Source organism: Scytonema sp. HK-05, from assembly GCF_963872035.1.
Lineage (GTDB): Bacteria > Cyanobacteriota > Cyanobacteriia > Cyanobacteriales > Nostocaceae > Kalymmatonema.
In genome coordinates this window covers 1-57,671 of record NZ_CAWMYC010000108.1, presented here as the reverse complement: position 1 = coordinate 57,671, position 57,671 = coordinate 1, and the positions used below count along the sequence as shown (strand labels likewise).

Sequence of the window (57,671 nt, the reverse complement as noted above, 5' to 3'; positions counted from 1 at the left end):
CTTCAGGTATCCGTGCTTATTGATCACCAAACCTGACAGAAGCAGTTCAATCTGTTCTCGACTGTCATCGGTTGGCACGTCTTCGCCAGCCAGAATTTGTTGATATATTCCAAGTAAACGACCTGCAATTTGCTCCGAAGCAAGCAGGCGATCGCGAATCGTTCGCAAATGTTCCGGATCATCCTGAGATTCCCACTTCTGGATGATGTGTGACCTAACGATACTTTCCACCCAAAATGCTTCGGTACCAGGGGGAATCGTCAGCGCCCCACTCACTGTATCTTGACTTGAACTGACAACCAACTTACACAGTTTTTGCGTCAGAAACGGTTGCCCTCCTGTCCAAGCTAAGATTTCTTGCAGAATTACCTGGGCATGAGCGCCTTTAACGTCTAATCCATGACCCAATGGCTGCACTTCGTTTATACTAAAGCCCTTGAGCTGTATCGCTTTACCAATATTAAACGGAGTACGCTTTGGATCTTGAATTAAATCTGATGGTGTTGTCACACCAAATATGACAAATGTGATGCGGTTGTATTCTGGGTCAATAGCTCTGTGATTATAACAAAACCGAATGAACGCAAAAAAGTCATCAACAGAAAAATCGAGGCTGAGAATACTATCAACTTCATCAATGAAGATGAACAGTCTCTCGCCAGGAAACTGAACCAGCAGCACTTCGGAAATAAACCGACTCAGTCTTTGAAGTAAAGGAATATCTTCCTGCTCCCGCCACCAAGCTTTTAAGTTAATTTTCCCAAGCAGCTTGAAACCTGACCATAACTCAGCAACCACTCCCTTGTACCACTGCTCTGGAGTAATATTTTCACAGCCAATATTGGTCATATCCACAGTGGTGCATCTAAACCCATCTTGTTGCAGGCGATGCCGAGTTCTTACCAGAAGTGAGGACTTGCCCATTTGCCGGGAGTTAAGCACATAGCAAAATTCACCCCCCTTCAGCGCTTCATACAGGTGTTCATCAGCTTGTCGTTCTACATAAGTAGGAGCATCAATCGTTAGACTACCGCCGACTTGATATGTGTAACGGTTCATTTGAAAATCTGAAGGTGTAGTAGACTAGGTCGATTAGCATAAATTTATACTTATTCTTTACTTAAAAAAACTAATTAATTATGACACGATGCATAGGAAACACGTTGGAAAGACAAATTATTCACAAATTTTTATTGGTATAAAACCTGAATTGATAAATTTAGGTTTACGTGTTTATTTTTTATCTTCTATAGATTGTATTTGTCAAGCTCATATTTATTGAAGCTTCTAAATAGTGACGTTTATAGGTCTTCCACCTATGGGTGTAAAAACCAGTCACCCGAACGCGCTACAGCAGGGCTTTGATTTCTATAAATGCCTGCTCACAGACGCTTTCTACAACTCAACCATTGCTTTGCAAAAGAAGTCTTCCCATTTTCAAAATAATTGAAAATCTAATATTTATGAGAAAAGATAGGTGGAAAGCTACTCTCAGTCTTTTAGGGAATTGACTTAGATATAATTGTAAATCTAACATACAAAATCATCTTTATCAAGACATAATTATGGCATGGGCAGGGTAAGTAGACCAATGTTTGTAAAGCGGCTAGATTGGTGACTCTATTTCCCATAGAGCAATTCTTATCAGACCTATAAGCAAAATTTTATACATTCTTTTCTTACCTTTCCTACCATTCACAAAATATTTCTAAAATCATGTTTCATTAAAATCAATTATTTACCTACTTTTCTTACTTTTCCCACATGATTTCTTGTAAAATCATGATTCAAGTGTCCCAATGCTCTAAGATATGAATCATTTATTAAAAATTTTAAAAAACATAAAGTGATTGCCCAATAAATCTATAGTCCTGTATGATGATTACCATAAATTACTACTTGCTTGCAAAAAAAAAAAAGATGCTGTATTATGACCCCAAGCAATACGAAATTTAAGAGAATGTTTGGGAATATGTCGTGCAAACCATCTCCCAACGCAACACTCTGTTTTAGGTAATTTGAGAAATCAAATTTTAGCTTTTATAGAGCGTAAGAATGCAAACTGTTAGTTTACGCACTTACAGCATCCGCACTTTTAAACTGTTGTTGACTAGCCACATATCTGTATGTAAATTAAATAGCTAATTGTTGAGTTTTCTTTGTTTGTGTACCTTGCTCACCTGGAGGGTGAGCAGTTCCTACCCTGCACCGAAGGCGTTCCGCCTACAACGGGACGGACAGTTTCTCCCGGAGGGAAACCCTCCTCAGAAGTGTCGTCGGGAACCCCCAAGGGCGGACTGCTCACCAAGATCTCAAATGTTCATCACATAGGCTTTATCTCGCTTTAGCCCTACCTAGGATTTGTAGTATAACCATAGAATAAGGGCTGTCAATAGCTAATTGGTAAGAATTGTCAGGGTCTTGTCTGTTAACGATCTATTAAACCACAATTGAATAAATAATTGTTCAGGCGCTTTCCTTGGGCTTCGATGGTCTTTTTGATCTCAGGCCCGCCGACGAAACCTTCTTGTTATCTGTGGTGTATTTATCAATTAGGGAGGTTGAATTGCACAGAAGGTGTGATCGAAATCGAAAACGTTCAAAACGACGCGCTATTTACTGTCCGATTCATGGATGCTATCTCGATAGTGTCAGTCAAAAGTATTCATTGTTTGCTAATCGCACCGCACCACTCCAGCCAGGAGGACTCAGTAGACACAATGCCCTCATATTGGTAGAAACTGAAACTGCAGTTCATTTAGAAAGTGAATGGTTGGAAGCATTCTGGTGCAATCAGTGCCAAGAAACGAAGTGGTATCACGTTCAAAAGACTCTTAGCAAAGGGGCTCAAGAGAAGCTTTGCACTTATGAGGTGTCGGTAGCACCACCAAAACTTAAAGAGCAAGCGGTGGGAGTGATTCACCGCGATGGAAATCCTTCTGTCGGAGAATTATTGCAGAGATGCAAAAAGGCATGACTACGAAGGCTGCAAGGACTTCCGGTTTAAAAGTTGAGCGGCGTTGCAGTCGCCAGTCAGTTACAGCGCTTTTCATATGCATAGACTACAAACCACATAGTAAGGGCACAGCAATGCTGTGCCCCTACAGCCAACCTGTATTCTACCGAATTGAAAACTGCTGTAAGTACAGGATTTCACAAGTTCGTAGCGTTATAGTTCGTAGTTGCGCTGTCTATGCCTGCGGCACGCAAGAGCGGCTGTACCGTGCAACCTCCGTAGGAGGCACGCGCTTAGCGCAACTACAACCCCAAGAGTGCGATATGAATTTATGAAATGCAGTACTAAGTATGCTCTTATGTAATCACCTGTTAGTAACTGAAAACGCAACTTGGATGAAAAAGTCAAATATTCTTGGTTTTAGTTGCCTTTATTTATATGTTTAAAACCTCGTCAATGAGCAGGCGTCGTTTGTTATACATGGGTGTATCAGGTATGTCCGGGGCGATCGCTGTTGCAGTGGCAAAAGATAGATTACCAATGTACCCTAGCCAAGCACTTAACAACCTAACAAGAGATTTTAAAGTTGCTGGGCAAACTCCTTTAAAGAAGCGTGCCACGGCTAAGGGATTGATTTATGGAGCAGCTTCTGGGCAAGGTTTTCTTGCCTCAGACAAAAATTTACAGGCTAGTATTGTTCGGGAGTGCGGCATTTTGGTGCCGGAGAACGAGCTGAAGTGGCAATTTTTACGCCCTCGTCCAGACGTATTTGACTTTAGCAGATCAGATTGGCTTGCTCAATTTGCCCGCACTCACAAAATGCTTTTTCGAGGACATACTTTAGTTTGGTATCAGCAGTTACCTGAGTGGTTTAAGGAGGTAGTTAACCGCCAAAATGCGGAAAAATTTTTGGTGGAACATATAACAACTGTGACTAAACGCTACGCTGGTCAAATGCACTCTTGGGATGTCGTCAACGAGGCAATTGAACCAGATGATGGACAAAAAGCAGGCTTGCGAAAAAGTCCGTGGCTTCAGTTTTTAGGTCCAGATTACATAGAGCTTGCCTATCGCGTTGCAGCTCAAGCGGACCCGAAAGCTATGTTAGTCTACAACGAAAACGCGCTGGAATATAGCGGTCGCAAAGAAGAAGTCAAAAGAACTGCTGTTCTGAAACTACTAGAACGTTTGAAATCTAGAGGAACACCGATTCATGCCCTTGGTATCCAATCTCACCTAGTTGCTCAAGAAGGTGCGTTAAATGCCAAAAAACTACGGAGTTTTCTCTCTGATGTGGCTAGTCTTGGTCTCAAAATTCTGATTACCGAACTAGATGTCACGGATCAAAAATTACCTTCAGATCCTGCTGTTCGCGATCGCATTGTCGCCGGTGCATACGAAGACTATCTTTCCGTAGTGCTAGATGAGCCAGCAGTCATTGCGGTATTAAATTGGGGATTGAGCGATAGACACACCTGGCTTTCAATGTTTACTCCCCGTTCAGATGGTTCGCCAGTGCGTCCTTTGCCACTAGACTCAAACCTCAAACCCAAGTTGGCATGGAATGCTATGGCAAGAGCGTTTGATCAAGCTCCGAAACGTTGACCTTACAACCTTTTCAAGTCATGGAGCTTTTCTGATTACAGAATTGAGAACTTATTGCTAATTCGACTCAAATTATGGAAAAAATGCTTGCCAATAAGATTGCAGTGATTCGACTCAAACGTTCTTTAAATGCCGCTAATGCATTGGACTTTGAGCGGGAACTGACAACAGCCATAATGCAAAACGATTGTGCCACCTTATTAATAGATTTAGAGCAAGTAGAATCCTTGGACAGTGCCGGATTGATGGCTTTAGTATCAGGGCTGAAATTGGCTCAGCGCTTAGGACGGCACTTCAGTCTTTGCTCTGTTTCGCCCACAATTAAAATCATTTTTGAAGTGACGCAACTTGATAGGGTATTTGAGATATTTGAATGCCAATCTGCATTTACACGCGCTTACTCCCGTTCATGTTTAAGTAGAGCCTGAGAACCGCTTTCCAAAAAAATGGTGTTTGTTTTTTACCAGTTGTGTAGAAAATCTTTGGAGGAATTATCTAAATGAACAAATTTGATGAGATAGTATTACTTGGAACTAGGTTTCATAAACTCAAAGTGAATGAACTCATCGATTACGCTGTCAAATCGGCAAAACTTGACAAGAAAACCACCATATGTCATGTAAATATTCGGGGAATGAACTTTGCCTACGAACTCCCTTGGTATAGAGAGTTTCTCAACAAATCTGATTTAGTGTTCTGCGATGGATTTGGTGTTCTAGTAGGAGCGAAACTCTGCGGCTGCAGCGCAGATTCATCTCATCGCATGACGTGTCCAGATTACATTGAGGATTTTGCGAAAGCTTGCGAGCGGGAAAATGTTTCCTTGTTCCTGCTTGCTGGTGAGCCAGGTACGGTAGATAAAGCGATCGCTAAGCTGAAAGTGGTTGCACCAAATTTAAAAGTGAAAGGACATCACGGTTATTTTGACAAGTCTGGTGAGGAAAATGAATTTGTTATCCAAGAAATCAATAAATTTAAGCCAGATATTTTGTATATTGGCTTTGGTATGCCATTACAAGAACGTTGGATTCTAAATAATGCAGAGAAAATAGAAACAAAAGTGTTTTTGCCTCTAGGTGCATGTCTTGATTTTTATAGTGGCAACGTCAACAGAGGTCCACGTTGGATGACCAATAGCGGACTAGAGTGGTTAACACGATTGGTCACAGAACCACAACGCTTATGGCATCGTTATGTGGTTGGCAATCCGCTGTTTTTTTATCGGGTTCTACAGGAACGGTTTACAAAACTTTTGAGAAAGCGCTCTCGACCATCATCGCAATACTAAGCTGAGACGCCTAGACATTGCACTTTTTTGCTTAGGGCTGGGCATAGGGGATCATGCGCCATGCCCGATGCGCAATTGACTACCTTCACAAGTGAGTGTGCAAATTAAATGCGTAATTGCTTAAGCTGTTGCCCATTTAACTTCCATATTGATTTGTACAGTTTAAATACAGGGGTAATAGAAATCGTGACATCTAAATCTTTATTAGTTCCAGGGTTTAAACCAGATTTAAGGTCAGCAAGTGGCACAAGGATACACAAAGGATTAACTAGCAAATTTCTGCGGGTAGGAACACTTATCTCGCTAGATGTCATTTCTGTGACCTTAGCATGGAAGTTGGCAGTATTTCATGGCACTCCTTTAGATTCGCCTTGGACACAAAAAGCCTCTTTTCTACTGCTCATCTTGACAGTAGAAATAGGCATTATAGCAACCAAAGGACTCTATAAATCAGGTGCACATCGTCGTAACTATCCTGGTTTGATTAAAGCTGTAACGCTGGCAGAAGTTCTACTCTTGCTCATTGCCTTTCTCTACGAACCAGATAGTTATGTCTCGCGCTCAACTTTTCTACTGTTTTGGCTGTTGTCTGTAGTTTTCGTTTGTACCTCTCACTTCGTCTGTGATGTAGGCACTAGAGTGCTTCGTAGTAAAGGAGCAATTCGCCATTCCGTTTTTCTGATTACAGACCCGGAAGACAAACAAAGCCATATTCGGTTAATAGAGAAAGAGAATTGCTACACAGTACAGGGAATTGCCGACTCTAGCAGTTTAGATATGATGAACCGAGAGGCAACCTTTGAATATCTACGCACACACGGTATAGAAGAGGCTTTTGTTTCTTGGAATGCCATTAAGAACCGTCTATATCTTTGTTGGCGTTTCCAAACAGCTGGCATTACCCTACGAATACTGCCAATTCAGGGTGAAGTTCATCACCCTAAATCAGCCGTATTTTGGATGATTGGTGAAGTCCCTTGTATGACAATACCAGCACCAATCATCGCAGGCGGCAATTTTTGGGTAAAGCGGAGTTTTGACCTTTGTGGTTCGATTGTTCTGTTACTCCTGCTGTCTCCTGTCTATCTGGTAATAGCTACACTCATTAAGTTAGATTCTTCTGGACCAGTGTTCTTCCGGCAAAATCGAATTGGTCTGCATGGTAAGAGTTTCAAGATTTGGAAATTCCGTACGATGGTTACCAACGCGGAAAAGTTGCAGGCGGCGCTAGAAGCAAAGAATGAAATCAAGGATGGGGTCCTCTTTAAGATGAAAGACGACCCTCGCATCACACGCATAGGCAAATTCCTGCGCCGTTACAGTCTCGACGAATTGCCACAACTGTTTAATGTTGTCGTTGGAGAGATGAGTTTGGTTGGTCCGCGTCCTCTCCCTATGAGGGACGTAGAAAGGTTCAAGACAAAGCACTTTATCCGACAAGAAGTTTTGCCTGGTATTACCGGATTGTGGCAGGTTTCTGGTCGCTCGGATATCGAGAATTTTGAAGATGGGGTGAAATTAGATATCGCTTACATAGAGAATTGGTCTGTGTGCCTGGATCTACAAATTTTGCTGAAAACTGTCAAGGTTGTCCTTGGTAAGACAGGTGCTTACTAAATAACGAGAGCAAACTACCGCCACTAGAGCACGACTCCCAGTGGCGGCTTTAAAAAAATAGGTTCTAATTTTTGACATACTTTTCTTGCTTTTCGTACCTTGTTCTAAAAATCTAACCAGAGAAATAGCTTGTTATCAGTCCTTCACCTGATGTCAAACTTTTTGAGAAACTGAGAACGCCATAAATGAATGCAAAAGTGTATGAAATATGAACTACCCGCCCTTACTTCGTAGAAGGGCGGGTAGTTCATAATAGAAATTGGTCTTTCTTTGCCAAGCAATTTTACAGGAACTCTTCGTAACTAATCTTAATCTCAGTTATACAAGTTTTTAGTTACAAAACATACTTTTATTACTTTTCCTACTTGGTTATCAAATCCGCAAACTTTACATTATCTTTAAAAAAAAAATTTATTTCTACTTGAAATTACTGGCAATTAAAGTTATATTTAACATCGTCAGTAGGCAATCTGAACAACTAAACATTGTTAACAATTAGATTGTGCCTAAAGCAAAATGCTTCTAATAAGAGCATATTTGATAGCTAGTACGCACTTATTTGACCAGTGTTCTGTAGTTCTCAACAATTTAAGTATAAACAGGGTTAAAAAAATATGCAAGTTTGTGCATTTACCAAAATCAGTAAAAACGGCAGGCAATATAGTAAACCAAACACCACTCTCCATACAACAGTTGTGAATTTGATTGAGTAAGTTAGGATGAGCATCAATGGACGCACTTACTAGTCAATAACTTCATCAGTTGAACTACATTAGACATATCTTGAAACTCTACGTCAATCCAAGGCTTGTGTACCCGGAGGGTGCGCTTTGCCCTCACGTAGTGCATAAAGCCTCACGTAGTGCATAAAGTAAGATTGCAAAAACACTTGAATTGTCTTGTTGAGCGCGCCTACTGCGGAGGCACGCTATTACAATAGTCGCATTATGTTGAAAGCAATAAAAATAAATTTCAATTTGTTAAAAGATAGCCGATGCTATGAAGCTAAGGTATTCATATCAAATTTCATTTTTGGCTCCAATTTCGTAATGATCTACGGCTAGGAAACTTGTATGGAGACTAAAGGCTATCAAGAAGAAGTAGATATTCAAAAATATTGGCTAGTTCTGAAACGCCGTTGGCCAATTGTGGCAGGAGTTGTTCTAGCTTCAGTAGGATTATCGTCGTTTGCTGTGTTCCTGCAAAAACCTAAATATCAGGCGAGCGGAATGCTTCTTTTTCAATCAGACAGAACCTCATCGCTTACAAAAGTAGGAGAAAAGATAGGGGATCTTGAATCCTTAATGCGCGAGGGGAATCCGCTAGAAACGCAGTCTGTTATCTTAACATCTCAGCCAATTTTAGAAGAGGTTATCAAGACCCTAGAGTTAAAAGATAAAAAAGGAAATACTCTTGATCCAGAGTCACTTAAAATCAAGGTTGAACCAATTGTAGGCACAGACGTACTGCAGGTTTCCTACACCTCAGAGAACCCTGAATTGGCGGCATCAGTAGTCAATCAGCTGATGAAATCCTATGTTGCAAACAACATTCAGTCCAATCGATCTCAAGTCTTTGCCGCAGGTGAATTTATTAAAAAGCAACTGCCATACGCTCGGGCAGAATTAGATCGCTCAGCAGAGGCATTACGTCAGTTTAAAATTCAGTATAAAATCATCGAGCTTCCAGAAGAGGCGAGTGCTGCTGTTAAAAATCTTGGTCAGATAGATCAGGAAATAAATCAAGCGCGGGCTGCGCTAGCAGATGTGAGCGCTCAGGAAGCAAAAATGAACAGTCAATTAAACTTGGCTGGAGATCAGGCTGTGGAAGTGACTTCCATAAGTCAGATACCTGGTGTACAGGAAGTCTTAAGCGAGTTACAAAAGGTACAAACTAAGCTAGCAAATGAAAAAGCACGCTACACCAGTGAACATCCAGATATTGCTGAGTTAAAAAATCAAGAAGTCACTTTAAATGCTTTATTACAGCAGCGGATTGAGCAGGTTTTAGGAACTAAAGGAATAAAGCAGGTTTTAGGAACTCAAAAAAATGTTCCCCCTGGTAAGTTGCAGGTCGGGAAAATCAAAGAAAATCTGACAAGTGAATTTGCCAAGATACAAGCGCAACGCCAAGGTTTGGAAAGCAAAATACAAGCTTTGTCTAACATCCAAGCCAGTTATAAGCAAAGGCTTGCGATGATGCCAAATTTGGAGAAAAAGCAAGGAGATTTAGAGCGAAAGTTATCTATCTCCAAAAAGAACTATGAAAACCTTGTCAGCACACTACAGGAAATTGAAGTCGCAGAAAAGCAAACTGTTGGCAATGCTAAAGAGATTCAAGCCGCTAAGGTTCCCAAAAAACCAGTTCTCTCCAAAGTCGTACTGCTTTTAGCAGGAGGTGGCGTATTTGTTGGGTTGCTACTTGGTATTGCTGCTGCGTTTTTTGTAGACCTAGTAGACAGATCCTTGAAAACAGTTAAGGAAGCCGAGACATTTTTTGGCTATACTCTACTAGGGCTAATTCCTAAGTTTGAATCAAACACCACATCTACTCCTGATAAATTGATGTCAGAAGGAGTCTCTGCTCGAGTTATTGTCGCAACTTCTCCTCGCTCAGTGATTCATGAAGCATATCAAATGCTTCAGGCAAACCTCAAGTTCATTAGCCATAAAAAAGTTCGCACAATTGTGGTAACGAGTTCTGTACCAGGGGAAGGGAAATCAGAAGTTTCTGCGAATTTAGCTGCGGTACTGGCTCAGGCGGGACGGCGAGTTCTGCTAGTCGATGCAGATATGCGTAAACCAACGCAACATCACTTGTGGGGTGTGATAAACTCAGTCGGTTTAAGTAACATGATTGTTTGTCAGGCTGAATTTCCCCAAGGTGTGCAAACGGTTACAAAACACCTGTCTGTCCTCACAGCTGGAGTCGTACCTCCCAACCCCCTGGCTTTGATTGACTCGGATCGTATGGCTACGCTGATTAAAATGTTCTCTGACAAATACGACTACATCGTATTTGATACTCCTCCTTTAGTTGGGACAGCTGATGCAGCAGTTTTAGGAAAAATGGCGGATGGAGTTTTGCTAGTCGTTCGACCGGGTGTTGTGGATTCAGCAAGCGCTACCGCAGCAAAATCCCTGCTGGAACGTTCTGACGCTAACATTTTGGGAATGATTGCCAACGCTGTCAACGTGAAGCACGAACCTGGCAACTACTTTTACTATTCCAGCCCTCGAGTGGGACAGAGTGTGGTAGAAACTGAAGTGGGGACTCAACAATGGACGCACAAATCGACTTGAAGGCAAATACAAAGGCAGACAAAGCTTCTGCTTTTGGTCTTTGGCAACAAATTAAAGAAGACTGGATTGCCCACGGACGGGATTGGACTAAGCCTGGATTCCGGGCTGTAGCAATTCACCGTTTTGGAGTTTGGCGTAAGAAGATTAAACCCAAACTCTTACAAGCGCCTTTGAGTCTTCTTTATGGAATGCTATATCGCAAGGTTCGGAATACGTACGGAATTGAACTGCTTTACACTGTCCAACTTGGTCGCCGTGTGGTTATTCAACATCAAGGAGGAATCGTCATTCACTCACACTGCTGTATTGGCGACGACTGTATTATACGCCAAGGGGTGACTTTAGGAATGCGTTACCTAGATCGTCCGATGGATGCGCCCAAGTTGGGCAAAGGTGTCGATGTTGGTGCTGGTGCACAGATATTGGGCAACGTTACCATTGGAGATAACGCAAGCATTGGTGCTAATGCTGTGGTTCTGTGCGATGTTCCAGCAGGAGCAACAGCAGTTGGCATACCTGCAAAAATCATTTCTTCAAAAGTCCGATAACAATGCTGTTGTATTGAGGTAACAATGCCATGTCAGTTAGCCAGTTCGTGGCTTCGTGTATTGATGTTGTGCTGTTAGTTAGCGCATCGGGTCTATTTATTGTTTGTCTATTTTTTCTGATTGAATGTACTGCGGCTTTATTCCCGAAGGCTTCGACTGGTGAAGCTGATCCTAAAGATGCTAAAGATGCTAAAGTAACTGTCTTAGTCCCAGCACATAATGAAGAGATTGTCATCGGTTCAACTCTCAAAACACTGATCCCTGCATTAAAAGAACAAGACCGTCTGGTTGTCATTGCTGACAATTGTAGTGATGCGACAGCTCAAATTGCTCGTACAATGGGTGCTACAGTGATTGAGCGTCAGAACAAGGAGCAAAGAGGTAAAGGATACGCCCTAGACTATGGCTTACAGTTTATTGAGTCAGATCCTCCTGATGTGGTTGTGATTGTTGATGCTGATTGTACAGTCTATCCAGGTGCAATTGAGCAGTTAAGTCAGTGTGCGATCGCCACACAGCGACCTGTCCAAGCAACCTACTTGATGCTCAGACCTAAAAACTCTCAGTCGTCAAAAGACTTCGTTTCACAATTTTCCAACATCGTTAGGAATCTTGCTCGTCCCCGTGGATTAGCCCGCCTAGGACTGCCCTGCCCCTTGCTTGGCACAGGTATGGCTTTCCCTTGGTCAGTCATTCGCTCAGTGAGTTTAGCCAACGGTCACCTCCTTGAAGATTTGAAACTAGGCTTGGATTTGACTATAGCTGGACACAGACCAGTGTTTTGCCCAGAAGCAAAAGTCACTGGGTATTTGCCGCAGCAGTCGCAGGCTGCTAGAAGTCAGAGAACTCGTTGGGAACATGGTCATTTACAAATTATCCAGACTTATGTCCCTACCTTACTCAAAGAAGCAGTCTATCAAAAAAGGTTCGACTTGTTGGTGAGCATTTTGGATTTGTGTGTGCCACCTTTATCTCTGCTTGTTGTTCTTTGGTTAGGGCTAATGGCAGTGACTTTGCTGTTTGCAGTCTTGGAAGCCTCATGGATACCAGCAGCTATTGTAGCTACAGCGGGACTTTGTTTCCTCATGGCAATTATGACAGCTTGGGCTAAATTTGCTCGCCAAGACCTTCCTCTGTTGCAACTTTTAACTGTTCCTTTTTATGTTCTTTGGAAAATTCCAGTTTATCTCAAATTTTTAGTGAAACCTCAAAGCGTGTGGGTTCGTACCCAAAGGGACAAAATATAGTAAAACAATGTTTAGCCGAATTAACCTTTCTCTTTCTAAAGTCAATCTATGAAAAAGAAAACTCTAAGTAAATTTTTAAGACTTGCCGAGAAAGGTTTTATAATATTAGGCTTAAGTTTCTTTTCAGGAGTATTTGGTGTACACGCTTTGGGTGCTGTGCTTCCAAATTTCGTTGTCACATTAGTCAGATTCTCTGTTTGGGGAATCTCAACCATTCTCGTTTGTCTCTTCTGGAAAAGTACGATAATCACAGCCGGTAGAGATAAATTACTCTGTCTATTAACGGTATTAGCTCTGCTATCATTTGTCTGGTCAGAATATCCAGACTTTACATCGTTTAATGCCAGAGATATCTTGATGATGACCTCGTTTGGCTTATATTTTGCCACACGATTTAGTTTGAAAGAGCAGGTACAACTCGTTGCCTGTACTTTATTTATAGGAAGTTTCTTGAGTACAATTGTTGCCGTTGGATTACCTTCGGTTGGGATACATCAAGCAGATGGGATAGAATCTCATCCAGGAGCATGGAAAGGAGTATACGGACACAAAAATGGTCTCGGCAGCATGATGGTTTTAAGCTCATTAACTTTTCTTGCCTTGCCAAAGGAAAACTCAACTTTATACAAGTGGGCTGGTTTGAGTTTTTCGCTGGTCTTGATGCTAGTTTCAACATCAAGAACTTCTCTTGTTCTTTCTTTATTGCTTATATTATTAATGGTATTCTATAGAAACTTTCGGTGGAAGGGAAAGATAAGCGTAATTTTCATAGATATTGGAATTCTGATTCTAGGATGTGTTGCTTTACTCATTTTCACTTATTGGGTAGAACTTTTAACTGGTTTAGGAAGAGACCCCACTTTAACTGGACGGACGCCCCTGTGGGGTGCTGCACTCGCTAGATTAATGGAAAGACCATTGTTGGGTTATGGTTATGCTGCATTCTGGGCACCTAAAAGTAAGTATGCAATCGAAGCAGGTCATGCAATAGGGTCTGGTTGGGTTCCACCTCACGCTCACAATGGCTTAATTGATTTACTACTTGATGTTGGCTTCATTGGTTTATCACTTTTTTTAATGAGTTATTTCACAACCTTTGCTCAGGCTTTAAAGCGAGCTTATGCAACTAGAAATCCAGAGGATCTTTGGCCCTTAGCTTATCTCACCTTTTTAGCAATGAATAACGTGACAGAGAGTTATTTGATGCGTTTAGCAAACCTGTATTGGGTTTTGTTTATAACAATTGTTTTTACTATAAATCAGAAAAGCAAATTCAAAAAATTAACACTTTAAAAAAGAAAAACTATTTATGTGTTATTTACAGCAGTTTTCTGTAAGGTGGGCATTGCTTACCAATATTTCAACTGTGCATTACATAGGCTTTTATGGGCAATGCCCACCCTAGGATTTCTTTAAAAAAGAAAAGCTATTTACGTGTTACTTAAAACTGTCTACAACATAGACGAATATTATAGGAGGTTTTACTTTGCAGTGTATTGGAGTTGTTGCCATCGGACGCAACGAAGGGGAGCGTCTGGGAGCGTGCTTGTTATCAGTGATAGGAGAAGGGAGAACTATAGTTTACGTTGATTCTGGCTCAACAGATGGTAGCGTGGAGCTAGCGCGTTCCCTTGGTGTCCATGTCGTGGAACTTGATTTATCTATTCCATTCACTGCAGCTCGTGCTAGGAATGCAGGGTTTGAATATCTATTACGAGTCAAACCAGAAGTCGAATTTGTCCAGTTTGTAGATGGAGACTGTCGCGTTGTTGAGGGATGGTTGGAATGTGCTGTGCGTGAATTAGTTGCTCAGCCCGAGGTTGTCGTAGTGTGTGGTCGGCGTCGGGAAGAATTCCCCACTAACTCTATCTATAACCGCCTGTGCGACATCGAGTGGAATACTCCCGTAGGTGAAGCTAAAGCGTGTGGTGGAGACTCCATGATGCGAGTGACAGCTTTGAAAAAGGTGGGAGGATTCAACCCGACACTCATTGCAGGAGAAGAACCAGAATTGTGTTTGCGACTGCGTCGAGTTGGTGGCAAAATTTTACGTATCAATGCAGAAATGACATTGCACGATGCCCAAATCACCCGTTTTGGTCAGTGGTGGAAGCGCTCAATTCGCAGTGGTTATGCCTTTACTGAGGGGGCTTGGCTATACAGTCGCAATTCCGAACAGCTTTGGATAAGAGAAAGTCGTAGGATTTGGTTCTGGGCTGTGCTTTTGCCTTTGTTGGTCATCGTCGGTCTATTGCCAACTCGGGGGCTAAGCATACTGTTACTGTTCATGGCATATGCTTTTGTCGCTTACCGAGTGTATCGCTCTACGCGCAAACGAGGGTTTAAGTCAACCGATGCTATTTTCTATGCCCTGTTTTGTGCAATAGAGAAATACCCACAATTACTCGGGAAAATTCAATTTTACATCTTCAGGTTGTTGAAACGACAGCGCACCATAGTGGAGTACAAAAGTGCGCCTTCAGCCAGTTGAGACAACCTTTCTTTTGTTTGTAGTGAGCGCTGAAGCGCTCACTACAAACTATCTCAAGCTATCACAATGAATGCAATGAATTACTAATTGACAAAACACTATAACGGAGAATAAAAAATATCAATGGTAACAAAACTTAAATCAGCAGTCATTGGCACAGGGGCAATCTCCAAAGAACATCTCAGTTTTCTTTCCAAATCTGAGCGCGCACATTTAGCCAGTGTTTGTGACCTTTCAAAAGCCGCTGCCAGGTATGCAGCCCGAAGGTTTGGTGCCGACTCGACTTACACCGACTATCGTCAGATGCTCGATGAGGTAAAACCTGACGTTGTACACATTCTCACTCCGCCTCATACTCATAAGCGGATTGCAAAGGACTGCTTAGAAGCAGGTGTACACGTGTTCTGTGAAAAGCCTATTACACCCACCTACGATGAGTTTCAAGAACTTAGGACCTTTGCACAGTCTCACAACCGCTGGTTGATTGAAAACCAAAACTACTGCTTTAACGAACCGATCCTGGCTATTGAGAAATTAATTGCAGATGGTATTCTGGGTGAAGTGCAGGAAGTTGAAGTCCGCATAGCGCTTCCAGTTCGCGATGGTGGAGCATTTGCAGACGAAAACTTGCCGAATCCTATTCATAAAATGCCCGCAGGGGTGGTTCATGATTTCATTACACACTTGTGTTCCATGACGGTGCGCTTCATACCAGATTTTGAACGCGTGAGCGCTGCATGGAGTAATCACGGTGGTGGAGATTTGTTCCGATATGATGACCTTGATGCGATCGTCATCGGAGGCTCTGCACACGCTCGGATTCGATTCAGTTGTCACACACCACCCAAGGCTTTTGCCGTTACGGTGCGAGGTTCAAAAGGTTATGCAGAAACTGATTTGTTTCAGCCGCATTTACGTTGTGTTATACCTCGCGCTGGAGAACTGCTATCTCCGCTGATTAATCATTTTCTGAACGGATGCGATTTGGTTGGGGCATCATTTACCAACTTTCGTCGCAAGATTATGCAACAAACGACATATGAAGGAATGCATCGGCTTTTGGACAAAACCTATGAAGGACTAATCGAAGGCAAAGCGCCACCAATCAGTTTTGAAGATATGGAGCGTACACATCAATTAGTTAATGCTTTACTATTGGAGGCTAATCGAGTTTGACACTCACCGACCTAAAGGTACGGTGATTCTTTAGAAGAAAACCAGACGACCTAGTCTAGTTTTGAACCATACTCATCTTACTGTTCTCACCACGATGCCTTTTTACGGATACCGAAGCACCACCGTCCACTTTCCAAGGGCGGGGGGAACCCCGCACGGAAGTGGACTCCAGAACACAGCAGCTGCTACAAGACTTTCTGCATACAACGCGGTGTCAATTGCGCCTACTCCCTCCGTCATCGACATTGGGCATACCTGCACATTAACACTTGCGAGTTTTACCCAAAACAGAATTAAGTTTTGGAACCCCCTACTCTTATTTCGTTGTCTAGGTACTACAACTAACTTTCTGTGTTTTTTGATTCACTGACCAATTGCCCCATTTTCTACCTCCAGAAGTAAGCATATCCTTACGAATCCGGTGTTAGGGGGTTCCAACCCACGGCAAACTAGGTCAATTTGTCTTAAGTTAGTTGTCACTATTTTAACACAGATTTATAAAGCCGTCCTTCTAGGACGGGGTAAGAGACCCAGGAGTTTTCGATGAAGTTATTGATAACAGGAGCATCCGGTTTTCTAGGACAGTATGTTGTCGCTGAAGCACTGCGACGAGGACATAAAGTGCGTGCGGTTGTGCGACCATCTAGTAATGAAAAGCGTATACCTTGGCATAATCACCCAAATGTGGAACTCGTCCGTATCGATTTGCGGCGCAAAGATGGTATTGCTGATGCTGTGCGGGGTGTGGATGCAGTGCTCCATTTGGCAGCCGTCAAAGATGGTGACTTTTACTCACGATTTGCTGGCACAGTCATTGCCACTGAAAACTTGCTCGATGCCATGATTGAGGCTAATGTGCTGAGGCTGGTTGATATCAGTAGCTTTTCGGTGTATAATTATTCATCCGGCAAAACAATTACTGAAGACACGCCCCTTGAGGACCATCCCCTAGAACGGGATGAATACGCCCAAGTCAAGCTGCTTCAGGAAGAACTTGTTCGCGAGTTTGAGCAGAATTATGGGGCACCCGTGACGTATATTCGCCCCGGAATGATCTATGGACGAGACTGCCTCTGGAATACCATTCTTGGAGCTAAATTGATCGGCAATTTATGGTTGAAAGTCGGCGGTCACGCACAGATGCCATTGACATATATTGAAAACTGTGCTGATGCAATTATCAGTGCTGCGGAGCGTGAAGAGGCAATTGGTCAAACTTTGAATATCGTTGATGACGACTTGCCTACTCAGAAAGTCTATGCCCAAAAACTGGCTCAACGCCTAGATTCTCTGCCCCGCACGATTCCCGTCAGTTTATGGTTCTTGTACTTGCTAGCCTGGATTTTCTGGACTTACAACCAACGAGTGCTGAAGGGGCAGGCAAGGCTACCTGGTATATTTATCCCAAGGGCAATAGATGCCAGGTTTAAGCCGTTTCGCTACAGTAATGCTCGTGCAAAACAAATTTTGAACTGGAGCCCCAGGTATTCACTCGACACCGCAGTTGAGCGCAGTTGTAGCGATGTCGAACTGTTGGAGGTACCGTTGCCGACACCCTCGTTGCAACCTTTAGGAGGCTGAAGAGAATGCGGATTGCTTACCTAACTGGTGAATATCCCAGAGCAACGGACACTTTCATTCAGCGAGAAGTCACAACCCTGCGAGAAATGGGTGTGGACGTCCACACATTCTCTGTTCGCCGAACAGGGGATGAACACATGGTTGGGACAGAACAGAAGTTAGAGCGCGATCGCACTTTCTACATCCTTCCCCCCAATCCCATAAACTTAATACTGGCGCACCTCAGTTTATTGCTTGCTTTCCCAAAAAGATACTTGCAAGCAATCAAGCTTGCATGGTCAACCAGCCAACCTGGGTTGCGAGGTGCGCTCTTTCAAATCTTCTACTTTTTGGAAGCAGGTATCCTTGCCAAACAAATCAAACAAAGGCAAATTGTACATTTGCACAACCACATTGTAGAAGCTAGCGGTACCGTTGCGATGCTCGCCGCCGAAATGGGCGGTTTTACTTATAGTTTCACCTTGCACGGTCCGTACATCTTCTTCCGTCCACATCAATGGCGACTCGACGAGAAAATCAAGCGATCGCTGTTTGTATGTTGTATCAGCCATTATGCTCGCAGTCAGGGAATGATATTTGCACCCACCGAAAAGTGGAATCGAATGCATATCATTCATTGTGGTATCGACCCAGCGTTATTCGATGTCGTTTCTCACAACGAGTCAGGAAAACGCTTGCTTTTTGTGGGACGACTGGCTGCGGCGAAAGGCTTGCCTATTTTGCTCGAAAGCCTTGTGAGTTTGAGGCGATCGCATCCAAATATATCATTAACAGTTGTAGGTGATGGTCCAGACCGTCAAAAGTTAGAACAAACAACTGCCCAGTTGGGATTGAGCCAGAATGTCAAATTCGTCGGCTATAAATCCCAAGGTGAAGTCCGCGACTATTTTCAGCAAACCGATATTTTCGTGATGTCCAGCTTTGCTGAAGGGATACCAGTCGTGCTGATGGAAGCAATGGCGGCTGGTGTACCTGTGGTTGCTACCCAGATTGCAGGTGTTAGTGAGTTGGTAGAAGATGGTGTTAACGGCTACCTTGTTCCACCCGGAGACCCTGTTTCCCTAGCGGAGAATATCGAAATATTACTGAGTAATCATAAACTTCGAGCTGCATTTGGCACAGCAGGTCGAGCCAAAGTAGAGAAAGACTTTAACATACACCATGAAGTTGCACGGTTACATAACCTAATGAAGAGCGCTTTGCAAGGTGATGTGGAACCGATTCGTCCCAATTATCCAGAAAAACAAGTTTTCTTAACTAAACAAGAAACAGTCACAACATCTGTTTGAAGGTGCAAGACGAGTGCAGTAAGATTGCACTCGTCCATTTCTTTGATTATGAAACCACAGATAAACCTTGCCCTCGAGCGAAGCGAAGGGACAGATGGACACAGATAAATTATCTGCACGGCAGTTGCGGGACTCGGGGGGAACCCCCCTCCGGGTATGCCTAGTGGGTACGGCCACGGCTTCGCCGAACGGCACGCTACGCGCGTTGGCTGCGCCTGCGCTTTGCGCTTACGCCAGTTGCAGCTCGGAGGGAAGCCCTCCGATGACTCACTGGTCTCACCGCAACGCACTGCCTCGTTTATCTGCGTGCATCTGCGGTTCCAATTACTTATCAAAAGAAAAACCAAATCATTGGCATGGATTGAGACAACTAACTAATTTATTTATACAGAAACTATGACATCTCTAAAAAAGCGTGCCATGCGTGGTGCAATGTGGACGATTATATGTTTCGGAGGTATTCAAATCTTACGATTTGGCAATAATTTGATTTTGACTCGCCTGCTGAAACCAGAATATTTTGGTTTGATGGCTTTGGTGACGACCCTTAGAGTTGGTCTGGAATTATTTTCAGACGTTGGTATTGCTCAAAATATAATCAACAGTAAACGAGGTGATGAAGAGACTTTTTTAAATACTGCTTGGACTATACAAGTTATTCGTGGTGTAGTCATTTGGCTTGTTTGTCTACTGATTAGCTTTCCAGCTGCAAATTTCTATAATGACCAACGCTTGATGGGGCTAATTCCTATTGCTATACTGTACTCATTTATTGAAGGATTTAGCTCTACTAGCGTACATACTCTTCATCGTCGGCTGGAACTGGGTAAGCTTTCCCTGTATGAACTGATATTGCAGGCATGTTTTCTTTCTACGTTAATTTTCTTGGTTTGGTTATATCCAAGTATTTGGACTTTAGCTATTGGAACGGTGGTGGGAGGAGTATACAAATTAGTCAGCAGCTATTGGTTAATACCAAAATACTCCAACCGCTTCGCATGGGAGCCGGAAGCAGTAAAAGAAATTTTATCCTTCGGTAAGTGGATGTTTATTGCATCCGCGCTCATGTTTGCTGCTGAACAAGCCGATCGCCTGGTTTTGGCTAAGATCCTGTCATTTCAAATGCTAGGCGTTTATACAGTAGCTTATACTCTAGCAAGCATACCCCGAGAAGTTATTAAACAACTTAGTTATAAAGTCATTTTTCCCACAATTTCCCAGCAAGCTGATTTGCCAAGGTCAACTTTGCGAGAGAAAATTCTCCGGCAACGGCGTCTCATGCTGATAGGGTGTGCGATCGCATTAGCAATTCTAGTGACTGTTGGTGATTTAATTGTTGGGATATTGTATGACAAAAGGTATGCTGCCGCTACCTGGATGATGCCGATTTTATGCAGTGGAATTTGGTTTTCCCTGCTATTTTATACTATCAGCCCTGCTTTATTAGCAATTAGCAAGCCCTTATACTCAGCTCAAAGTAATTTTGCTCGATTTGGAATAATTATTCTGGGTGTACCTCTGGCACATTACAGTTTCGGTGAGCTGGGGGCTATTATCGTCATTGCATTCAGCGATTTGCCTTTGTACATAGTCAATCTTTATGGACTTTGGCGGGAAAAACTCACTTGTTTAGCCCAAGATATTCAAACTACAGTCTTTTTTATCGGGGTACTAGCTTTATTTTTAGTTATTCGGAATTATTTAGGGTTTGGGTTGCCAATTCAATCACTACTTTAGGTAAATACAAAAGCTGCTGTCTTGGTTACAGCGCTTTTCAAGTAAATAAATCACTCTGTAGGGGCTGGGAAATGCCCATACGTGTCAACTTAAGGTGAAAACCAGTATAGAACAAGTTTTAAGAGATTGCCTCGTTCCCAGCCTCAGGCTGGGAATGCATATTGCGAGGCTCTGCCTTGCTTAAGAGCGTTATACGAAGTTGCGTTCAAAACCTCACCGTCAGGCAGGGTGGGGAGTGTCAACCGAGTACTTGCTCTATTTTTAGTTATTTGGAATAATTTGGGATTTGGGGTGTCAATTGAGACATTAGTTTAAGATAATGTAAAAGTTATGTCTTAGTTAAAGAATAAAAAGGTCATATTCCCAGATATTCCTAAAGAATGAGGAAAGAGCCTTGAAATACCACATAGCTTTAATCCCGACCTGTAACCTAGAACAAATCACCCAAAATGCTCTCGCGGGAAAATGCCCCAAGCATGTAATATCGGCAATGACTCAGCTTTTAGGGGCAACAGTTTATCAACCAGAGTCCGAACCCGTGTTGCCCATAGATAAAATTCGTGCGCATATTATAGGTCGTCCTGAATACTGGGCTTTAGCACGCAAGCTGTCGTCGCAGCTTCAAGAGGATGATGTCATATATTGCACAGGGGAACACGTAGGAATTCCAATTGCCGCTCTCTGCGGTGTAAAAGAGAACCGACCCAAAATTGTTGTATATATCCACAATATAAACCGACCACGAACTCGTCTGGCGTTGAAGCTCTTTAATATAGCAGACCGGATTGATTTATTTGTGACCACCGTTCCTTCGCAAGCTGAATTCCTTCGCCACTACTTAGGCTTGCCTGAGAACCGTGTCTATCTATTTATGTCACAACCTATAGACACATCCTTCTTCACACCAGGACCCGCTTTACAAAACAAACTTCGTCCAGTTATTGGTAGTGGAGGTTTGGAAAAACGGGATTATAGAACTCTTGCTGATGCGACTCGAGATTTAAATGTCGATGTGAAGATTTGCGCTTTCTCACGTAACGCAGTTGCATTAAAACGGGCGTTCCCAGAAGTTATGCCTAGTAATATGTCGTCTGGCTTTTACGACTGGTGCGAGTTGGTACAGCTTTACCGCGATTCTGACTTAGTTGTCATCACTCTTTTTGAGAATAATTATGAAGCCGGACTCACCACTTTGTTTGAAGCGATGGCTTGTCGGCGACCTGTAGTAATAACTCGCTCGTCAGGAATTATTGGCGACCTGATTGACTCGGGTATCGTTACTGGTGTTAATCCCCGTGACCCTGTAGGACTCAAGCAAGCAATCGTGAACCTCTTAAATGCTCCGGAAAAAGCTCAAGAGCAGGCTCAGCGAGGTTATGAACTGGTACTCAACCAATTTAATCATGTTAACTATACTCAAGCTTTGGTGACAAAACTCATCTCCACATTTGGCAGTATAAATAACAAGTCACTTGCTTTGCAATAACATTTAGAAGCTATGACAGTCGAACAAGTTAACAGTTATCAGGAGTTGCCTACTCAGGCACCTACAGTTTGGTCGCGCACAGTAGAACTGACCATAATCAATTTCATAGGATCAATTCCTCGTCCACTTGGCACTCTACTGCGACGGCTAGCTTACCGTTCAATCTTTGCTCGCATGGGTCGGAGAGTTTACATTCAAGCAGGGGTTGAGTTACTTGGAGCTCGTTCAATGGAAGTTGGTGATGATATTAAAATCCTCCGGGATGTGCGCTTGGAAATTAGACACCCAAATAGTTTACTACGTATTGGCGACAGGGTTTGTCTTGATCGCGGTGTTGATATCAGAGCTACAGGTTCTGATTGCCTGATTGAGATTAGCCACGACTCCTACCTGGGACCATATGTTTGCATGGCTGGTCCTGGTCATATCAAAATTGGTAAGAATTGCCAAATCGCGTCACATACAGGTATCTACGCCAACAATCATAGAGAATATGGATTAAGCCGTGAAGGAATTGAAATTCAGGACGATTGTTGGATAGGCTCTGGAGTTAGAATCTTAGATGGAGTGACTATTGGTAAAGGCAGTGTCATCGGGGCTGGAGCAGTTGTCACCAAAAATATCCCTCCTTATTCGATAGCAGTTGGGGTACCCGCAAAAGTAATTAAACTTAGTAAGGGAGGTGTAGCTTAATGACTCAATGTGTGCAACACAAAACTTAACTTACTCAAGCCGCGTATAGTTATATAAATAAAGGGTTTTGACCGAAAATCGGAGGGCGCAAGCCCCTAAATTCCATTTATGGGGATAAGCCCGTTGGGGAATTTATTCCCCGTCCCAATCTTCGCACTGCATCACGAATAACATCGTTATAATCAATTCCTTCAGACTCCGATACCTTTTGAACTATTTCCCATTCCTGTTCACTCAACCGAACAGTTAATTTTTTAGCTGCATACTTCTTTGGCATAGCAAGATCTTTGTGCTATTATATGTCTATCAGCCATACGATAGCAGAAGTAAGGAGGTGATTCAAGAGTGTTGGTACTGGAATACAAAGCGGTAGTTAAAAAGACTCAATCTGTAGCCATAGACGAAGCTATTCGTACGAGTCAGTTTGTACGAAACAAAGTGTTGCGTTATTGGATGGATAACCGTGGAGTGGGCAAAAAGCAGCTATATCAGTACAACACTCAGTTACGTGCAGAGTTCGAGTTTGTTAAAGACTTAAACAGTCATGCGTGTCAAGCATCCGTTGAGAATGTGGAACGCGCAATCAACAGATTTTTTGATAATTGCAAAAAGAATAAACCTGGGAAGAAAGGCTACCCAAGGTTTAAGAAAGGTAGCCGTTCTGTTGAATACAAGACATCGGGATGGAAGTTACACCCCTCAAAGCGACGCATAACTTTCTTGGACAAGAAAGAGATTGGTGAACTCAAGCTATTAGGGAAATGGGATATCCATACCTACCCTCTAACGTTAATTAAGCGAGTCCGGATTGTACGCAAGGCAGATGGCTATTATGTTCAGTTTTGTATCAAAGTTGATGCTCAGCCTGAGCAAAGAAACGGAAACAATGAAATTGGGTTGGATGTAGGGCTTGAGTATTTCTATTCTGATTCCAACGGGCATCACGAAGAGAATCCTCGTTTTCTCCGCAAGGCAGAAAAATCAATCAAGCACGCTCAACGCCGAATTTACACTAAGGAAAAAGGTAAAAACAATAGACGAAAAGCGTCATGGCGGCATGCCCGGAAACATTTAAGAGTAAGTAGGCAACGTGAAGAACATGCCAAGAGACTGGCACGTTGCGTATGCAAGGTTAACGCCTTTGTCGCCTATGAAGACTTAAATGTGAAAGGGTTGGTGAGAAATCGTCACCTAGCCAAGTCAATCAGTGATGTTGCTTGGACTTCTTTTCGTCGTTGGATTGAGTACTTTGCCTTGAAGTTCAATACTAAGGTTGTAGCTGTTGCACCTCATTACACAAGCCAGAAGTGCAGTGATTGTGGAAAAACTGTTATGAAAGGACTCTCTACAAGAACTCACAACTGTCCACACTGTGGGACAGTGTTGCAACGTGATGTAAATGCAGCTATCAACATATTGCTCAAAGCTAAAAATACCGGAGGGCATCCGGGAATCAACGCTTGGGGAGATGTTTCCTCTACTTCTATTGGTCGCAAGACCTGTAGGGGCAAGAAACGTCGATGAGCCAAGAATCCCCCGGCTTTTTGTGGGAATGGAGCGGAGCGAAATTCCCACAGCCGTGGGGAGTGTCAAGTTTGCTTGTTGCTACCGTTCAAGAAGCCGTCCTATTCTACCTGTATCGGCTACGCGTCCAGGGGAGTCGGCTCCTAAGGAATGTGTACAAGTGTTAATTGGGCGCTTGGCGCACGTACTCGACCAACAGGGGCATTGTTCAAATTAACCGCAGCATAAGGTCTTGGATCTGCTCTTTGTAGAAATCCTTCTTAATAAGATGTATATTAATACTAATCAAGAATACATACGTGTATCTACTTAATATTAACATTTAAGTAACCGTGGAAGAACTTCTAGAAGCTGTAGGACAAATTCTCGAAGACAAGCCTTTTGGTTCCATTCAGCGGTTTGTGCTCCAACAATCGTGGCTGGGGAAAACTTACGGTGAAATGGCCCAAGGTTCAGGCTATGGGAGCGACTACATTAAAGAAGTTGGCTCTCAATTGTGGCAAGACCTTTCAGATGCACTAGGAGAGAGGGTAACCAAAAAAAACCTACACCTAGTCTTGAGAAGATTCCAGCAAGACTGGATGAGTCAGGACAATTCACAGCAAGAGCGCGAGTTGAGAGCAGGTTCTAGTGCAGAAAGGGGTTTTTTAGATTTAGTCCCAGTGAGTAAGCTGGACTTTCCCAGCGGTCCTGTGCCAGTGGGTTCTCCTTTCTACATCAACCGTCCTCCGCTTGAAGAACTTGTTTATGCGGAAATTATGCAACCAGGTTGCTTGCTGCGGATCAAAGCACCCAGGAAGACGGGGAAAAGTTCACTGGTCAACAGGATTATTGCTCATGCAAAGGTGCAGGGTTATCAAACTGTTTCTTTGGACTTTCAGGAAGCTGATGAAGCTGTTTTTACTTCACTGGATAAGTTTTTGCGTTGGTTCTGCATCAATGTTAGCAGGCAGTTGAACCTCGCCCCGAACCTCGATGATTACTGGGATATAGAGATGGGCAGCAAGGTGAGCTGCAAAATTTATTTTGAGGCGTATGTACTGGAGCAAATCGATAGTCCTATAGTTTTGGCTTTAAACGAACTCCATCGGGTTTTTGAACATCCTAATATTGCCCAAGACTTCTTGCCAATGCTGCGATTTTGGCACGAACAGGCAAAGCAGGATAGAACGTGGCAAAAAGTGCGGTTAGTGGTAGTTCACACTACAGAAATCTATATCCCGCTCAAGCTGAACCAGTCCCCTTTCAATGTTGGGCTAACAGTTCCACTGCCACCGTTTACTATAGCGCAAGTACAGAATTTGGCTATTCAGTATGGAATAGATTGGGCAGCTTCCTCCGAAGGGGCGCAACGCTTAGGATCCTTACAAAAAATGATTGGGGGGCATCCCTATCTGATAAATCTGGCGCTTTATCATTTGTATCAGGAAGAAATGACGCTCTTGGAGTTATTACAAACAGCTTCTACACCAAGTGGAATTTATAGTCAGCATTTACGAGAACTCTTAACCCTACTCCAAGCTGATCCACAATTGATGTCTGCAATGCAAGAAGTTGTGATGGCTGATGAAAGTGTGCAGCTTGATGCCAGCCCTCCAAGAGGCGCACCCCTCAGCGCAATCGCCGCATACAAACTAGAAAGCATGGGTTTGGTTGAACTAGATGGCAATCAAGCTCGCCCTAGCTGCGAGTTGTATCGCCTTTATTTTAGCCAGCAACTCTTAAGGGAAAATGAGGATCATGCTTCTGCAAATCTGTTGAAGGAACAACAACAATCCAATGACATCACTGAAGCTGATGCACTGAGTCAGTTCGTCAATCTACACTACTTCAGCCAATATCTCGAAACCCAGTGGCAGCAGTGGCTGACAAAAGCGACAATGCTATCTGTGATTGTGTGTGATATTGACTACTTTAAGTTTTACACGGATGCTCATGGGTATACAGCGGGAAATAGTAGTTTACAGCGAATTGCTAGTACTATCTACGAGTATTTAAAGTATAAATCGACTCTAGATGCTCACTATGAGGGGACAAAGTTTGCAGCGCTGTTGCCCGAAACGCCCGGCAATATTGCTGTAGAAATCGCAGAAAACATTCGAGAGGGGGTTGAGCAATTGGCGATCGCACGTGCCTCCTCTGTCTTATATTCAGAGCAGGAAGCACAAACACGCTTGGCGAACCCAGAAGCAACGCTTAGGGTAGGTGTAAGCCAGGGAACTAGCAACGCACTCCAAAGGGCGATCGCTCACGCACAATTTCAATTTGATGGATTTCCGGCTCCTGTCCTCACTGTTAGCTTAGGCATTGCAACTGCAATACCCAACCATGAAAACTCACCCGCAATGTTAATGGCTGCTGCTGAAGAAGCTCTCTTCCAGGCAAAAAGAAAGGGGCGTAATTGCGTAACTTTAAACTCAGTTTTATCTGAAGACAATTAACCAAAAGAACTTAGAACTCAGAACTCAGAACTCAGAATGGCTCTTGGGACGAAGCCGCGGATGAGTACAGGAGTTTAACAGTGAACAGTGAACAGTGAACAGTGAACAGTGAACAGTGACCAGTGAACAGTGACCAGTGAGAAGATTGACTTGGGACATCTTGATACTGCGGGTACTTGATAACTGATTTTTGATAACTGATAACTGATAACTGATAACTGATTTAAGTTGCCGATACAAACACCTTGATTTATAAAGAAAAGGAATTTATAATGAGAAGTTTACAGCAGTTTTCTACAGGGTGGGCATTGCCGCACAATATCTCAAATTATCATCATATAAGCTCAAAAGCCCTGAAATGTAAATTGAATGAAAAGTTATCGATACCAAGTTGGCGGCACGCTAACGACTGATGCTCCTTGTTATGTTGAGCGAAGGGCAGATGTAGAACTCTACGAAGCCTTGAAGCAGGGTGAGTTTTGCTATGTTCTCAGTTGTCGGCAAATGGGCAAATCCTCACTCATGGTGAAAACAAAGCATCGCCTGCAACAAGAAGGCTTTAAGTGCGCCACTATCGATATGACCAATATTGGCTGTGAAAATATTACTCCCGAACAGTGGTATAAGGGAGTCGTAGGTGACTTATGGATGGGTTTTAAACTGATAGGAAAGGTCAATTTAAAAACCTGGTGGCAAGAGCAGAATGATCTTTCTTTACTTCAGAAACTGAGCCGATTTATTTCGGAGATACTGCTAGCTCAGTTTCCTAATGAAAGATTGTTTATATTTATTGATGAAATTGATAGTATTTTGAGCCTTGATTTCTCAATTGATGACTTTTTTACCTTGATTCGCTTCTGCTACAATAAACGAGCGCTTTCTCCAGAATATAATCGTATTACATTTGCAATTTTTGGAGTTGCAACGCCAAGAGACTTAATTCAATATCGAAATCATTCGACGCCATTTAATATTGGGAAAGCAATCGAACTACAAGGTTTTACATTTCATGAAGCTAAAGTCCTAGCTCAGGGGCTGGAGAGCAACGGTAACAATCCCCAGAAAGTTTTAAAAGAAATCTTAGCTTGGACAGAAGGACAACCTTTTCTCACACAAAAGCTGTGTCGGTTGTTGGTGAGTTCGGCTCAAGAAGCTTTCGGTGACAATCTCAAAATGCTGCCTGGGACGGAAGCATTTTGGGTGCAAAGCGTGGTGAAGTCCCGCATAATCAACAACTGGGAATCACAAGATGAACCGGAGCATTTGCGGACAATTCGCGATCGCCTTCTTAGAAGCGAACAATCCGTCGGCAGATTGCTAGGAATTTATCAGCACATCCTCCAGGAAGTTGAAGTACCAGTCGATGACTCTCGAGAACAAGTTGAACTGTTACTGTCTGGGTTGGTTGTCAAAAAGCAGGGTTTTTTGAAGGTAAGAAACCGGATTTATCAAGAAGTTTTCCATCTGGAATGGGTTGAAAAACAATTAGCTTATCTGCGTCCCTACTCGCAAGCCTTGGATGCCTGGATCGCTTCAAACGAACAAGATCAATCCCGGTTATTGCGCGGACAAGCCTTGATTGATGCTCAAACTTGGGCAAATGGCAAAAGCTTGAGCAACCTAGATTATCGGTTTTTAGCGAAGAGTGAAGAATTGGATCGCGCAGAAGTTCAACAGGCATTAGAGGCGGAACGTGCTAAAGAAGTTGAAGCACGACTAGCAGAACAGCAAAAAAGGCTGGCTCAAGAGAGAAAAGCAGCTAAAATGGTAACACTCCTCCTGGTAGGCATGACTATCAAGCTTGTGATTTCTTTATGCTGGGGAGCGTCGCTTTTACGTAGGATTCATAGCCTCGAAGCAAAAACTAGATGCACTCAGACAAGCCATCTGGACAAAGCTATAACTGCAAAGACTGAGTGCAGCGTACCCTAACATTAAGATTCATCTTATTTCATTAAAAGACAACCGAGCTGTTGGTGCTTTGGGGTCTTTACTAGCAAAAGCGCAATATGCCTGTGGATTGAGTTTTCCATAATTCTTGAGGAAGTCAACGCAACTCGGGCGATCGCTAAAGGTGGCTATGTAAACTACAAATAAATGCGTATCTGCCATATTTGGATAATCTGGTATCCAGAACACACCTGTTTGAGGATAACCACCCGCTTGTAAAGTTTTCGTTTGCTTGATAGCAGGTTGTAAATTTGGGAAGGTAGAGTCTGCTATAAAATAGAAAGAATTAGGCAAAGTCGCACTGTTTGTATTTGATTGTTCATAACTTTGCACTCTTTGAGAACTGGTCGTTACAGGTAGGGAAGGAGATAATGTCAAAGGGGTTTGTGAACCTTGCGGTTTTGTAACTAACCCAGATGAAGCTTTTTTATTTTGTGCTGTAGGTTGGGGAAAGTTTGTTAACAAAAGACCAATAATTATGGATGTACCGAATACTGCACCTGTGATTAACATACCGCCAAGAAACATACCGTTTTGTCTTCTGTTTTGACGGGCAGATTTGAGAGTTACAGGAACAGTCTGAGGAGGTGGTTGAGTCAAGTTACCCACCCTAGATGGAAGCGATTTTGCAATACTCTGGAGAGCATAAAGCATTGCTTTTGCGCTGGGGTAGCGTTCCCTGGGATTAAACCGGATGGCTTTATCTAACACGAATGCTAAAGGAGGACTCACACCATCCCGCTGCCAAAGACTCTCGCCTGTGTAGGAATCTGTATTCATGTGTTGCGGCAATTGTCCCGTCAGCAAATAAATAGCTGTTAACCCAAGACTATACAAGTCACTGGCAAAAACTGGACGCCCTGCTGCTTGTTCGCTAGGCATAAACCCTGGTGTCCCAACGATAATTGAACTGTTAACACTTCCTTCAGTGTTCAGCACTGTCCCCATCGTTTCTCGCACCGCACCAAAATCAATCAAAACTGGTTTGCTATCAGATGAGCGCAGCATTATATTGTCAGGTTTAATATCGCGGTGGATAATGCCTTTGCTATGGACATATTCCAGCACCTCTAACAGACTGATGAGAATCGAGACGACTTCGCTTTCGCTCAAACATCCCCTTTGTTGGACTTTTTGAAGTAGGGTTTGTCCGTCGATCCATTCCTGTACCAAGTAGAATTGCTCAACCGTTTGAAAGTAAGCGTACAGACTGGGAATTTGATTGCTCGCTCCTCCCAGTTGTTCTAAAATGGCAGCTTCCCGTTGAAATCGCTTTTGTACCAGTTGGGAAACCTGAAAATCATTATTATTAACAGGCTTAAGTTGTTTAATCACACAACGGCGTCCCGAAGGCATTTGGGTATCTTCTGCTAAGAATGTGTCGCAAAATCCACCAGATCCAAGTACGCTGATAATGCGATAACGCTCGCTCAATAATACTGGTATCTTTATGTCTTCCTGACTCATAATTTTTTATCTGTAAGCACTCTGGATAACTAACAAGCTACAATGGCGATTTCCATCACCTAAGTGGCAAATAGATTTTTGTATACTTTTTTACTTATTTTATTAATAATTTGTGTTAATATAATAAATTTGTTTCAATTGAAGTTATGTATAGGAGAATATCACAGATTGGTATTTTGATAAATGATTAAAGTATAGATAATACAGTAAAGATTTTTATGAGAAATCACTTATTTTTCATACTTTTTCACGACTCAAGTAGGAAAAGTAGGAAAAGTAGGAAAAGTCCGAAAAATTTCTATAGAGTTACTATCAAAATTATTTTGTTATAGAGTAATCTCACCCAATGGTCGTACGTTAATATGCGTAAGTAACAATTATTTCAATAATATGATGCCAAGGGTAATGGATTTAGTGCCATTGGATGAGTAAAAAATCACTATAAAATCACAAAAAAGTTAAATTTTATAAAATTATTTTGCTTGAGGTTAACCTGATGCTTCAGGGAGATTTAGTTCTTAGTAGCACATACGATTCGCGCCTTGTAGGGCTTTCGATTGTGATTGCAGTCCTTGCCTCATACACCGCGCTTGATTTAGCTGGGCGGGTAACGGCAGCCAAGGCATCCGCGAGAATTGCTTGGTTAATTGGTGGCGGAATCGTCATGGGCATTGGTATTTGGTCAATGCACTTTGTTGCCATGCTTGCCTTCAGTCTGCCGATGCCGATGTCCTACGATATGTGGACTGTGTTGGTTTCAATGCTGCCTGCCATTATCGCTTCTGGAGGTGCGCTTTATCTCGCCAGTGAAGAAGTCTTAAGCATCTGGCAATTGCTGATTGGCGGTGTCGTCATGGGTATTGGGATCGCGCTCATGCACTACATTGGAATGTACGCGATGCGGATGGAAGCAACTACCGGATATGATCCGTTGCTGTTTGTGCTTTCTGTGGCGATCGCCATTGGTGCATCAATTGTCGCATTATGGATGGCGTTCCAACTCCGCAGACAGACGAGCGCCACTGGCGGGAGGACAAAAATTGGCAGTGCACTTGTCATGGGGGCAGCAATTGCTGGGATGCACTACACAGGTATGGCAGCAGCTCGCTTCAAGGCAACCAACCCACGAGCAATCATTACGCCCCAGGCGATGACAAACTCCCTCACCTGGCTGGCTGTTGGCATAGGCGTGGCTACCGTTGTCATCTTGGGTTTCGCGTTGATGACTTCGTTTGTCGATCAGCGTTTGGCTGCGTCTGCAAAGCTTTTGGAACAGCAAGAAGTCGAAACTCAACGTTCACAGTTGTTTACAGAAATTACCCTACGCATTCGGCGATCGCTTAAATTAGAAGATGTCCTCAACAGTAGCGTCAAGGAAGTTCGTCAAGCATTAACAACAGACCGTGTCATTATCTATCGCTTCAATCCTGATGGTGGTGGCAACATCATCGCCGAGTCAGTGGCAGATGGTTGGGTGAAAACCTTAGGGCAAAAGGTCAATGACCCTTTTCGGGAAGATGACATAGAAATGTATAAAAATGGTAGAGTCCGAGCTACCAACAATGTTTTCACAGCAGGCTTTACAGATTCCCATAAGAAGATTTTAAAAGATTTTCAAATCAAGGCAAATTTAGTTGCACCGATTTTAAATCATAGTCAGCTCGTAGGGTTATTATGTGCCCATGAGTGTTCTAGACCTCGGAATTGGCAAAAATCTGAAATTGATTTGTTTAGACAACTCGCAATTCAAGTTGGAATTGCCTTAGAACAAGCCAATCTTCTTGATGAACTTCAACAGGCGCAAAGAGTGTTGCGGCTTCGCGATCGCGCCATTGCAGCAGCGAGTAACGCCATTTTCATTACTGACGCGCATCAAAAAGACAATCCGATCATCTTTTGCAATCCTGCTTTTGAAACAATCACAGGCTATTCATTAGAAGAAGCGCTTGGGCGCAACTACCGATTTTTACTAGGAGGCGACACAGGGCAAACGACTGTTGAACAAATACGCGACACAGTGAGCGATTCGAGTGAATGCCAAATTGTGAAGAATTACCACAAGGACGGTACCCCGTTTTGGAGTGAATTAACGGTTTCTCCAGTGCGAGACGCATTTGGACGAGTCACAAATTTTATTGGAGTGGTATCTGACATTACCTTACGCAAGCAGGCAGAAGAAGTTTTAAGGCATAGTAAAGAAGCTCTCCAAAGTCAGCTTTTAGAACTTATTAGTGACGTTAAAGAAGCAACCAATGGCGATTTAACTGTTCGAGCTAAAATTTCAGTCGGTGAAATTGGCATAGTTGCTGATTTTTTAAATACCATTATCAACAGCTTGCGGCAGATTGTCACTCAAGTCAAAACAGCGGCACACCAAGTGAATGTTTCTGTTGGGGAAAACTCTGGTGCCATCCAGCAATTGGCGGATAAAGCGCTCACACAACTCAGCGATATTACTCGCACCCTTAAGGAAATCGATAGTATGACTGTCTCGATTCAAGCAGTCGCTGAGAACGCCTACCAATCAGCTCAAATCATTCACACGACCTCTAACAAAGTAGAGACAGCTGGAAAAGCAATGGATTTGACTGTCAACAGTATCTTGAGTATACAACAAATCGTTGCTGAAACAGCCAACAGGGTGAAGTATGTGGGCGAAACTTCGCAAAAAATCTCCTCCCTTGTGTCCTTGATGAACCAAATCGATATGCAAACCAACTTGCTAGCCATCAATGTTGGTGCTGAGGCTGCGTGGATGGGTGATGCAGGTCGAAACTTTGTCGCAGTGGCGGAAGAAATTGCTCAATTGGTTGCCCAGTCTAACGAAGTGACCAAAGAAATTCAACACATCTTCGAGAACATCCAATTGGAAACAAGCGAAGTGGTTAAAGCCATAGAACAAGGAACAACCGAGATGGTGGAAGGAGCAAATGTTGTCGAAGATGCCAAGCTTAACCTCATGCAGATTTTAGAAGTATCTCGTCAGATTGACTATTTAGTGCAGTCGATTTTTACAGCAACAATATCTCAAACGCAAACATCTCAAACCGTTGTGTCGTTGCTCAAAAAAGTTGCCCAAGCTTCGGAACGCACTGCTGATTCGTCTGGCATAGTGTCTCGCTCTCTACAACAAACACTAGAAGTGGCACAGCAGTTACAAGACTCTGTCGGGGTATTTAAAACAGAAGCACACAGCGAATAATAGTATGAGTAAGTTAATATAATCCTGATGGCTTACAGCGCTTTTCAAATAAATAAACCACGCTTTAGGGGCACGGCAATGCCGTGCCCCTACAAAAATATGTGGTTCAATTAACTGAAAATAGCTGTAAAATATCAGTCTCTAAAGGTTCACGCGTAGGGTATTTGATGCTCAAATAAGCAAACCAATAACTGATATTATCAATAGATAAGTTTTTCAGCCCGCTTTTTGAAAGACCGAATTTGGCATCAGTTTTATGATTGAACTTTAGGATATAACCAGTAACTTTCCCAGTGGAATCGTGATGAGTGTTTCTGTAGAGAAAAAGATTTGTTTTCTTTGAATTCAAAAAATATGATGATTAAGAGAAAATTTCAAAATAGAGTCTCTTGGCAAAAGCGCCTACAGTATAACTTCGACAATTTTATGTCGAAGGGAGGATTTTCTGTCTTTCTGGCATTATTGTCATTGTTTTTTGGTGCTTTTGTTATCATGACAATTGCCCGTTACATCTCTGAATTGTTGTTTCCCAATGAAAATTTGGAAAATTCCCCGGATTTGTACTGGGACGTATTCGTGCAGTTGATCGGGTTAAGAGACACAGGAGACAATGCCAATTTTGCGACTAAATTTGTTGGTGTTATCACAATTTTTGTTGGCTTAGTGTTGTTCTCCAGCCTGGTAGCCTTTATTACCCAGCAATTTGAATCAAGACTCCAGTTACTGCGTAAGGGGAAAAGCCCTGTAGTAGAAGAGAACCATACCTTAATTTTAGGATTCACCGACAGAATTATAGATATTCTTAGAGAGTTAGTATTCGCTAATGAATCCGTTGCAGACGCAGTCGTTGTTATCTTATCTCAACAAGATAAAGAGGAGATGGATGATTTCCTCCGCAATAATTTAGCTGAACTCAAAACGACACGAGTGGTGACTCGCAATGGCTTAACGACTAATTTAAATGACCTAAATAAAGTTGGAGTCAAAGTTGCCAAATCGGTGATTATTTTGAATGATGCCAAAGCTTCAGATCCTGAAGAAAGCAAGACTTTAGCTGATGCACGAGTTGTCAAAGCCATCCTAGCAGTAGTGGCAGCTAATGAGGAAGACTCCTTGCCGCCTATTGTTGTAGAATTACACTCCCAACAATATCGCCGACTTGCTGAAAATATTGCTCCAGGAGCAGTCACCACTCTAAATGAAGCTGATATTTTGGCTAGAATTTTAGTTCAAACCTCGCGGAGTGTAGGACTAGCCTCAGTTTATTTAAACTTGGTAGGTTTTGAAGGTAACGAATTTTATTTCTATCGCCCAGAAAAAGGCTGGCAAAGCTTAAGTTTTGGTGAATTGCCATTTCATTTCTCAAATGGTACTCCCATAGGCGTGCGTCATGTAGATCTGCGCCTGACAATAAAACCCAGTCAAAATTACCAGCTCGCTGAAAATGATGAAGTTGTCATTCTGGCAGAAGATGACTCTACGATTGAGTTTCATCCACAACCTGTAGTGCAGCCTAAAAATTTTGGCTATGGAGGCGATCGCAAAACCCTAGAGCGAAAACCTGAGAAGCATCTTATTATTGGCTGGAACAACAAAACTCCAATTATCCTCAAAGAATATGCTAAATACATAGTTGAAGGTTCACAAGTCAACTTGGTGGTAGAGGATTTAACACCAGAGGTGCAAGCTGAATTTGATAAGATTGCCCAAGATTACTTACACATAAAGATGGCTGTCCTACAAGCTAATTTGGATTCAGTTGAGCAGCTTCTTCACTTCAAACCTTATAACTATGACAGCATCTCAATTCTGGCAGGTAGCGGAGCAAATGCTGAAGAAATAGATGCTAAAACCCTCACCATTTTGTTAGAACTGCGGCAAATATTCCGGGAGTATACCACCGAAACCGGAAACAAAGTTACGACAGAATTGATTGCAGAAATAATTGACTCAGAAGACACCGACTTGGTCATCAAAGCAGGTGTTAAAGACTTTCTCCTTACCAACCAACTTGTCTCTAAAATTTTAGCTCAGGTTTCCCAAGAACCTGACGTCATGTCCATCTATCGCGATTTGTTCTCAGTGGAGGGAAGCGAACTGTATATCAAGCCCATATCGCTTTACTTTCCAACCGAACAGCTTGGCAAGTTGACTTTCGCTGACTGTGTAAAAGCTGCACAAAAGCGTGACGAGTTGTGCATTGGCATAAAAGTTAACGCACTAGCTCAGGATAAGGAAAAGAATTTCGGTATTGACTTAGTACCGAATCTGGATAAGCAGTTAAATCTCAGTTTCAATGATGCACTGATTACTTTAGCTGAAGATGAAACATGACCATGGACAAAAAAAAGAAACCGCGAACCACGCGATGCTTGAACTGTTTAGCAGGCGCTCTGTATCTTTTTTGCTTGGTATCTATCTCCCCTGCCCAGGCTGGATCGCTGACGGACACCTCTGGGCTGCAACGGAAGTTGGAAGCTGTTGCAAAGGGATCTGATGGTCGGGTTGGGATCTGTGCAGAGGAGATCAAATCGGGTGCCATTGCCTGCGTCAACGGTGACCAACGTTTCTCGCTCCAGAGTGTCATGAAGTTGGTCGTTGGTGCTGCTGCAATGGATGCAATTGATCGTGGTCAGATGCGTCTTGAGGATGTTATAACTGTCCGCAAGAACGACTTAAGCCTTTATGTCCAGCCGATTGCCGATCTCGTTGCACAACGTGGAGAAGTAAGGACAACTGTCGCCGATCTGATTTCTCGTGCAATTATTGAGAGCGATAGTGCTGCGACAGATCTTCTTTTTGCACAGGTTGGCGGTGCGGAAGGTATACAGACGTTTTTGAAAACGAAGAAGATTTCAGGTCTGCGCGTGGATAGGGACGAGAAACACCTCCAAACTGAGATTGTCGGTTTGATTTGGCGACCTGAGTACGTTGATGCAGATGTGCTTGACAAAGCGATAAAAGCTGTGCCGTCCAGTCGCCGTGACGCCTCTTTTGCCGCCTACTTGAAAGACGAGCGTGATACGGCGACGCCACGAGGGATGGTGACTTTCCTGAGTGCTCTTGCCAGGGGGAAGGGAACTGTAACTTAATTTCTAGTCACATCTGTTCATTGCTTATCATTTTGACAAGATTCTTCTAAAATCAATTGGTCAACAAAATCTCTTAGCCGTTCTTGCCAGTTGGGAACGGCTTTAAGTTTTTCCCTTACCCCTGGTAAAACCTTGAACTGTACTGGGACTTTATCATATGCAACTTGATTATCTGATCTAAACAAAGTTCTTGACATTGTTAATTCGCTATTAAACTGGTATACTAGATATCATATCAAGATTAAGAAGTTCAAAAGATAATTGAATGTTGTTAGGTTTCAAAACAGAATTGAAACTGAATAATCAGCACCGCATAGCATTAATGAAGCATTGTGGCGTAGCGCGTCATGCTTGGAATTGGGGTCTTGGACTGACAAAACAGATATTAGACCATAACAAAGTTAATCCTGATTCTAAGATTAAATTTCCTAGTGCTATTGACTTGCACAAATGGCTGGTTGCATTAGTGAAATCTGAAAACGAGTGGTATTATGAATGTTCAAAATCCACTCCACAGCAAGCATTAATGGCTTTACGGGAAGCTTGGAAACGTTGTTTCAACAAGACTGCTGGCGTTCCAAAGTTCAAGAAAAAAGGTAAACGTGACTCTTTCACACTTGAAGGTACTGTTAAAATTCTAGGCAATAACAAGATTCAAGTACCTGTAATAGGTGTTCTCAAAACTTATGAACGATTACCACAAGTATTAACTAAGTCTTGTACAATATCTCGTCAAGCCGATAGATGGTTTATAAGTTTCCGTTTTGAAGTAAACCAACAGGACTGTTTATCAGACACTGTTGTAGGCGTTGACCTTGGTGTTAAAGCACTAGCCACTCTCTCTACTGGTGAGGTGGTTTTAGGTGCAAAGTCTTACAAAAAACATGAAGCGAAATTGTCCAGAATGCAATGGTTGAATCGCCATAAAATCATCGGTTCAAATAACTGGAAGAAAGCACAATTGCAAATAGCTAGGCTTCACATGAAGATAGCCAATATCCGTAAGGATACGTTGCACAAGCTCACTACACTACTAGCCAAGAACCACGGCACAGTAGTTATTGAAGACCTGAATGTATCCGGTATGATGGCTAATCACAAATTGGCTAAGGCTATCGCTGACATGGGCTTTTTTGAATTCCGTCGCCAGTTAACCTACAAGTGTGAACTATATGGTTCTAAGCTGTTAGTCGTTGATAGGTGGTTTCCATCTAGCAAGATTTGCTCAAGCTGTGGGACAAAAAAAGAAACACTCGCATTGAATGAGAGAGTGTTTGAATGTGGTCATTGTGGTTTTGTCATTGACCGCGATTTGAACGCAGCAGTCAATTTGAAGAAAATCGCCAGTTAGGCGAGGTTAGCCTGTGGACTGGTTGAAGCCGACTTCTCCAGGATGAAGCAGGAAGTAAGCGAAACTTAGATTTTGTACATAGCTTTGATAAGCTTTGACTAATTCTGAGTAGGATTTATGTAACGGAAACTCCTTTCAGCCAAATCGACCGCGCATCTCTTAAAAGTGATGCAGCGAACCGTAACCTTTCCAGATCGCTTGAAAGCAGGAGTACCGGAAGGCTGGACACTTGGTCATAAAACAGGAACGAGCCTTACCTGGAGGGGCGTTACTGCGGTGACCAATGATGTCGGAATACTCACCGCACCGGATGGTGGTAGAATCTCAGTTGCTGTTTTTGTGGCAGAGTCACGGCGATCCTCAAAGGAGCGTGCAAAAGTCATCGCAGCGACAGCTAAAACGATTACGAGTTCTTATCGCTAGAACCCAATATGGTTCAGATAAGACCAAAACCATTGTCAACAAGAGCCAGAGGCTCTAATATCTCGTTACCAGGTTGAACCTGGTAACGAGGGTTTGGAGGCTTCGCCTCCTGTTGCAACTCTTGCAAGATCTCAGTTGACCTAAATTCTAAATGCAATTGAATGCGGTGATATCGAATCTAAGCACGTTCAGCGCCAGGTCGCCCGTTTTGGGTTACAAACGAAGCTAAGGTACTAATGGTTGCACTCTGTTCGCGGATGGTGGAAACAACGCGGTAGTCACTTTGCCAAGTCTCGTGTGTAAGATGACAACGCACGTAGCCGCGATTTTTGCCGTCGAAGAATTTAGTATGAGGATTGTTGCTGAGGGCTGCTACAGTCGGGGGAATGAAGACCTCAGGGAAGTCGGAGGAAATTGAGGTACCCACGAATTCAGTGGCGACAGTGGGCGAGTTTGGGTTGTTGAAGTCAGTTTTTAGGTCGTGTACCCAGCTCGAATGAATGTCACCAGTAATCACAACTGGGTTATTGGGTTGACGCTGTTGGAGAAATTGTAATAGGCGATCGCGTGCAGCGACATAACCATCCCACTGATCCAAGTTGAAGACTTCTTGGTTTGGGAGGGCATTAAAATCATATTGTCCCAGCATGACTTGCTGAGCAATCACATTCCAGCGAGCTTGCGAATCACTTAAACCTTGGAACAGCCACTGTTCTTGCTCTGTGCCTGTCATAGTTGCATTGACGTCAAACGCTTCAGAACAACGGGGTTTTAAGCCGTCATCGCAAGGCTGATCGCTGCGGTACTGGCGGGTATCTAGGACATTAAACTCAGCAATGTCCCCAAAGGCGAAACGCCGGTAAAGCTGCAAATAAGGACCTTGAGGCAGCGATGACAAGCGTAGGGGCATATGTTCGTAGTAAGCTTTGTAAGCGTTTGCCCTACGAGTCACAAACGCCTCTGAACTTTGATTTTCTTCAGGAATGAAGCTAGCATAATTGTTTTCGACTTCGTGGTCGTCCCAAGTGACGATCCAGGGAAAAGCCGCATGAGCCGCTTGTAGGTTAGAGTCAGTTTTGTAAAGGGCGTGGCGGTTCCGGTAATCGGTAAGGGTGACAATTTCCGGGCTATTATGTTGACGTGGACCTCCGGGTTGCGGTCCATACTCATAAATATAGTCACCCAAATGAACGACTAAATCTAGCTCCTCTTGAGCCAAGTGCTGGTAAGCTGTGTAATAACCGTTCTGCCAGTCCTGGCAATTGACGAACCCAAAGCGAAATTTATCAACACGAGCATCACGCGCTGGAGCTGTACGGGTGCGTCCGACGGGACTAATTTCATGACCCACCTTGAACTGATACCAATACCAACGCTCAGGCTGCAACCCACCTACTTCTACATGGACAGAGTGGGCAAATTCAGGAGTGGCGATCGCCCTACCCCGTCGCACAACTTTTCTCATGTTTTCATCCAGAGCAACTTGCCACTGCACAGGCACATTAACATCCGGCATACCACCGCCATTTAACGGTTCTGGAGCCAATCGCGTCCACAGCACCACACTATCTGGTAAGGGATCACCAGAAGCAATGCCGAGACTGAAAGGATAAGCAGAAAAACTTGGCTGTGCAACAACTCTCTGAGTCCAAAGACTGGCGAGCGTGCTTGCAGTCATAGCCCCTGCACCAATGAGAAAGCGTCGCCGCGGGGCTTTGCTCGATAGTAAGCGCTCGAAATGAAAACGCTCCATACGCATCCTTTTTGTAAATTCTTAAATTTGTTAATTCTTAAAATAGAGAAGAAACTGAAAGCTGAATAATAGTTAACTAATTGCCAACATGATGACATACCAAATCCGATTTCCATACTCCCGTTTCTAAGTCTGCAGTCTTTTTTTGATAAGTCGCAACACTTATAGCCCTAAAGCTACATAGAGATTATGGATACGGATTTGGTATGAAACCCAGCTCAATCTAGCAACCTTAACTTATCAACTGGGTATTAACTAACCATTAAGAGCTTGTTAATGTTGAGATAAAGACTTACTAACAATAAGGATGGATGGTAGCCTTGTAGATACAGTGATATCAAGTCCAGTAATACAATCTTAATAACTACGTAGTGAGGACTTTAGTCCTCTTTGCCTGATATACCAAGGACTCTAGTCGTGATTACAAACAAATTTTATTATCGAGAATTTACTCCAGATAAGAGTCAAAAGTAAGGTGCGTTGGGCGCTTTGATTATGTTTTTTATGACAACGTATATCGAAAGGCTGCGCCTAACACACCCTACAGTAATTTTATTTTTACTTTTCGTTACATACTTGTAAATTTTTCCGTCCACTTACTTAGCTGTTGATTCATTTCCCCGACTTGCAGATCAACAACTCTATCAATCTGCTTGGAAAATTCTTCGCATAAGTCTAAAAGTACATTTTCTAAATATTCAGTTTTCACATATTCGGTCATTAAGTGCTGTAAAAAATCCAGTCTCTCTTGAATCTCATGTAGATTCTGGTTGCTATTAGTTCTTTCATCTAGCACATTCACTTGCTGTTGTACTTTTTCCAACTGCTGCTTTATGTGAATTGTATTCTGATTGTACTTGTCTAATAGCACATGGATTTTATTTATTTCAGGATTATATTTATCTACATTTTTTCTCAGTTCAATGTTCTCATTTCGTAAGTTAATAACACTAGTATCTAGGTTTTCTACATGCTTTTGTCTGGTACTTATCTGATGTTCCAGAACCTGCTGCTGTTGCTGTAAGTGTTCTATTTTTGATGTTAATTCTCTGACGATTTGGAATTTCAGTTTTTCAACTTCTTGCTTTAATCCCTCAACTTGAGCCGAGGAAAGTTCAACAACACTAGATTGAAAAAGGCGTTGATGATCAAGCTGTTGCAAGGCGGACTTTATGTCAGTTTGAAGTTGAGTTAACTCGTCAGAAATGGTAGTAATATTGAGAGATTCTAGTAAAGCTAAACGCTCATCAACACCAGCAACAAATTTCTTTAGCTCATTAGAATCAACTGATTCTGGAGCAAGAGGTAGGTTATTAAAATGCTCTTGAAGCCGATTGACTATCTGAGCTATACGTTGAATTGCTGCTGGTTCTGAACGGGCTATGAAATTCTGAGCTAAAGCGTTTAACTGATTATCGAGTTTTGTAATCGATGTTTGTATTTCACCTACATCAACTGGCTCTGGAGGAGCAGGTAGATTCTCAAAACGTAGTTTTAAAGTATCTAATTCTCCTGCAATCTTTGCAATTGCTGCTTCCGTCACTGTTTTATCTGATTGCAGCTGCTTGATTGCTGAAACCAAACGATTAATATTATCTTTATACGTTGTTGAATTTTTTCTTTCTATTTCAGTTAAACGCTCTTCCAAATAATTAGGGTCAAAAGAAGGAGTTTTTGAGTATTGTTCGATAATATGATTAATTTGGCTTTGAAGTTTAGCACTATCGCTATTGACTTGGTTGAGGTCGAAAGCTTGCAATTGTGCTTGCAAAGCTTTGACTTGCGCTTCTGTCTCATTCTTGATTTCATTAAGCGCTTCCTTCAACTCTTCAATTGCTTGTACCTCTGGTTTGGCATTAACCTGTCTTGTCAAGCTATCTAATTGACTACTAAGGTTGGTAATTGTGCGCTCTATCTCACTTGTATTAACTTCTGTGTAAGTAGGAAGATTGTCCAAACGTACGGATAGGGTGTTGAAAAGATTATTTAGTTCAGTAATCTCTGTTTTGAACTGCTTAACCTCTTGTGTTTCCGGTCGAGTATTGAACTGTTCGGTAAGCGTGCGAGTTGTTTGCTGTACCTGAAGTAAAGATTTGAATACAGGATCAAGATCTACACTCTGGGTTGGCAAAGTCTGAACTTGCTGATCCAAGGAATTGATAGCTTGATGCATTTCAGATACTGTAGTTTTGTTGTACTGCCGTATCTGTTGCTGAAATTTTGACCTATTTATTAAATTGAGCGACAGTGCAACAGTTAAAGGAACAGATACATACATCAGTTGTTGAGAGACTACTGAGACTATTGAGCCAACAATACAACTGACAACCGAGCAACCTTCTACAACTTGTAACCAGTTGTATTGCTTGACAGAGTTCATTTCCAGACCTCGGTAGCGAGCTTACTTTTATAACATTACCAAGAAAATAACCAGGTCTGGAAGTTAACTCATAAAGTTATTAAAGTTACAGTAAAAATCCGATGAAGAAATTGCGATTGCTCTTTTTGTATGGGTAACGCATAGCTGGAGAAGCATTAGCTCAAGTCTTTTCGTTAAAAATCGTATAGGTGAATGTACTTGGGAACGGAAGGCGATCGCTCTATAGGACGCCACACTTTGCACCATCGCCTTTGAAACATAATCGTAGGAATTTGAAACTGATTTTCTTGAATAAGCTACGATAAATCCAAGCACATTCCCAAAGCCACTAATGTCTGAATCAGTTCAGTACGTTACCAACCAACAAGGAGAGCGAGTTGGTGTACTCGTGACATTCTCCCAGCACTGATTCGGAGTACCGAATGAGCGTGTGGGCTTCTCCAAGTCGCCCCGGAGAAATTTCCTGCTTCATTGGTCGCATCTAGGCTTGCAATACGAGCGAATGCTTGCCCCCGATAACGATGCCTCCACAGGCAGTTTAGAGACTCAGTCAGGCCCCACGGAGTCTTTGTACAAAAAGCAAAAAGCTTTGTACAACCAAACCAAACTGGTTTTACGCATTGATGGTTTCATGCATGAAGCAATCTTTCTCAATGCAACGCCCTACCAATTGTCATGGTTCTGTACCGTTCCCAACGTATGCCCTTCGGGCACGCACTCGCGTTCGCACTGTACACCTTGCAAGCAAGTTCGTTTGTGTCGAGTGGTCAGTGGGAGCGCTGATAAGACTATGATAGCATATGTTTAGACGTCGTATAGACATATTTATCATGAAAGCTAAAGGATTACATATTAGGATTAGCGAACGTAGATTGAATAAAATACGGATGTATGCCGCAAATAAGGAAAAGACGATTACTCAAATTATTGAAGACTATATTGACCGACTACCGACCACAGAGATTGACAATTCCTCAACCACCCCACTTCTTAAATAACCTGTGGTTATTGTCAGTCGGGGATGTTTTCGTCACTGTCCGGCGCAAGACCGGCCACGCTCACGGAGTACCGTTATAGTGGGGGACTTACGCCGAATTAGTTAAATTTGGAAACATACCATCAGTTGACTAACACATCAACATCTGATGCTGAAATTTTAACTGGCTTGAGCCAGAATGAACTGCAAGCCTTGGCAGAAAGTCTGTTGTCTCCAAAAGCTCAAGTTCAATTGGAGGATTTGCTAGGTAGAAATGCGGAACACCAACTCTCGGCTGATGAAATTGCCACTTTAGACCGTTTATTGGAACAGGTTGACCAACTAAATATTCTTAAGACTAGAGCAAGGTACACCTTGAATAAGTTTCATCTGAGGTTTAAATTATGAACATCTCACTTAAACCCGAACATGAGCAATTTATCCAAGCACAAATTGCTAGTGGTAAATTTGCCAATGCAGATGAGGTTATTGATTTAGCATTTAAACTTTTAGAAAAATTGGATAATGAGTATATCCAATGGCTTGAACAAACCCGTCAAAAAGTGGAAGTGGGACTGGCTCAAATTGAGCGAGGTGAAGTGATTGATGGTGAAGTTGTGATAGACAGACTAAGAGAAAAATTGCGGAAAGCGCGTGAAGCTCAAGAATGAGCCGATATGTCATCTCTCTACAAGCAAGTCGAGATTTAGAAGAAATTATTGATTATTTTGCCAGTCGCAACGTTGAAGCAGGAGAGAGATTTGTCAGCGAGTTTAATAAAAAGTGCGAAAACTTAGCTAAGTTTCCCAGTATGGGACGTAGCTATGCAGAGATTGTACCTTTATTACGTGGCGTTCCTTTAAATAGTTACATTATCCTTTACCAAGTTTTAGAAGATGGTATTGTGATTGTGCGGGTGGTTAGTGGTTATCGCAATTTAGAATCTTTATTTTCAGATTTAGATGATTAGTGCAATCTCTATAAGTCTTGTGGACAAGTATTAGAATCTCCTGGATGAGTATCAAAGACTTGTGAACGAGTATCAAACACTCAAGCGCGAGTATCAAAACCTCATCCACAAGTATCAAACACTCAAGCGCGAGTATTAAAATATCGTGAATGAATATCAAAGACTCATTAACGACTATCAAAGATTCGTGGACGAGTATCAAACACTCATCAGCGAGTATCAAACACTCGTTAGCCAGAGAAAAGAAACCATTGGGATAAGCAGAAAGTACACCAGTGTACACTAGGTGCATGAAGTAGCAGAAAAATTTATCCGCGCCAACGGATATCTCCCCTCGGTGCCAGGTATTGAAATTTACCAAATCTTGATTCTACCGTGCAAGCATGAGCTGCAATAAATATTCATAAAATTCTGGAACGCTTAAATGTTACAGTTTACAAGTCTTGATGCGAGAGAAGAGACACTCCCCACCGCAAACACCCCCCTGGGAGGTGTCCCGCAGGAGCAGTTGTATCAAAAGTGACTTCACTATAAGAGACCCACTTTTCTTTCACTCTCCATCCCACGTCTTTCACTCTCCATCCCACGCGAGCGCCAAATTTATTCCAGGCTTCTTCGTAGTATTCGCCGTCCGTCTTACCACCAACACTTAGATAAATTTTCTTTTGAACGCTGAAGCCAAAGCGCCCATTGCTGTATTTTAGCCACAGTTGGTCAACCGTACGCAGATCAGCACAGGGAAAGTTTAACAGTTCTTCATCTCTAATGTAGTCATTTTCCTTGCGACCTACAGCTTGAAGCATCACCAGGTAAGTTTCATAGTCAGCTTCTTTCCACTTTTGTGCTGCCAGTAAGTCTCGCAGTTTTGTGTAGTTTACGCCTTTTTCCAAACTAAGGTCATCTTCGATGGTATGCGATTGACAAGTCTCGATGCGAGAGAAGAGAAACCAACATCCATCCTTTCCCCCAAACCAAAATCCTCCACCAAGGGGGGTGAAAGGGAAGTAACCCTTATAAGGTGCTGAGGTATGAAAACTTACATTATCATTATCTGAAATCCAGTTTCCCTGCACTCTCCATCCCACGCGATCGCCAAATTTTTCCCAGGCTTCTTGATGGTATTTGCCGTCAGGCTTGCCACCAACACTAAGGTAGATTTCCTTCTGAACGCTGAAGCCAAAGCGCCCATTGCTGTATTTTACCCACAATTGGTCAATTGTACGGAGGTCAATACAGGGAAAGGTTAAGAGTTCTTCCCTCTTAATCCAATCATTTTCCTTGCGTCCAACAGCCTGTAGCATCACCAAATAAGTTTCATAGTCAGCTTCTTTCCACTTTTGTGCTGCCAGCAAGTCTCGCAGTTTAGTGTAGTCTACCCCTTTTTCCGAACTGAGGTCATCTTCATTAGTTGTAGGGGGTGAGGGTTCAACAGGCTTAGTATCTTTTGCTACCTTTACCTGTGAACCCGCCGCCTTATCCGGCTCCCCTCCCTGCTTGCGGGGAGGGGCAGGGGGTGGGGTTAAACGCTCCTCTATTGGCGCGATGTCTTCATCTCTAAGTTGCAAAAGTTGCTGCAAGCGCTTCAAATCCTCTCGCGTGCGATCGCTGAGAGTACCTTCATCCTCTATCGCCTCAGTCAGTGCTTCTTCATATTCTTGTAGATTTTGCTGGCGCTGGCGGTAAGGCTCCAGGACTTCGTTCTCAATTTTTCTTGCCGAATCTGGCGACAAACTCAGTTCACTCTGCCGTCGGTTGAGAATCCGGCGTCCTACACGCGAAAGTTGACCATCTCGGATGCACCGTTCTACTTCCTTACGATACTCCAATATTGGATCGCCTATCGGAGCTTTTGCCAGCTGAATTTTGTAGCCCTCTCTAACAGCAAAAATTCCTGGCTTCATTGCGGGTGCTGCTTCCTGCACTTTTCTACAGACGTACTCATGCAGTTCATTTACGGAAACCACACCGTCATTGTCAGTATCCGCAGCGCCTTTCTCAATTCCTTCTACAAGATAGCGGGTATAAACTGATAAATCTGAACCCTGTTGTTCAAAAGAATACTGAGTGGCAGTCGAAGAAGTGAGAACTGCGCGTCCTTCTACGGACTGTGGTTTTTTAGTCTCTACCAGTTGGTTCTTGATATCCAAACTGCCATCATCTTTCGCCCTCATGCCTTCAGCAAATGCACCGCTAAAGCAGCAGTCAAGAATAATTACCTGTCGCCGCGAACGGCTATTTTCCATGACATCGTGTATCAAGCTAGCAGCAACAGCGGTCGTTCTGACCAATTCTCCCTTAGCATTTTTGCGGGTTTGGCGAGTTGCCAGGTAAAGCCTGCCGCTATCATCTTTAATCCCATGACCGGAAAAATACAGTAGCACCAGGTCATCTTTTTGGCGATTGAAGAATAGCGTTTCAATCGCTTCTTCCATTGTCTGCCGTTGGGGATTTTTCAGCACTGTGATATCGCCTGGTGCAAACCCGCCCATATCTTGATGCTGCAAAACTCGCTGCATAGCATCGACATCTTTAACAGCCCCAGGCAAGGAGTTTAAGCCAGGTTCGTACTCACTAACCCCAATCAGCAGTGCAATTTTCGCCATGTTTGCTAGTCTACTCTGTTTCCACCAATTCCTGTATTGCCTTGACTGCTGCTTCTAACTCTTGCCGGCTGCTAGCTTTTATCTTAATTTTCTTGCCGTTTGCCTCTGCTTCCACTTCAATGAGTTTATTGCCTAGGCGATCGCTCAAAAACCCCCACACTTGCTTCACATTTTCCGGCTTAACAAAGCTTATCAGTTGAGCCACTACCCAGCCTGTCACCGACTTGGAACCTTCTGGTGCATTGGAGTTAATAACTCGGTCAACCGCTTCTACTTCATCCAAGTCTTTCATCTGTGCAAGAAGCTTCTGGACTTCCTTATCTTTTTCCTCGGCATCCAAGTCTGGATCGGTAAATGTAATGGTGAGTTTAACGTCTGATGTGTCTGCCATAATGGTAGTTTTGTTATAAATAATATTTACACTTGCGAGAATTCTACTGTATGTAGATATCAATCAAACAGTAGACTATTCCGGAAATTCAGCAATTGTAGCGCAGCATTACCCACCTTCAAACGTGCGGTGCGTTACAGCTCAAAATAATTCTACGTAACCCAAAAGACTTGTCGAGCCGTAACACACCCTACTTAAGCTGATAACTGATAACTGATAACTGATTTAATGCCTTGCGTCAGTTTCAACAGGAACTACAAATGGGTGCTTTAGTCACAGTGGATGAAGCAAAGGCGAAGGCAAGAATTTTACCAATTAACAGCAATACCTAAACATTCAGAAAATCTTAGGCAAATTAGTCTGCATCTTGGAGATATTATTGAACGGAGAGAGAGGGATTCGAACCCTCGTTGAAGTTGCCCCCAAACAGCATTTCCAGTGCTGCGCCTTCAACCACTCGGCCATCTCTCCAGGCGTCACAAGTTACGATTCTACAATGAAATAAATTAAAATGCAAGTAAATTTCAGTTTAACTGAATCGCCGGGAAGTCCCCATGTGCAGCGCAGCGGAACTTGGGGATGAAAGGCAGGAAAAGGAGGTACCTCCGGCTTGCAAATCCCTCTCAATATGTTTAGTGCAAATCCCACAATATAGTAAACTTATTGGAGAAAGGAGGTGTATCAAGTGCTGCACAAAGCTGTCAAAGTCCGTCTCTATCCAACACAAGAGCAAGAAGTACTGTTGGCTCAGCACTTTGGTTGCGCTCGTTGGTGGTGGAACTATGCCCTGAATAAGTCCATCGAAACCTACAAAGAGACGGGCAAGGGACTAAGCCAGTCAGCACTCAACGTACTGCTTCCTAAGCTGAAGAAAGATGAGGAAACCCTATGGTTGTCTGAATGCTATAGTCAGGTGCTACAAGCTGTTACCCTCAACTTAACGACTGCTTACAAGAACTTCTTTGATGGTCGTGCGAGGTTTCCACGATTCAAATCAAAGCATGGCAAGCAGTCCATTCAGTATCCCCAAAACGTCAAACTGGTAAATGGTTCCGTAAAACTGCCGGGTAAAGTTGGCACAGTTAAAGCCAAAATTCACAGAGATATTGAGGAGACAATCAAGACAGTAACAGTAAGTAAAGACCCATCAGGGAAGTACTATGCATCGATTTTGCTCGAAACTGAAGGAGAAAATCTACTTCCCTCAAGTGAGGGTAGGGTAATCGGTGTTGACTTGGGGTTGAAGCACTTTGCAGTAACTAGTGATGGTAGCAAGGTGTCAAAATTCGACAATCCTAAACACCAAGCTCGTCATGAGAAAAACCTCAAGCGTAAACAGCAAAAGTTAGCTAGGAAGCAAAAAGGGAGTAACTCAAGACACAAGTATAGAAACGTTGTCGCTAGAGTGTACGAACGGGTTAGCAACTCAAGAGCAGATTGTCTACATAAGCTTTCACGAAAGCTCGTCAATGAAAACCAAGTTGTCGTAGTGGAAAATCTATATGTCAAAGGCATGGTTCGTAATCATAATCTAGCAAAAGCTATATCTGATGTTGGGTGGGGAATGTTCACCAACTTTTTAGCCTACAAACTAGAAAAGAAGGGAGGCAAGTTGGTTGAAATTGATAGATGGTTCCCTAGTTCCAAGCTCTGCTCTAATTGTTACCACCAAGTTGACGAAATGCCCTTAGAAATAAGGGAATGGACTTGCCCTCACTGTGGCACTCATCACGACAGGGACGGTAACGCTGCAACGAACATTAGAGCAGAAGGAATCAGAATGCTAAAGGCGGATGGAGCGTCCGTCTCTGCTGTAGGAGGGGAAGTAAGACCAAAAGCTGGGCGCAAGTCTGTCTTGAGGCGTTCCCTGACGAGTACAGAAGCTCCGGATGCAGCGTTAGCCTAATCCGGAGTAGTTCACAATCCTAAATTAAAATCGAAAATTCCAATGTCCGAGACATACACTGTTAAAGTTCGCGATCGCGCCAAAGGCACAGTATACACCTTAGAAGTCCCCAAGGACCGCTACATCCTGCATACAGCCGAAAAACAAGGGGTGGAACTGCCGTTTTTATGTCGAAATGGGGCGTGTACCACTTGTGCTGTGCGGGTAATCTCAGGAGAGATTTACCAACCGGAAGCGATTGGACTATCGCCAGAGTTGCGGAAAAAAGGTTATGCCCTATTGTGCGTTAGTTATGCCCGTTCTGATTTGGAGGTGGAGACACAAGACGAAGATGAAGTCTACGAACTCCAGTTTGGGCGGTTTTTTGCTAAGGGGAAAGTTAGGGCGGGTTTGCCGTTAGACGAGGATTAAAATTTATTTCGCGCAAAGGCGCAAAGGCGCAAAGGTGCAAAAAATTGTAATTCTATTTTGCTTATTACTTCTGGTAGCTTGCCAACCTCAGAAGAAGGCGGAAGAAAGTACGCGGATACAGATAAAAGTTGCACAGGTGGTGAGTGGGCAAACTTTGGAGGTGGTGGGTATCGGCGATCAACCAAGTTTAATTTCTCAAGTGCGGTTGCTGAGTATCGATGCACCAGATTTGCAGCAGCGTCCTTGGGGAGATGCAGCAAAGGAACGCCTAGAAGCGCTGGTTGGGGAACAGCCTGTGAAGCTAGAGTTTGATGTGCAAATGAAGGACAAATTCGGGCGGACTCTGGCTTATGCGTGGAAAGATGAGGTTTTGTTGAATGAACAGCTGGTGAAAGAAGGGTATGCTCTGTTTGTGGGGCGATCGCCTAACCACAAATATGACTTACGCTTAGAACGTGCCCAGCAATGGGCGAGACTCATGGGGCAAGGAATTTGGAACCCAGAAAAACCCATGCGTCTCACTCCCGCTGAGTTTCGCCGTCAGTATCGTTAATAATTCGTATCGAAGCTGATCCGTCACGAATTTTCAACATTCAATGGTTTCAGAAACAAAGGAACTGGTAATCACCAAACTTGAGCAAGGATTACCTGCCATTACTCCAGCATTTGGTGCTACTGTCTTCAGAAGCCTGTGCCGTCTGCTTAACTGACCAAGGTCATACTCAAGGTGTAGAACTCAAAGTTAAAGGAGAATTCACCGCTGTTTTTAAACTGTATTGGCAAGAGGTTACAGACCAAATGCTACGGTGTTGGAACGATATCGAATACACTACAGAACAAGCAGCTTATGGCATTGCTTTTTTGGTAATACAAGAACTCACAGATTATACAGTTATCGAACGCTCTCGCAGAGGAACTGGATTTGACTACTGGTTGGGTAAGAAAGGTGAGACAAACGAACTACCATTCCAAAATGCAGTCCGACTAGAAGTTTCTGGAATACGCAAAGGCGATGACAGCCGAGTCAAAGCCAGAGTTAAACTGAAAGTTGAGCAGGTAAGTCCAACCGATGATACTCTACCGGCATACATCGTAGTAGTTGAGTTCAGTAACCCTTTAGCCTTCATCGTGAAAAAATGAGTCAGATTCGAGAGTTACATCAACAGGCAATGGATTTAGCCGAAATGGCAGAAGTTGCTAAACTAAGGGGCAACTTAACTCAGGCTGAACAATTATCTAGGCAAGCGTTTGAAAAAGAACTGCAAGCAGCTCAATTGATTGCCAGTGATGTTGAGGCAGAACCAACTCGTTCAGTGTTGCATCGTAGTGCCGCAACTCTTGCAATTGACTGTGGTAAAATTGACAGTGCAGAACGTTTGATAGCAATTGCTTTATCAGGAAACCCACCCCAAGAAATTGCTGAAGAACTTAAAGATTTATTTGTTCAAATGAACATTCACAAATATTTTGCGCGTCGGGGTATTGCATTTGATGAAACCAAACTTCAGCGCTTGATGACACAATAGTTACTTTGTAGCAAGTCGCATGAAGCTAGTACTTTAGGGCGATCGCTTGGCAAATAAAAGACAGGCTCGGATGTCTGTTTCGACTAAGCCTTCATACTCTTCAAGAATTTCTGTGATTGTTGCACCATGTGCAAGAAGAATGAACTACACGCGACCCGCCTATGCCTAACGGCACGCTGCGCGAACGGCGCTCGGTCGCGGTTTCTGACGCTTCATCTGAGCAACTTGCTTGAAGCTTCCGCACTCCTGTTGAGGTTGACTCATCTGCATCTGTAGAGGCACGTTCCATACCCCTTGCATAGTTGAGCATTACCATTGCTGCGGCTACATCCCTATCACATTGATAATCGCATTTTTCGCAATGATGTACTCTTTCTGTTAATGTTTTCTTTTTCTGATAACCGCAATTAGGGCAAGTTTGAGAAGGTTTAACTTTGACTGTCGGAATCTCAATGTAGAAGCCTCCAGCTTCGGTAACTTTATATTTAATCAGGTCTTTAAGATTACCTATTCCCACGTCAAGCAAAGACTTATTAAGTCCTGACTTTTGACGTTTTCTTTTGCCTTTAGATTTGCGAGTCATCCCTTTAAGGTTTAACTTCTCAGTCGCTACCAAGCTATTACAGCTAACTATTTGTGTAGAGAGTTTATGTTGCCAGTCTTGTCTTTGACGCGCAACTTTGGATTGTATTTTGGCTACTGCAAGCGATGCTTTTCTCCAACGTCGTGAAGGTTTCACACCTCTGTTTGGTGGTCTTTTTCTACGACTGGTTTTAGCTATTTTATTGATTTTGGTTTGAGCAGCTTTAACAAATCTGGGATTCTCAATCACATTGCCATTAGAATCTGCAATAGCATGGTGAGTACCAAAGTCTAAGCCAATAGCACCTGTATCTGTTTGATAACGAGATGGAACACAATCAACAGTGATTGAAGCATACCATTTACCTTGCTTAAACATGATTGTGCAAGTTTTAGGCTTACCCCAATCTCTAGCCTGACCGCGCATTTTTAAGTTACCTAAATTAGAGATTTTTAGATAACCATTCTTGCCGTTCGTGCAAGCTTTCCACCCAGATATACAAGGATAAGTCCATCCTTTATAATGGCGACTTGATTTAAACTTTGGGTACCCAGACTTGAGTTTAAAGAATCGCTTGAATGCAAAATCAACTCTTTTTACGGTGTCTTGTAAAGCATGACTACCAAGCTCTTTATACTCTGACCAACACTCTTTAAACTCAGGTAGACAATTTTGTTGGTCGAAATAATCTACTGATTTATTGAACTTTTTATATGAAGTTTTACGATGCTCAATACAAGCATTGTACAAATCTTTATGAAGTCGTCTCCAATAGTGCATTTTATCGGCTTGTATCTTTGAAGGATAAAGCCTGAAAGTAATTCGCTTGGTAGCCATAACATCTCGACCTATCTGTTATATTAGCTATTGTATTTATGCGGCTATACCTTGTCAATATGCAAGCTAGAAAAGCTTCTCATAGTGTTTTTAGCGTGCGACTACACTTTGTGTTTGTAACTCATTACCGACGTAAAGCGCTAAACGCAAAAATGCTCGACCGATTAAAAGAAATGGTCGAGCAAGTATCAAACAAAATGGATTGTCAGTTAATTGAGTTTAATGGTGAATCAGACCATGTACACATCCTGTTAGATTTCCATCCTAGAAACTCGATTGCAGCAGTAGTAGGAAGTTTAAAAAGTTCTACTACAAGAATGTTAAAAAAAGAATTTCCTGAAGAAGTAAAAAAGTATTATTGGGGTAAAGTTTCGTTTTGGTCTAATTCCTACTACGTTTCCTCTTGTGGTGGTGCGCCAATAGAAGTCCTAAAGAAATACATCCAAAATCAAGCTCGAAGATAGAAGCGAAGCACCTTCCCTACCCCGCCTATGCCTGACGGCACGCTGCGCGAACGGCGCTCGGGTAGGGACTGCCGCGCTGCGACGTTCAAAATATACTCAACAGTTAGGCGAATCCGGTTAATTAGTTACTAATCGATACCGAAAAGAGGCTGCGCCACCCCTCTGGGATGCATTGGAGAGGGGTAGGGAGTAGGCAATAGGGATATTGATAACTAACAAACGGATTTCATATAATACACAGAATTTGCTGTAGGTTGAGTCAGGCAAACGTTGCGTTTTGTTACAGGAAAAAGAGCCTTTTCAACCAAAAGTATTGAAACTGTTTAGGACGCTAAGTTTTCTAACTTCAGGTACACGCAAGTGTTTTTACAAATTTGGAATAATGAATATAGTTAGTTTTTTATTCAAGCACATCCAACATTTAATATGAGCGTTCGTTTTCCAATAATCGCTGGTACCTTGATGGCTACCACTGTTAGTCTAGGTACGCTTTTCAACTTTGCTGAGCCAGCTTCTGCTCGAGACACAATAACTTGTGAAAGCAGCAATAATCAGAGGAACACTTGTTCGGTAGATAGAGGAAGCGAAGTAAGGTTTGTCAGGCAATTGTCTGATGCTAGTTGTAGAGGAAATTGGGGGTATAACAGAAACCGTATCTGGGTAAGGAATGGCTGTCGAGCTGAGTTTTCAGTTAGCAGTAGCAGAGACGACAGATACGACAGAAATGACCGATACGATAGAAATGACCGATACGATAGAAATGACCGATACGATAGAAATGACCGATACGATAGAAATGACCGATACGACAGATATGACGGATACCGCAGATAAGTGAATCTACAGTCATTTTTGAGAGTCAGGTATATCAAAGTCTCTACACCAATTCGTAGGGACTTTATTTTTGTTAGAAATAACTTTGTAAGCTGAAAAAACAAGATCCCCGACTTCTTTAAGAAGTCGGGGATCTGAAGATTGCTATATTTTGATAAGTAGGTCGGTGTTAAAAATTGTCGTTATGACAAGGCAGGAGGCAGAGGGCAGAAGGCAGAAGGGAAGAGCTCTTGAAGCAACTTTACTTTTCGTTACATAGTTCGGTTTATTTGCACCGTTCTACTTAGTGTACAAAGTTATAGGCAATATCAAGTGCCAATAGCCCTTTATTCCAAAACCTCCTGGCGGATAGCGTGTCCGGACGACATAGGGACACGCACTGATTGTCATCAATGTGATCTGAAACCGCCGCTGTTTAAGTGAAATCGCTATAATACACGAAAAAAAGCGATACAACGTTACGGCAAATGCTCAAGCGACTTTGGCAGTGGCTCAAAAGGTTTTTTCAGCAGTTATTTGGCAGCAATCATCCGTCTCCTCAGTCAAGGAGAGAGACGACGATGCTAGAATTACCCAAACAACTGACAGATGCGGAGTATGAAACATTGTTCCTCCAACTGTTGGCAGGTGTGAATGAGGGCTGGAGTCGGGAACAGGTAAGAAATTTCTTGGATGTAAAGAATATCACTCAGGCAGATTTCGTGGAGTGGTTGCGGCACTTTGGTGAAAGATTGCTGGTATCAAGCGCCCAGAATACAGAGTTAGGTTCCCGGATGGTGCAGTTGGGTGAGTTGGGTGTTGGGGAAGTGGGAGAGGTGGCGGGTGATATTGGGATGCGGTTGTTGAGGCGGGGAGGAGAAACGAACCGCCAAGACGCGAAGGACGCCAAGGAAAGAGAGGAGGAAGATGCAGAAGCTTGGTATAACCGAGGTTATGAGCAATATAAGGCAGGGGATTTTGAAGATGCGATCGCATCCTATGACAGAGCAATTGAGATCAAACCCGACTTCCATCAAGCTTGGTTAAACCGGGGCGTGATGCTGTCTCTGTTAAAGCGATTTGAAGATGCGATCGCATCGTTGGACAAAGCACTCTTAATCAAACCTAACGAAGATGATGCTTGGAACTTTCGGGGCTTGGTGCTGAATAATTTAGAGCGATATGAAGAAGCACTCGCATCCTACGACAAAGCTATAGAAATCAAACCTGACTACCATGATGCTTGGAACAACCGGGGTTTGGTGCTGAATAACTTAGAGCGATATGAAGAAGCACTCGCATCTTACGACAGAGCAATAGAAATCAAACCCGACTACCATCAAGCTTGGTTCAACCGGGGCGTGGTGCTAGATAAGTTAGAGCGATTTAATGATGCGATCGCATCTTACGACAGAGCAATAGAAATCAAACCCGATTACCATGATGCTTGGTACTTCCGGGGTATGACGCTGGATACGTTAGAGCGATTTGAAGATGCGATCGCATCTTACGACAGAGCAATTGAAATCAAACCCGAGTATGATGAAGCTTGGTGCTTCCGGGGTATGACACTGGAGAAGTTAGAGCGATATGAAGAAGCACTCGCATCCTACGACAGAGCAATTGAAATCAAACCCGACTACCATCAAGCTTGGTACTTCCGGGGTATAACGCTGCTTGACTTAGAGCGATTTGAAGATGCGATCGCATCTTACGACAGAGCAATTGAAGTCAAACCCGACTACCATCAAGCTTGGTACTTCCGAGGTATGATACTGGAGAAGTTAGAGCGATATGAAGAAGCACTCGCATCCTACGACAGAGCAATTGAAGTCAAACCCGACTACCATCAAGCTTGGTTCAACCGAGGTATCACGCTGGAGCAGTTAGAGCGGTTTAATGATGCGATCGCATCCTACGACAGAGCAATTGAAATCAAACCCGACTTCCATGATGCTTGGTACAACCGGGGTGGGACGCTGGAGAAGTTAGAGCGGTTTGAAGAAGCACTCGCATCCTTCGATAGAGCAATTGAGATCAAACCCGACTATTACGATGCTTGGTTTAGGCAGGGCATGACACTGCTTAAGTTAGGGCGGTTTGAAGAAGCACTCGCATCTTTCGATAGAGCAATTGAGATCAAACCAGACAAATGGGAAGCTTGGTACTTCCAGAGCGAAGCGCTGGAGAAGTTAGGGCGATTTGCAGATGCGATCATATCCGCTAACAAGAGCAGAGAAATTACCCTCGACCGTATCCTTCTACAAGATCCTAGAAACTAAACTCAACAAAGATGAAACTTGGAACAACCTGGGCAATGTGCTGGATAAGTGAATACGGTTGCTGTTAAGGATTGTTGGTGAACATTGCACACGTGTAGAGACGTTGCATGCAACGTCTCTACATTGACGTTTTGATAAGGGTTTTGGTCTTATCACCAAGCGTATTGCTGGATAACTAGCGCGATTCCCTCGTTCCCAGCCTCAGGCTGGGAATGCATTTCCAAAGGCTCTGCCTTTGGGAACGAGCAGGCAGAGCCTACTTAACTGCGTTCCTACGCGGAGCGTAGGAACGAGAAAAAATAACGCGGAGCGTGGGAACGAGAAAAAATAAAAAACTTGTGGCTTGTTCCTTTCCCCTTTATAAGGGGAAAGGTGCCGGAGGCGGATAGGGGTAAACTTGACGTCTACCCTTAATTCGTAATTCGTAATAGGCTGATATTACGAATTATTAACTAGCCATGACTAATCTGCAAATCTTTTTGGATATTGCTACAGAAGCAGCCCTTGCTGCTGGTGCGGTGTTGCAAGATTATTTAGGTAAGGTACAAGATGCAGTTATTGAAAAAGGACGCCCTGGTGATTTGGTGACTGCTGCTGATAAAGCTGCGGAAGTCGTCATTTTAGATGTTTTGCGTCGTCACTTTCCTGACCACTCTATCTTGGCTGAAGAATCAGGGAAACTGGGAAATCAAGATAATGAATACCTCTGGGCAATTGATCCCCTAGATGGGACAACTAACTTCGCTCACCAATACCCCTTTTTTGCTGTTTCTATTGGGCTGTTGATTCAGGGTGTGCCGCAAGTTGGTGTCATTTATGACCCTTTCCACGATGAGCTATTTCGTGCCGCTCAAGGTTTAGGAGCTACGCGCAACCGTCGCCCTATAAAAGTTTCAGACACATCTGAACTAGGTAAAAGCCTGTTAGTTACAGGGTTTGCGTATGACCGTCGTGAAACATCTGATAACAACTATGCGGAATTTTGTCACTTGACTCATCTTACTCAAGGAGTACGGCGCAGTGGTTCAGCTTCCCTAGATTTGGCTCATGTCGCCTGCGGGCGTTTGGATGGCTATTGGGAAAGAGGTCTTTCTCCTTGGGATATTGCCGCTGGTGTGATTATATTACGAGAAGCCGGGGGAAAGGTGACTGCATATGATGGTAGTCCGTTAGATATTTCCTCTGGTAGAATTCTTGCCACGAATGGTTATATTCACGACAGCCTCAGTCAAGAACTTAAACAAGTTCCACCACTGTGTAGCGAGAAATCGGAGTAAACCGGAATCTACTATTCCAAACTCTCCTCTATA

At 43.0% G+C, this 57,671-nt stretch carries 46 protein-coding genes, 1 tRNA gene and 2 pseudogenes (1 of these 49 running past the window's edge); 38 read left to right on the top strand and 11 right to left on the bottom strand.

The annotated features are described in order from the left end of the window. Positions 1-1,059, bottom strand: the start of a protein-coding gene (locus AACT52_RS20720; RefSeq protein ID WP_073633155.1) for a CHASE2 domain-containing protein. The gene continues 1,719 nt to the left of window position 1, outside the view; the window shows 1,059 of its 2,778 coding nt (coding positions 1-1,059); it begins with the start codon at positions 1,057-1,059; its stop codon lies off the left edge, out of view. Between the two features lie 1,507 nt (positions 1,060-2,566). On the opposite strand from AACT52_RS20720, the gene AACT52_RS20715 reads away from it, so the two are divergent. From AACT52_RS20715 to AACT52_RS20635, 17 genes are all read left to right on the top strand, one after another. Further along, positions 2,567-2,977: a hypothetical protein gene (locus AACT52_RS20715; RefSeq protein WP_073633176.1), complete on the top strand. Its 411-nt coding sequence runs from the start codon at positions 2,567-2,569 to the stop codon at positions 2,975-2,977. Then, positions 2,974-3,291, top strand: coding sequence for a hypothetical protein (locus AACT52_RS20710; RefSeq protein WP_143172833.1), 318 nt, complete (start codon positions 2,974-2,976; stop codon positions 3,289-3,291). Before AACT52_RS20715 ends, AACT52_RS20710 begins: the two co-directional genes overlap by 4 nt. Positions 3,292-3,394: 103 nt before the next feature. Beyond that, entirely contained in the window at positions 3,395-4,561 is a 1,167-nt protein-coding gene (locus tag AACT52_RS20705) for an endo-1,4-beta-xylanase (protein ID WP_073633154.1), read from the top strand. Between the two features lie 74 nt (positions 4,562-4,635). Next, positions 4,636-4,989 carry an STAS domain-containing protein gene (locus AACT52_RS20700; protein ID WP_073633153.1) on the top strand — a complete coding sequence of 118 codons (354 nt, stop codon included), beginning with the start codon at positions 4,636-4,638 and terminating at the stop codon, positions 4,987-4,989. A 71-nt stretch (positions 4,990-5,060) separates the two neighbouring features. Next, positions 5,061-5,849, top strand: coding sequence for a WecB/TagA/CpsF family glycosyltransferase (locus tag AACT52_RS20695; protein WP_083630448.1), 789 nt, complete (start codon positions 5,061-5,063; stop codon positions 5,847-5,849). A gap of 186 nt (positions 5,850-6,035) precedes the next feature. Continuing rightward, complete coding sequence (locus tag AACT52_RS20690) at positions 6,036-7,466, top strand: sugar transferase (protein WP_073633174.1); 1,431 nt, start codon at positions 6,036-6,038, stop codon at positions 7,464-7,466. Positions 7,467-8,539: 1,073 nt separating this feature from the next. Further along, complete coding sequence (locus tag AACT52_RS20685; RefSeq protein WP_073633152.1) at positions 8,540-10,768, top strand: GumC family protein; 2,229 nt, start codon at positions 8,540-8,542, stop codon at positions 10,766-10,768. After that, a complete protein-coding gene (locus tag AACT52_RS20680; RefSeq protein WP_073633151.1) occupies positions 10,747-11,316 on the top strand; it encodes a serine O-acetyltransferase in 570 nt (189 codons plus the stop codon). Before AACT52_RS20685 ends, AACT52_RS20680 begins: the two co-directional genes overlap by 22 nt. A 29-nt stretch (positions 11,317-11,345) precedes the next feature. Continuing rightward, complete coding sequence (locus tag AACT52_RS20675; RefSeq protein ID WP_073633150.1) at positions 11,346-12,563, top strand: glycosyltransferase family 2 protein; 1,218 nt, start codon at positions 11,346-11,348, stop codon at positions 12,561-12,563. A gap of 48 nt (positions 12,564-12,611) precedes the next feature. Continuing rightward, positions 12,612-13,856, top strand: coding sequence for an O-antigen ligase family protein (locus AACT52_RS20670; RefSeq protein ID WP_073633149.1), 1,245 nt, complete (start codon positions 12,612-12,614; stop codon positions 13,854-13,856). A gap of 193 nt (positions 13,857-14,049) precedes the next feature. Continuing rightward, entirely contained in the window at positions 14,050-15,054 is a 1,005-nt protein-coding gene (locus AACT52_RS20665) for a glycosyltransferase (protein WP_073633148.1), read from the top strand. A 123-nt stretch (positions 15,055-15,177) separates the two neighbouring features. Further along, complete coding sequence (locus tag AACT52_RS20660) at positions 15,178-16,230, top strand: Gfo/Idh/MocA family protein (protein WP_073633147.1); 1,053 nt, start codon at positions 15,178-15,180, stop codon at positions 16,228-16,230. A 543-nt stretch (positions 16,231-16,773) separates the two neighbouring features. Next, positions 16,774-17,811 carry an NAD-dependent epimerase/dehydratase family protein gene (locus AACT52_RS20655; protein WP_073633146.1) on the top strand — a complete coding sequence of 346 codons (1,038 nt, stop codon included), beginning with the start codon at positions 16,774-16,776 and terminating at the stop codon, positions 17,809-17,811. A gap of 5 nt (positions 17,812-17,816) precedes the next feature. Continuing rightward, positions 17,817-19,100 carry a glycosyltransferase family 4 protein gene (locus AACT52_RS20650; RefSeq protein WP_073633145.1) on the top strand — a complete coding sequence of 428 codons (1,284 nt, stop codon included), beginning with the start codon at positions 17,817-17,819 and terminating at the stop codon, positions 19,098-19,100. 396 nt (positions 19,101-19,496) lie between these two features. Beyond that, a complete protein-coding gene (locus tag AACT52_RS20645; RefSeq protein ID WP_073633144.1) occupies positions 19,497-20,837 on the top strand; it encodes an oligosaccharide flippase family protein in 1,341 nt (446 codons plus the stop codon). Positions 20,838-21,327: 490 nt separating this feature from the next. After that, a complete protein-coding gene (locus AACT52_RS20640; RefSeq protein WP_233154021.1) occupies positions 21,328-22,323 on the top strand; it encodes a glycosyltransferase family 4 protein in 996 nt (331 codons plus the stop codon). 12 nt (positions 22,324-22,335) lie between these two features. Next, complete coding sequence (locus AACT52_RS20635) at positions 22,336-23,016, top strand: acyltransferase (protein WP_073633142.1); 681 nt, start codon at positions 22,336-22,338, stop codon at positions 23,014-23,016. A gap of 106 nt (positions 23,017-23,122) precedes the next feature. On the opposite strand, the gene AACT52_RS20630 is transcribed toward AACT52_RS20635, so the two are convergent. After that, positions 23,123-23,293: a CopG family transcriptional regulator gene (locus AACT52_RS20630; RefSeq protein WP_096549413.1), complete on the bottom strand. Its 171-nt coding sequence runs from the start codon at positions 23,291-23,293 to the stop codon at positions 23,123-23,125. Between the two features lie 68 nt (positions 23,294-23,361). Here AACT52_RS20630 and AACT52_RS20625 point away from each other — a divergent pair, with 68 nt between their 5' ends. From AACT52_RS20625 to AACT52_RS20615, 3 genes are all read left to right on the top strand, one after another. Beyond that, positions 23,362-24,540 (top strand): RNA-guided endonuclease InsQ/TnpB family protein, encoded by a 1,179-nt coding sequence (locus tag AACT52_RS20625; protein ID WP_073633141.1) that lies wholly within the window; start codon positions 23,362-23,364, stop codon positions 24,538-24,540. 332 nt (positions 24,541-24,872) lie between these two features. Next, positions 24,873-26,981 carry an AAA-like domain-containing protein gene (locus tag AACT52_RS20620; RefSeq protein ID WP_073633140.1) on the top strand — a complete coding sequence of 703 codons (2,109 nt, stop codon included), beginning with the start codon at positions 24,873-24,875 and terminating at the stop codon, positions 26,979-26,981. Between the two features lie 369 nt (positions 26,982-27,350). After that, complete coding sequence (locus AACT52_RS20615; RefSeq protein ID WP_073633139.1) at positions 27,351-28,913, top strand: AAA-like domain-containing protein; 1,563 nt, start codon at positions 27,351-27,353, stop codon at positions 28,911-28,913. Positions 28,914-28,922: 9 nt separating this feature from the next. On the opposite strand, the gene AACT52_RS20610 is transcribed toward AACT52_RS20615, so the two are convergent. Then, positions 28,923-30,398, bottom strand: coding sequence for a serine/threonine-protein kinase (locus tag AACT52_RS20610; RefSeq protein WP_073633138.1), 1,476 nt, complete (start codon positions 30,396-30,398; stop codon positions 28,923-28,925). Positions 30,399-30,894: 496 nt separating this feature from the next. On the opposite strand from AACT52_RS20610, the gene AACT52_RS20605 reads away from it, so the two are divergent. The 3 genes from AACT52_RS20605 (at position 30,895) to AACT52_RS20595 (ending at position 36,692) form a co-directional block, all read left to right on the top strand. Next, on the top strand, positions 30,895-33,600 hold the full coding sequence (locus AACT52_RS20605) for an MHYT domain-containing protein (RefSeq protein WP_073633137.1): 2,706 nt from the start codon (positions 30,895-30,897) through the stop codon (positions 33,598-33,600). Positions 33,601-34,026: 426 nt separating this feature from the next. Next, positions 34,027-35,934: a CASTOR/POLLUX-related putative ion channel gene (locus tag AACT52_RS20600; RefSeq protein ID WP_073633173.1), complete on the top strand. Its 1,908-nt coding sequence runs from the start codon at positions 34,027-34,029 to the stop codon at positions 35,932-35,934. Beyond that, positions 35,931-36,692, top strand: coding sequence for a serine hydrolase (locus AACT52_RS20595; protein WP_083630444.1), 762 nt, complete (start codon positions 35,931-35,933; stop codon positions 36,690-36,692). Before AACT52_RS20600 ends, AACT52_RS20595 begins: the two co-directional genes overlap by 4 nt. A 17-nt stretch (positions 36,693-36,709) precedes the next feature. Here the strand turns inward: AACT52_RS20595 and AACT52_RS20590 are convergent, their stop codons facing one another. Beyond that, entirely contained in the window at positions 36,710-36,889 is a 180-nt protein-coding gene (locus AACT52_RS20590) for a hypothetical protein (protein WP_073633134.1), read from the bottom strand. 68 nt (positions 36,890-36,957) lie between these two features. Here AACT52_RS20590 and AACT52_RS20585 point away from each other — a divergent pair, with 68 nt between their 5' ends. Both AACT52_RS20585 and AACT52_RS20580 read left to right on the top strand, forming a co-directional pair. Continuing rightward, positions 36,958-38,043 carry an RNA-guided endonuclease InsQ/TnpB family protein gene (locus AACT52_RS20585; RefSeq protein WP_073633133.1) on the top strand — a complete coding sequence of 362 codons (1,086 nt, stop codon included), beginning with the start codon at positions 36,958-36,960 and terminating at the stop codon, positions 38,041-38,043. Between the two features lie 138 nt (positions 38,044-38,181). Further along, positions 38,182-38,466: pseudogene (locus tag AACT52_RS20580) on the top strand (serine hydrolase); the annotation flags it as partial. Positions 38,467-38,644: 178 nt separating this feature from the next. Here AACT52_RS20580 and AACT52_RS20575 read toward each other — a convergent pair. Both AACT52_RS20575 and AACT52_RS20570 read right to left on the bottom strand, forming a co-directional pair. Further along, on the bottom strand, positions 38,645-40,219 hold the full coding sequence (locus AACT52_RS20575) for an alkaline phosphatase D family protein (RefSeq protein ID WP_073633131.1): 1,575 nt from the start codon (positions 40,217-40,219) through the stop codon (positions 38,645-38,647). Positions 40,220-40,787: 568 nt separating this feature from the next. Next, on the bottom strand, positions 40,788-42,599 hold the full coding sequence (locus tag AACT52_RS20570; RefSeq protein ID WP_073633130.1) for a hypothetical protein: 1,812 nt from the start codon (positions 42,597-42,599) through the stop codon (positions 40,788-40,790). Positions 42,600-43,722: 1,123 nt separating this feature from the next. Between AACT52_RS20570 and AACT52_RS20565 the strand changes: the two genes are divergently transcribed. The 3 genes from AACT52_RS20565 to AACT52_RS20555 are packed head-to-tail and all read left to right on the top strand — an operon-like array spanning position 43,723 to position 44,545. Next, complete coding sequence (locus AACT52_RS20565) at positions 43,723-43,983, top strand: hypothetical protein (protein ID WP_198940967.1); 261 nt, start codon at positions 43,723-43,725, stop codon at positions 43,981-43,983. Continuing rightward, entirely contained in the window at positions 43,980-44,246 is a 267-nt protein-coding gene (locus AACT52_RS20560) for a ribbon-helix-helix domain-containing protein (protein WP_041039187.1), read from the top strand. Before AACT52_RS20565 ends, AACT52_RS20560 begins: the two co-directional genes overlap by 4 nt. Beyond that, positions 44,243-44,545, top strand: a complete 303-nt coding sequence (locus AACT52_RS20555) for a type II toxin-antitoxin system RelE/ParE family toxin (protein WP_073633127.1) — start codon at positions 44,243-44,245, stop codon at positions 44,543-44,545. Before AACT52_RS20560 ends, AACT52_RS20555 begins: the two co-directional genes overlap by 4 nt. A 434-nt stretch (positions 44,546-44,979) precedes the next feature. On the opposite strand, the gene AACT52_RS41465 is transcribed toward AACT52_RS20555, so the two are convergent. The 3 genes from AACT52_RS41465 to AACT52_RS20530 form a co-directional block, all read right to left on the bottom strand. Then, positions 44,980-47,148 (bottom strand): caspase, EACC1-associated type, encoded by a 2,169-nt coding sequence (locus AACT52_RS41465; RefSeq protein WP_083630442.1) that lies wholly within the window; start codon positions 47,146-47,148, stop codon positions 44,980-44,982. Positions 47,149-47,158: 10 nt separating this feature from the next. After that, positions 47,159-47,539, bottom strand: a complete 381-nt coding sequence (locus AACT52_RS20535) for a hypothetical protein (RefSeq protein ID WP_073633126.1) — start codon at positions 47,537-47,539, stop codon at positions 47,159-47,161. Between the two features lie 384 nt (positions 47,540-47,923). Further along, a tRNA-Ser gene (locus AACT52_RS20530) sits at positions 47,924-48,010 on the bottom strand. Between the two features lie 214 nt (positions 48,011-48,224). On the opposite strand from AACT52_RS20530, the gene AACT52_RS20525 reads away from it, so the two are divergent. The 5 genes from AACT52_RS20525 to AACT52_RS20505 all read left to right on the top strand — a co-directional run bounded on the left by AACT52_RS20525 (position 48,225) and on the right by AACT52_RS20505 (position 51,382). Then, positions 48,225-49,445 carry an RNA-guided endonuclease InsQ/TnpB family protein gene (locus AACT52_RS20525; RefSeq protein ID WP_073633172.1) on the top strand — a complete coding sequence of 407 codons (1,221 nt, stop codon included), beginning with the start codon at positions 48,225-48,227 and terminating at the stop codon, positions 49,443-49,445. A gap of 42 nt (positions 49,446-49,487) precedes the next feature. Then, positions 49,488-49,856, top strand: coding sequence for a 2Fe-2S iron-sulfur cluster-binding protein (locus AACT52_RS20520; RefSeq protein ID WP_073633125.1), 369 nt, complete (start codon positions 49,488-49,490; stop codon positions 49,854-49,856). A 34-nt stretch (positions 49,857-49,890) separates the two neighbouring features. Continuing rightward, a complete protein-coding gene (locus AACT52_RS20515) occupies positions 49,891-50,409 on the top strand; it encodes a thermonuclease family protein (RefSeq protein ID WP_073633124.1) in 519 nt (172 codons plus the stop codon). Positions 50,410-50,489: 80 nt separating this feature from the next. Continuing rightward, positions 50,490-50,996 carry a hypothetical protein gene (locus AACT52_RS20510; RefSeq protein WP_233154020.1) on the top strand — a complete coding sequence of 169 codons (507 nt, stop codon included), beginning with the start codon at positions 50,490-50,492 and terminating at the stop codon, positions 50,994-50,996. Then, positions 50,993-51,382, top strand: a complete 390-nt coding sequence (locus tag AACT52_RS20505; protein ID WP_073633123.1) for a hypothetical protein — start codon at positions 50,993-50,995, stop codon at positions 51,380-51,382. Before AACT52_RS20510 ends, AACT52_RS20505 begins: the two co-directional genes overlap by 4 nt. 33 nt (positions 51,383-51,415) lie before the next feature. Here AACT52_RS20505 and AACT52_RS20500 read toward each other — a convergent pair whose 3' ends face one another. Then, the gene (locus AACT52_RS20500; protein WP_233154023.1) at positions 51,416-51,490 is read right to left on the bottom strand and encodes a hypothetical protein; all 75 of its coding nucleotides are present in this window, start codon (positions 51,488-51,490) and stop codon (positions 51,416-51,418) included. Beyond that, the gene (locus tag AACT52_RS20495) at positions 51,483-52,802 is read right to left on the bottom strand and encodes an RNA-guided endonuclease InsQ/TnpB family protein (protein ID WP_233154019.1); all 1,320 of its coding nucleotides are present in this window, start codon (positions 52,800-52,802) and stop codon (positions 51,483-51,485) included. The genes AACT52_RS20500 and AACT52_RS20495 overlap by 8 nt, the downstream gene beginning before the upstream one ends. Before the next feature lie 59 nt (positions 52,803-52,861). On the opposite strand from AACT52_RS20495, the gene tnpA reads away from it, so the two are divergent. The 5 genes and pseudogenes from tnpA to AACT52_RS20475 all read left to right on the top strand — a co-directional run bounded on the left by tnpA (position 52,862) and on the right by AACT52_RS20475 (position 57,638). Beyond that, positions 52,862-53,266 (top strand): IS200/IS605 family transposase, encoded by a 405-nt coding sequence (gene tnpA, locus AACT52_RS20490; RefSeq protein WP_073633171.1) that lies wholly within the window; start codon positions 52,862-52,864, stop codon positions 53,264-53,266. 426 nt (positions 53,267-53,692) lie between these two features. Beyond that, positions 53,693-53,893: pseudogene (locus AACT52_RS41460) on the top strand (DUF3011 domain-containing protein); the annotation flags it as partial. Between the two features lie 40 nt (positions 53,894-53,933). Continuing rightward, positions 53,934-54,104 (top strand): hypothetical protein, encoded by a 171-nt coding sequence (locus AACT52_RS20485; RefSeq protein ID WP_233154018.1) that lies wholly within the window; start codon positions 53,934-53,936, stop codon positions 54,102-54,104. A gap of 463 nt (positions 54,105-54,567) precedes the next feature. Continuing rightward, positions 54,568-56,361: a tetratricopeptide repeat protein gene (locus AACT52_RS20480; RefSeq protein WP_083630440.1), complete on the top strand. Its 1,794-nt coding sequence runs from the start codon at positions 54,568-54,570 to the stop codon at positions 56,359-56,361. A 458-nt stretch (positions 56,362-56,819) separates the two neighbouring features. Then, a complete protein-coding gene (locus AACT52_RS20475) occupies positions 56,820-57,638 on the top strand; it encodes an inositol monophosphatase family protein (RefSeq protein ID WP_073633120.1) in 819 nt (272 codons plus the stop codon). Positions 57,639-57,671 lie beyond the last annotated feature (33 nt).

What these genes read in the sequence shown, in the direction of transcription:
- AACT52_RS20710 (WP_143172833.1), top strand. Translation starts at nt 2,974, where the DNA reads ATGACTACGAAGGCTGCAAGGACTTCCGGTTTAAAAGTTGAGCGGCGT.
- AACT52_RS20705 (WP_073633154.1), top strand. Translation starts at nt 3,395, where the DNA reads ATGTTTAAAACCTCGTCAATGAGCAGGCGTCGTTTGTTATACATGGGT.
- AACT52_RS20700 (WP_073633153.1), top strand. Translation starts at nt 4,636, where the DNA reads ATGGAAAAAATGCTTGCCAATAAGATTGCAGTGATTCGACTCAAACGT.
- AACT52_RS20695 (WP_083630448.1), top strand. Translation starts at nt 5,061, where the DNA reads ATGAACAAATTTGATGAGATAGTATTACTTGGAACTAGGTTTCATAAA.
- AACT52_RS20685 (WP_073633152.1), top strand. Translation starts at nt 8,540, where the DNA reads ATGGAGACTAAAGGCTATCAAGAAGAAGTAGATATTCAAAAATATTGG.
- AACT52_RS20680 (WP_073633151.1), top strand. Translation starts at nt 10,747, where the DNA reads ATGGACGCACAAATCGACTTGAAGGCAAATACAAAGGCAGACAAAGCT.
- AACT52_RS20675 (WP_073633150.1), top strand. Translation starts at nt 11,346, where the DNA reads ATGTCAGTTAGCCAGTTCGTGGCTTCGTGTATTGATGTTGTGCTGTTA.
- AACT52_RS20670 (WP_073633149.1), top strand. Translation starts at nt 12,612, where the DNA reads ATGAAAAAGAAAACTCTAAGTAAATTTTTAAGACTTGCCGAGAAAGGT.
- AACT52_RS20660 (WP_073633147.1), top strand. Translation starts at nt 15,178, where the DNA reads ATGGTAACAAAACTTAAATCAGCAGTCATTGGCACAGGGGCAATCTCC.
- AACT52_RS20655 (WP_073633146.1), top strand. Translation starts at nt 16,774, where the DNA reads ATGAAGTTATTGATAACAGGAGCATCCGGTTTTCTAGGACAGTATGTT.
- AACT52_RS20650 (WP_073633145.1), top strand. Translation starts at nt 17,817, where the DNA reads ATGCGGATTGCTTACCTAACTGGTGAATATCCCAGAGCAACGGACACT.
- AACT52_RS20645 (WP_073633144.1), top strand. Translation starts at nt 19,497, where the DNA reads ATGACATCTCTAAAAAAGCGTGCCATGCGTGGTGCAATGTGGACGATT.
- AACT52_RS20640 (WP_233154021.1), top strand. Translation starts at nt 21,328, where the DNA reads ATGACTCAGCTTTTAGGGGCAACAGTTTATCAACCAGAGTCCGAACCC.
- AACT52_RS20635 (WP_073633142.1), top strand. Translation starts at nt 22,336, where the DNA reads ATGACAGTCGAACAAGTTAACAGTTATCAGGAGTTGCCTACTCAGGCA.
- AACT52_RS20630 (WP_096549413.1), bottom strand. Translation starts at nt 23,293, where the DNA reads ATGCCAAAGAAGTATGCAGCTAAAAAATTAACTGTTCGGTTGAGTGAA.
- AACT52_RS20615 (WP_073633139.1), top strand. Translation starts at nt 27,351, where the DNA reads ATGAAAAGTTATCGATACCAAGTTGGCGGCACGCTAACGACTGATGCT.
- AACT52_RS20610 (WP_073633138.1), bottom strand. Translation starts at nt 30,398, where the DNA reads ATGAGTCAGGAAGACATAAAGATACCAGTATTATTGAGCGAGCGTTAT.
- AACT52_RS20605 (WP_073633137.1), top strand. Translation starts at nt 30,895, where the DNA reads ATGCTTCAGGGAGATTTAGTTCTTAGTAGCACATACGATTCGCGCCTT.
- AACT52_RS20600 (WP_073633173.1), top strand. Translation starts at nt 34,027, where the DNA reads ATGTCGAAGGGAGGATTTTCTGTCTTTCTGGCATTATTGTCATTGTTT.
- AACT52_RS20595 (WP_083630444.1), top strand. Translation starts at nt 35,931, where the DNA reads ATGACCATGGACAAAAAAAAGAAACCGCGAACCACGCGATGCTTGAAC.
- AACT52_RS20590 (WP_073633134.1), bottom strand. Translation starts at nt 36,889, where the DNA reads ATGTCAAGAACTTTGTTTAGATCAGATAATCAAGTTGCATATGATAAA.
- AACT52_RS20585 (WP_073633133.1), top strand. Translation starts at nt 36,958, where the DNA reads ATGTTGTTAGGTTTCAAAACAGAATTGAAACTGAATAATCAGCACCGC.
- AACT52_RS20575 (WP_073633131.1), bottom strand. Translation starts at nt 40,219, where the DNA reads ATGGAGCGTTTTCATTTCGAGCGCTTACTATCGAGCAAAGCCCCGCGG.
- AACT52_RS20570 (WP_073633130.1), bottom strand. Translation starts at nt 42,599, where the DNA reads ATGAACTCTGTCAAGCAATACAACTGGTTACAAGTTGTAGAAGGTTGC.
- AACT52_RS20560 (WP_041039187.1), top strand. Translation starts at nt 43,980, where the DNA reads ATGAACATCTCACTTAAACCCGAACATGAGCAATTTATCCAAGCACAA.
- AACT52_RS20555 (WP_073633127.1), top strand. Translation starts at nt 44,243, where the DNA reads ATGAGCCGATATGTCATCTCTCTACAAGCAAGTCGAGATTTAGAAGAA.
- AACT52_RS41465 (WP_083630442.1), bottom strand. Translation starts at nt 47,148, where the DNA reads ATGGCGAAAATTGCACTGCTGATTGGGGTTAGTGAGTACGAACCTGGC.
- AACT52_RS20535 (WP_073633126.1), bottom strand. Translation starts at nt 47,539, where the DNA reads ATGGCAGACACATCAGACGTTAAACTCACCATTACATTTACCGATCCA.
- AACT52_RS20520 (WP_073633125.1), top strand. Translation starts at nt 49,488, where the DNA reads ATGTCCGAGACATACACTGTTAAAGTTCGCGATCGCGCCAAAGGCACA.
- AACT52_RS20505 (WP_073633123.1), top strand. Translation starts at nt 50,993, where the DNA reads ATGAGTCAGATTCGAGAGTTACATCAACAGGCAATGGATTTAGCCGAA.
- AACT52_RS20495 (WP_233154019.1), bottom strand. Translation starts at nt 52,802, where the DNA reads ATGGCTACCAAGCGAATTACTTTCAGGCTTTATCCTTCAAAGATACAA.
- tnpA (WP_073633171.1), top strand. Translation starts at nt 52,862, where the DNA reads ATGCAAGCTAGAAAAGCTTCTCATAGTGTTTTTAGCGTGCGACTACAC.
- AACT52_RS20485 (WP_233154018.1), top strand. Translation starts at nt 53,934, where the DNA reads ATGGCTGTCGAGCTGAGTTTTCAGTTAGCAGTAGCAGAGACGACAGAT.
- AACT52_RS20480 (WP_083630440.1), top strand. Translation starts at nt 54,568, where the DNA reads ATGCTCAAGCGACTTTGGCAGTGGCTCAAAAGGTTTTTTCAGCAGTTA.
- AACT52_RS20475 (WP_073633120.1), top strand. Translation starts at nt 56,820, where the DNA reads ATGACTAATCTGCAAATCTTTTTGGATATTGCTACAGAAGCAGCCCTT.